This window comes from Clostridioides sp. ES-S-0123-01 (assembly GCF_020658415.1).
GTDB lineage: Bacteria > Bacillota > Clostridia > Peptostreptococcales > Peptostreptococcaceae > Clostridioides.
On sequence record NZ_JACVWD010000004.1, the window covers coordinates 173,015 to 230,685 of the forward strand.

50 protein-coding genes, 1 tRNA gene and 1 other annotated feature (2 of these 52 running past the window's edge) are annotated in these 57,671 nt (G+C 28.0%); of the genes, 40 read left to right on the top strand and 11 right to left on the bottom strand.

All coding sequences use genetic code 11. The features are described 5' to 3' along the window. The 4 genes from IC175_RS10700 to IC175_RS10715 all read left to right on the top strand — a co-directional run. Positions 1–844: the 3' portion of a pyridoxal-phosphate-dependent aminotransferase family protein gene (locus tag IC175_RS10700; protein WP_227432514.1), read on the top strand. 299 nt of this gene lie to the left of the window's left edge; only the last 844 of its 1,143 coding nucleotides appear in the window; the start codon falls outside the window, past its left edge; it ends in the stop codon at positions 842–844. 25 nt (positions 845–869) lie between these two features. Beyond that, positions 870–1,394 carry an ECF transporter S component gene (locus IC175_RS10705; RefSeq protein WP_227830761.1) on the top strand — a complete coding sequence of 175 codons (525 nt, stop codon included), beginning with the start codon at positions 870–872 and terminating at the stop codon, positions 1,392–1,394. A gap of 99 nt (positions 1,395–1,493) precedes the next feature. Further along, complete coding sequence (locus tag IC175_RS10710; RefSeq protein ID WP_227851505.1) at positions 1,494–2,312, top strand: helix-turn-helix domain-containing protein; 819 nt, start codon at positions 1,494–1,496, stop codon at positions 2,310–2,312. Positions 2,313–2,390: 78 nt separating this feature from the next. Then, on the top strand, positions 2,391–2,702 hold the full coding sequence (locus tag IC175_RS10715; protein WP_227824191.1) for an antibiotic biosynthesis monooxygenase: 312 nt from the start codon (positions 2,391–2,393) through the stop codon (positions 2,700–2,702). Between the two features lie 103 nt (positions 2,703–2,805). Here IC175_RS10715 and IC175_RS10720 read toward each other — a convergent pair whose 3' ends face one another. Both IC175_RS10720 and recX read right to left on the bottom strand, forming a co-directional pair. Further along, positions 2,806–4,809: an alpha-amylase family glycosyl hydrolase gene (locus IC175_RS10720; protein ID WP_227482865.1), complete on the bottom strand. Its 2,004-nt coding sequence runs from the start codon at positions 4,807–4,809 to the stop codon at positions 2,806–2,808. Positions 4,810–4,971: 162 nt separating this feature from the next. Further along, complete coding sequence (gene recX / locus IC175_RS10725; RefSeq protein ID WP_227432519.1) at positions 4,972–5,610, bottom strand: recombination regulator RecX; 639 nt, start codon at positions 5,608–5,610, stop codon at positions 4,972–4,974. 275 nt (positions 5,611–5,885) lie between these two features. On the opposite strand from recX, the gene nadD reads away from it, so the two are divergent. The 4 genes from nadD (at position 5,886) to leuS (ending at position 10,386) form a co-directional block, all read left to right on the top strand. Beyond that, the gene (gene nadD / locus IC175_RS10730) at positions 5,886–6,575 is read left to right on the top strand and encodes a nicotinate-nucleotide adenylyltransferase (protein WP_227432520.1); all 690 of its coding nucleotides are present in this window, start codon (positions 5,886–5,888) and stop codon (positions 6,573–6,575) included. Continuing rightward, entirely contained in the window at positions 6,576–7,148 is a 573-nt protein-coding gene (yqeK, locus tag IC175_RS10735) for a bis(5'-nucleosyl)-tetraphosphatase (symmetrical) YqeK (RefSeq protein ID WP_227432521.1), read from the top strand. It abuts the gene before it with no gap. A 116-nt stretch (positions 7,149–7,264) separates the two neighbouring features. Then, positions 7,265–7,615, top strand: coding sequence for a ribosome silencing factor (gene rsfS / locus IC175_RS10740; RefSeq protein WP_227432522.1), 351 nt, complete (start codon positions 7,265–7,267; stop codon positions 7,613–7,615). A gap of 350 nt (positions 7,616–7,965) precedes the next feature. Further along, positions 7,966–10,386 carry a leucine--tRNA ligase gene (gene leuS, locus IC175_RS10745; protein ID WP_227432523.1) on the top strand — a complete coding sequence of 807 codons (2,421 nt, stop codon included), beginning with the start codon at positions 7,966–7,968 and terminating at the stop codon, positions 10,384–10,386. Positions 10,387–10,528: 142 nt separating this feature from the next. Here the strand turns inward: leuS and IC175_RS10750 are convergent, their stop codons facing one another. Both IC175_RS10750 and aspD read right to left on the bottom strand, forming a co-directional pair. After that, positions 10,529–11,524: an asparaginase gene (locus IC175_RS10750; protein ID WP_227432524.1), complete on the bottom strand. Its 996-nt coding sequence runs from the start codon at positions 11,522–11,524 to the stop codon at positions 10,529–10,531. A 120-nt stretch (positions 11,525–11,644) separates the two neighbouring features. After that, positions 11,645–13,273: an aspartate 4-decarboxylase gene (aspD, locus tag IC175_RS10755; protein WP_227432525.1), complete on the bottom strand. Its 1,629-nt coding sequence runs from the start codon at positions 13,271–13,273 to the stop codon at positions 11,645–11,647. A 653-nt stretch (positions 13,274–13,926) separates the two neighbouring features. Here aspD and ilvA point away from each other — a divergent pair. Further along, the gene (gene ilvA, locus IC175_RS10760; RefSeq protein WP_227432526.1) at positions 13,927–15,144 is read left to right on the top strand and encodes a threonine ammonia-lyase; all 1,218 of its coding nucleotides are present in this window, start codon (positions 13,927–13,929) and stop codon (positions 15,142–15,144) included. 93 nt (positions 15,145–15,237) lie between these two features. Further along, positions 15,238–15,618: a RidA family protein gene (locus IC175_RS10765; protein ID WP_227432527.1), complete on the top strand. Its 381-nt coding sequence runs from the start codon at positions 15,238–15,240 to the stop codon at positions 15,616–15,618. Positions 15,619–15,691: 73 nt separating this feature from the next. Here the strand turns inward: IC175_RS10765 and IC175_RS10770 are convergent, their stop codons facing one another. Both IC175_RS10770 and IC175_RS10775 read right to left on the bottom strand, forming a co-directional pair. Beyond that, positions 15,692–17,101, bottom strand: coding sequence for an MDR family MFS transporter (locus tag IC175_RS10770; protein WP_227851506.1), 1,410 nt, complete (start codon positions 17,099–17,101; stop codon positions 15,692–15,694). Between the two features lie 3 nt (positions 17,102–17,104). After that, positions 17,105–17,995 (bottom strand): TetR/AcrR family transcriptional regulator, encoded by an 891-nt coding sequence (locus tag IC175_RS10775; RefSeq protein WP_227432529.1) that lies wholly within the window; start codon positions 17,993–17,995, stop codon positions 17,105–17,107. A gap of 278 nt (positions 17,996–18,273) precedes the next feature. Here IC175_RS10775 and IC175_RS10780 point away from each other — a divergent pair, with 278 nt between their 5' ends. Continuing rightward, positions 18,274–18,921, top strand: coding sequence for a D-alanyl-D-alanine carboxypeptidase family protein (locus tag IC175_RS10780; protein WP_227432530.1), 648 nt, complete (start codon positions 18,274–18,276; stop codon positions 18,919–18,921). A gap of 325 nt (positions 18,922–19,246) precedes the next feature. Then, on the top strand, positions 19,247–21,886 hold the full coding sequence (locus IC175_RS10785; RefSeq protein ID WP_227432531.1) for a cation-translocating P-type ATPase: 2,640 nt from the start codon (positions 19,247–19,249) through the stop codon (positions 21,884–21,886). Between the two features lie 62 nt (positions 21,887–21,948). Here IC175_RS10785 and IC175_RS10790 read toward each other — a convergent pair whose 3' ends face one another. Then, positions 21,949–23,052 carry a pyridoxal phosphate-dependent aminotransferase gene (locus IC175_RS10790; RefSeq protein ID WP_227432532.1) on the bottom strand — a complete coding sequence of 368 codons (1,104 nt, stop codon included), beginning with the start codon at positions 23,050–23,052 and terminating at the stop codon, positions 21,949–21,951. Between the two features lie 360 nt (positions 23,053–23,412). Between IC175_RS10790 and IC175_RS10795 the strand changes: the two genes are divergently transcribed. The 6 genes from IC175_RS10795 (at position 23,413) to panC (ending at position 29,573) form a co-directional block, all read left to right on the top strand. Next, positions 23,413–24,234 carry a Cof-type HAD-IIB family hydrolase gene (locus IC175_RS10795; protein WP_227432533.1) on the top strand — a complete coding sequence of 274 codons (822 nt, stop codon included), beginning with the start codon at positions 23,413–23,415 and terminating at the stop codon, positions 24,232–24,234. Positions 24,235–24,312: 78 nt separating this feature from the next. After that, positions 24,313–24,523, top strand: a binding site (T-box leader). Positions 24,524–24,610: 87 nt separating this feature from the next. After that, the gene (argH, locus tag IC175_RS10800) at positions 24,611–25,927 is read left to right on the top strand and encodes an argininosuccinate lyase (RefSeq protein WP_227432534.1); all 1,317 of its coding nucleotides are present in this window, start codon (positions 24,611–24,613) and stop codon (positions 25,925–25,927) included. A 281-nt stretch (positions 25,928–26,208) separates the two neighbouring features. Then, positions 26,209–26,547 (top strand): DUF2325 domain-containing protein, encoded by a 339-nt coding sequence (locus tag IC175_RS10805; protein ID WP_021385441.1) that lies wholly within the window; start codon positions 26,209–26,211, stop codon positions 26,545–26,547. Between the two features lie 418 nt (positions 26,548–26,965). Continuing rightward, on the top strand, positions 26,966–27,904 hold the full coding sequence (locus IC175_RS10810; protein WP_227482912.1) for a DUF2520 domain-containing protein: 939 nt from the start codon (positions 26,966–26,968) through the stop codon (positions 27,902–27,904). Continuing rightward, positions 27,879–28,706, top strand: coding sequence for a 3-methyl-2-oxobutanoate hydroxymethyltransferase (gene panB / locus IC175_RS10815; protein ID WP_227432535.1), 828 nt, complete (start codon positions 27,879–27,881; stop codon positions 28,704–28,706). The genes IC175_RS10810 and panB overlap by 26 nt, the downstream gene beginning before the upstream one ends. An 18-nt stretch (positions 28,707–28,724) precedes the next feature. Beyond that, entirely contained in the window at positions 28,725–29,573 is an 849-nt protein-coding gene (panC, locus tag IC175_RS10820; RefSeq protein WP_227851507.1) for a pantoate--beta-alanine ligase, read from the top strand. Positions 29,574–29,824: 251 nt separating this feature from the next. Here the strand turns inward: panC and IC175_RS10825 are convergent, their stop codons facing one another. Next, positions 29,825–31,114: a D-alanyl-D-alanine carboxypeptidase family protein gene (locus tag IC175_RS10825; RefSeq protein ID WP_227432537.1), complete on the bottom strand. Its 1,290-nt coding sequence runs from the start codon at positions 31,112–31,114 to the stop codon at positions 29,825–29,827. A 79-nt stretch (positions 31,115–31,193) separates the two neighbouring features. Here IC175_RS10825 and IC175_RS10830 point away from each other — a divergent pair, with 79 nt between their 5' ends. The 5 genes from IC175_RS10830 to IC175_RS10850 all read left to right on the top strand — a co-directional run bounded on the left by IC175_RS10830 (position 31,194) and on the right by IC175_RS10850 (position 39,273). Further along, positions 31,194–31,898 carry a DUF655 domain-containing protein gene (locus IC175_RS10830; protein WP_227432538.1) on the top strand — a complete coding sequence of 235 codons (705 nt, stop codon included), beginning with the start codon at positions 31,194–31,196 and terminating at the stop codon, positions 31,896–31,898. 92 nt (positions 31,899–31,990) lie between these two features. Then, positions 31,991–33,037, top strand: coding sequence for a selenide, water dikinase SelD (gene selD / locus IC175_RS10835; protein ID WP_227432539.1), 1,047 nt, complete (start codon positions 31,991–31,993; stop codon positions 33,035–33,037). Between the two features lie 54 nt (positions 33,038–33,091). Further along, positions 33,092–34,471: an L-seryl-tRNA(Sec) selenium transferase gene (selA, locus tag IC175_RS10840; RefSeq protein WP_227851583.1), complete on the top strand. Its 1,380-nt coding sequence runs from the start codon at positions 33,092–33,094 to the stop codon at positions 34,469–34,471. Positions 34,472–34,545: 74 nt separating this feature from the next. Then, on the top strand, positions 34,546–36,429 hold the full coding sequence (selB, locus tag IC175_RS10845) for a selenocysteine-specific translation elongation factor (RefSeq protein WP_227432540.1): 1,884 nt from the start codon (positions 34,546–34,548) through the stop codon (positions 36,427–36,429). A 105-nt stretch (positions 36,430–36,534) separates the two neighbouring features. Further along, positions 36,535–39,273, top strand: a complete 2,739-nt coding sequence (locus IC175_RS10850; protein ID WP_227432541.1) for a PAS domain-containing sensor histidine kinase — start codon at positions 36,535–36,537, stop codon at positions 39,271–39,273. Positions 39,274–39,404: 131 nt separating this feature from the next. Here IC175_RS10850 and manA read toward each other — a convergent pair whose 3' ends face one another. After that, positions 39,405–40,349 carry a mannose-6-phosphate isomerase, class I gene (manA, locus tag IC175_RS10855; protein WP_227482861.1) on the bottom strand — a complete coding sequence of 315 codons (945 nt, stop codon included), beginning with the start codon at positions 40,347–40,349 and terminating at the stop codon, positions 39,405–39,407. A gap of 172 nt (positions 40,350–40,521) precedes the next feature. On the opposite strand from manA, the gene IC175_RS10860 reads away from it, so the two are divergent. From IC175_RS10860 to IC175_RS10900, 9 genes are all read left to right on the top strand, one after another. Beyond that, complete coding sequence (locus IC175_RS10860) at positions 40,522–41,883, top strand: Sapep family Mn(2+)-dependent dipeptidase (RefSeq protein ID WP_227432543.1); 1,362 nt, start codon at positions 40,522–40,524, stop codon at positions 41,881–41,883. An 87-nt stretch (positions 41,884–41,970) separates the two neighbouring features. Next, on the top strand, positions 41,971–43,860 hold the full coding sequence (locus IC175_RS10865; protein WP_227432544.1) for a BglG family transcription antiterminator: 1,890 nt from the start codon (positions 41,971–41,973) through the stop codon (positions 43,858–43,860). A 14-nt stretch (positions 43,861–43,874) separates the two neighbouring features. After that, positions 43,875–44,330, top strand: coding sequence for a PTS sugar transporter subunit IIA (locus IC175_RS10870; protein WP_227432545.1), 456 nt, complete (start codon positions 43,875–43,877; stop codon positions 44,328–44,330). 57 nt (positions 44,331–44,387) lie between these two features. Continuing rightward, positions 44,388–44,705: a PTS fructose transporter subunit IIB gene (locus IC175_RS10875; RefSeq protein ID WP_227432546.1), complete on the top strand. Its 318-nt coding sequence runs from the start codon at positions 44,388–44,390 to the stop codon at positions 44,703–44,705. Positions 44,706–44,729: 24 nt separating this feature from the next. Continuing rightward, positions 44,730–45,992, top strand: a complete 1,263-nt coding sequence (locus tag IC175_RS10880) for a PTS fructose transporter subunit IIC (RefSeq protein ID WP_227432547.1) — start codon at positions 44,730–44,732, stop codon at positions 45,990–45,992. A gap of 104 nt (positions 45,993–46,096) precedes the next feature. Next, positions 46,097–47,161, top strand: coding sequence for an aminopeptidase P family protein (locus IC175_RS10885; RefSeq protein WP_227432548.1), 1,065 nt, complete (start codon positions 46,097–46,099; stop codon positions 47,159–47,161). Between the two features lie 56 nt (positions 47,162–47,217). Beyond that, a complete protein-coding gene (locus IC175_RS10890; protein WP_227432549.1) occupies positions 47,218–48,396 on the top strand; it encodes a MalY/PatB family protein in 1,179 nt (392 codons plus the stop codon). A gap of 251 nt (positions 48,397–48,647) precedes the next feature. Then, positions 48,648–48,845: a helix-turn-helix transcriptional regulator gene (locus IC175_RS10895; RefSeq protein WP_227432550.1), complete on the top strand. Its 198-nt coding sequence runs from the start codon at positions 48,648–48,650 to the stop codon at positions 48,843–48,845. Positions 48,846–48,848: 3 nt separating this feature from the next. Beyond that, positions 48,849–49,283, top strand: coding sequence for a tellurium resistance protein TerC (locus IC175_RS10900; RefSeq protein ID WP_227432551.1), 435 nt, complete (start codon positions 48,849–48,851; stop codon positions 49,281–49,283). A gap of 177 nt (positions 49,284–49,460) precedes the next feature. On the opposite strand, the gene IC175_RS10905 is transcribed toward IC175_RS10900, so the two are convergent. Beyond that, the gene (locus tag IC175_RS10905; RefSeq protein ID WP_227432552.1) at positions 49,461–50,516 is read right to left on the bottom strand and encodes an FAD:protein FMN transferase; all 1,056 of its coding nucleotides are present in this window, start codon (positions 50,514–50,516) and stop codon (positions 49,461–49,463) included. Between the two features lie 66 nt (positions 50,517–50,582). Between IC175_RS10905 and IC175_RS10910 the strand changes: the two genes are divergently transcribed. The 5 genes from IC175_RS10910 to IC175_RS10930 all read left to right on the top strand — a co-directional run bounded on the left by IC175_RS10910 (position 50,583) and on the right by IC175_RS10930 (position 53,965). Further along, on the top strand, positions 50,583–50,954 hold the full coding sequence (locus IC175_RS10910) for a NusG domain II-containing protein (protein WP_227432553.1): 372 nt from the start codon (positions 50,583–50,585) through the stop codon (positions 50,952–50,954). 40 nt (positions 50,955–50,994) lie between these two features. Continuing rightward, positions 50,995–51,669, top strand: a complete 675-nt coding sequence (locus tag IC175_RS10915) for a uracil-DNA glycosylase (protein ID WP_227432554.1) — start codon at positions 50,995–50,997, stop codon at positions 51,667–51,669. Between the two features lie 241 nt (positions 51,670–51,910). Then, positions 51,911–52,750 (top strand): G5 domain-containing protein, encoded by an 840-nt coding sequence (locus IC175_RS10920; RefSeq protein WP_227432555.1) that lies wholly within the window; start codon positions 51,911–51,913, stop codon positions 52,748–52,750. A 257-nt stretch (positions 52,751–53,007) separates the two neighbouring features. Beyond that, positions 53,008–53,104: transfer RNA gene (locus IC175_RS10925), tRNA-Sec, on the top strand. A gap of 156 nt (positions 53,105–53,260) precedes the next feature. Continuing rightward, positions 53,261–53,965, top strand: a complete 705-nt coding sequence (locus tag IC175_RS10930) for a ThiF family adenylyltransferase (protein WP_227432556.1) — start codon at positions 53,261–53,263, stop codon at positions 53,963–53,965. 128 nt (positions 53,966–54,093) lie between these two features. On the opposite strand, the gene IC175_RS10935 is transcribed toward IC175_RS10930, so the two are convergent. Continuing rightward, positions 54,094–54,930 (bottom strand): ComEC/Rec2 family competence protein, encoded by an 837-nt coding sequence (locus IC175_RS10935; protein ID WP_227851508.1) that lies wholly within the window; start codon positions 54,928–54,930, stop codon positions 54,094–54,096. 186 nt (positions 54,931–55,116) lie between these two features. Between IC175_RS10935 and IC175_RS10940 the strand changes: the two genes are divergently transcribed. The 3 genes from IC175_RS10940 to IC175_RS10950 all read left to right on the top strand — a co-directional run. Continuing rightward, entirely contained in the window at positions 55,117–56,022 is a 906-nt protein-coding gene (locus IC175_RS10940) for a DUF2156 domain-containing protein (RefSeq protein ID WP_227432558.1), read from the top strand. An 8-nt stretch (positions 56,023–56,030) separates the two neighbouring features. Further along, the gene (eis, locus tag IC175_RS10945; protein WP_227482854.1) at positions 56,031–57,215 is read left to right on the top strand and encodes an enhanced intracellular survival protein Eis; all 1,185 of its coding nucleotides are present in this window, start codon (positions 56,031–56,033) and stop codon (positions 57,213–57,215) included. 129 nt (positions 57,216–57,344) lie between these two features. Then, positions 57,345–57,671: the start of a ComEC/Rec2 family competence protein gene (locus tag IC175_RS10950; protein ID WP_227432560.1), read on the top strand. 954 nt of this gene lie beyond the right edge of the window; 327 of the gene's 1,281 nt are visible here — the first part of the coding sequence; its start codon is at positions 57,345–57,347; the stop codon falls past the right edge of the window.

Genomic DNA, 57,671 nt, shown 5'->3' on the forward strand with positions numbered 1-57,671 from the left:
TGGTGGAGAGTATGTGCTTTTTTCAAGTCAATATACAAAAAGTATAGATGTTGATGAGTTAAGAAAGTTTTTAGAAAAGGATAATAACTTTAAATATGCAACAGTGGTTCATTGTGATACTCCAACAGGTGTATTAAATGATGTAAGTGAGATATGTCCGCTATTGAAGGAATATGGAATCTTAACTGTAGTGGATTCTGTGGCAGGTATGGTGGGTGAAAGGTTAAATGTAGATGAATCGAAAATAGATGTAATATTAGGCGGTTCTCAAAAAGCTATTTCTGCACCTGCGGGTCTTACTATAGTTGGTATAAGTCAAGATGCAAAAAATTGTATAAAAAATAGAAAAACAGACATAGTAGGTTTTTATTGTAATTTAAGTATATGGGAAGGATATTACGAAAAAAAATATTTCCCTTATACAATGCCAATAAGTGACATAATGGGTCTTGATAGAGCCTTAGACAATATACTAGAAGAGGGTGTGGAAAAGGTATTAAGTAGACATGAGAAAATAGCTTCTAGTGTAAGACAAGCTGTTGAAGAATATGGTTTAGAATTGTTTTTAGAAGAAGGATATTCTAATACAGTGACAGCAATAAAAATACCTGAAAGTATAGGAGCATTAAAACTTACTGATTATATGCTTAAAAATTACAATACACTTGTTGCAACATCATTAAATCAATATATGGATGCTATTTTGAGAATAGGTCATATGGGGGAAAATGCTAGTCTTGATAAAATAGTTCACATATTAAATGTATTGGATAAAAGTTTAAAAGCATTAGAATTTAATACAAATGGAAGTTTAGTAGATTTATTTAATAAATATTATTTTTAGTCACAATATAAAAGGAGGATGTGGCATGGAAGCTACAGCTAAACAGAAATTTACAACAAAAGATTTGGTAGAAACTTCACTATTAATAGCGTTAGTATTTGTTGCAACCAAGTTTATAAATATAAGATTGCCAATATCTATAAATGGAGGTCTTGTACATTTAGGAACAGCAATGTTATTTATATCAGCAATAGTATTTGGAAGTAAAAAAGGTGCGTTATCAGGTGCTATTGGGATGGCTCTTTTTGATTTGATATCTGGGTGGACTCTATGGGCTCCATTTACATTTATAGTTAGAGGTATTATGGGGTATTTACTTGGAAAGATTGTATGGGCAAATGGCAAGAATGGAGAAAGTTTTTTGATTAATGTAATAGGAGTAGTAGTTTCATCAATTTGGATGTTGTTTGGATATTATGTAACAGAGGTTATACTTTATGGTAATTTTATAATTCCACTTACTTCAATACCAGGCAATTTAATGCAGGTGTTAATAGGTCTTATAATAGCACTTCCTATTTCTAAAGCATTAAAAAAATGTATAAGATAGATATGGAATAGATTAAGTTTTTGATAGGATAAATTATATTGTATAATATAAAGATAAAGTATATAATGATAAAAAAATTTAGGATAGAGGTTAATTACAATGTTATCAGTTACAAGGTATGCAGTTAGAAATGTTCGTTTAAAACCCTGGGTAAAGTTTATTTGGTATCTTGAAACAAAATCAAATATATTGCTAAATAATAAGTTATTACCTACAGACAGTATAGATATTATCATTAATCTTTCTGATGTTATGGAATATAAGATTGAAAATCAAAATTATAATGCAAGTAATATACATTTTAATGGAATAAGAGATAAGCATGGATTTGTTATTCAACGTGGAAATATACGTGTGATGGGTATTTCTTTTTATCCATTTGGGCTCTATCCATTTTTAAAGATACCAATTTCAGAGTTTAAGGGTCAACTTGTTGACTTAAAACAAGTATCAGAAGGTTTTGTTGGGAAATTAGAAAGTACATTAAATCAAATATTATCAATAGAAGATATAGTTTTACATTTAGAAAAAATATTAGTATCTGTATTAGATGAAAATTTGGTTATAAATAAGATGGTAAATCTCCTAGATTTATTTATATACAATAATCAATATAGCACTATAAAATTGTTTTGTGATGAGATGAACATAAATATTAAAACTTTAGAAAGAGCTTGTTTAAAATATACTGGGTATACACCTAAAATACTAAGGAAAATATATAGATTTAAAATGGTAAGTAATCAGCTTATTTATAGCTCTAAAAATAATAACTTTCTTGACTTAATTTATGAAAATGAATATTATGACCAAGCTCATTTTATTAAAGAATTTAAACAGTTTTCAGGAGTATCGCCAATTAAATTTATTAAAGAGAATAAAACTATTAAAGAAAACACAACATACAACTATTTATAATTATATTGTCGATTTTTTACAATACCTTTAATTTACTTCTTGTTATGATGTAAGAAAGATAAATAGGAGGGTTTGTATATGAAAATTATTACAGAAATAGTAGAATTTAATGTGGAAGAGCATTTATCAAAAGATGCATTTGTAGAGATTGTAAATGATTTAGAAATAAATTTTCACTCTGTTCAATCGGGCTTTATTGATACTGAGCTTTTATATGATGAAAAAACTCAAAAATGGATTATGATACAACACTGGGATTCTATAGAAAATCTTAAAAGTGCTTCTAGTAAAATGTTTAAAAATACATCTACTGAAAAATTTAGAAATGCTCTAAAGGCACAGACTGTTAAGATGAATATAATTCCACAAATTAAAAGTTGGAAGTTATAATGTCAGATATAAAAAATAATTAATTAGCAAGAAAATAAATCAGCCAAATAACATTTTGTATTAAAATCAAAATTGTTATTTGGCTTTTAGTAGTTATTTATATCTAGATAATATTATTTAAAAATACTATTGCTGTGAGAGATGCAATAGGTATTTTAGAAGATGGAGGAGTAGAAGTAAAATAGATATCGTAGTCTATTAAGTTTTCTGGTCTTGTTTTTCCTCCAAACTCTATCATATCAGTACTTAATACTGTCTTGTATTTTTTGTCTTGGAATTTTGATATGTCTACTGATTGCATCAGATTAGGATGGAAATTAAATATAAATAAATATTTACCCTTACTGTATACTAAAAGTTTTTTATCATTATCTATATGTATAAGTTCATAACTATTCTGTGCAAAAATATCACTGTATTTTGTAAGTTCAAGCATAGATTTATCAAAGTTCAATAGTTGTTTATATTTTAAGTTATCATTTTCTGAAAGACTCCATTGTCTTCTAGCATATTTATAACTCCAATTGTTTCCTTCACGTGGAAAGTCAATCCACTCAGGGTGTCCAAATTCATTTCCCATAAAATTTAGGTATCCTTCACCAGCTAGAGAAAATGTTGCTAATTTAATTAATTTGTTTAGAGACATGGCTCTATCAATAATATGATTATTTGAGTTTATTTCCATATTCCAATACATTTCTTTATCTGCTAACCAAAATATAATTGTCTTATCACCAACTAATGCTTGGTCATGAGATTCACAATATCCAATGTTTTTTTCACCAGGACGTCTAGTAGTAAGCTCGTACCACATTTTACCTAAATCCCAATTTTCATCAGAAGATTTTGAGATAGTTTTTATCCAAAAATCAGGTACTCCCATTGCTAATCTATAGTCAAAGCCAATTCCACCATCTCTTATAGGTATACACATTCCAGGCATTCCACTCATATCTTCTGCAATGCTTATTGAATTAGGTTTGATTTCTTTTATTAATTCATTTGCAAATTGAAGATATGTTATAGCTTCCATATCCGTGTTTGCACTGAAATACTTTTTATAACTGTCAAATGAAACTCCAAGACCGTGGTTATGATATAGCATTGAGGTTACGCCATCAAATCTAAAACCATCAAAATGATACTCATTTAGCCAAAATTTTATATTTGAAAGTAAAAAATGAATTACCTCAGGCTTACCATAGTTAAAGAGTTTTGTTCCCCAAGCAGGGTGATTACCTTTTGAACCTGAATGAAAAAATTGATGTTCACTTCCATCAAATTCATTTATTCCCTCTAAAGTATTTTTTACAGCATGAGAGTGAACTAAGTCTAATAAAACAGCAATTCCCATTGAATGAGCTGTATTTATAAGGTTTTTTAAGTCTTCAGGAGTACCAAATCTAGATGAAATTGCATAAAAGTTTGAAACTTGGTATCCAAAAGAAGCATAATATGGATGTTCCATGATAGCCATAAGTTGAATAGTATTGTATCCAGCTTTCTTTATCCTAGGAAGTATATTTTCAGTAAATTCATTATAAGTTCCAATAGATTCTTTTTCAGTAGCCATACCTATATGACATTCGTAGATTAAAGGGAAAGTTATGTTTTTTAAATCAAATTCATTATCAGTCCAATTAAATGGAGTTTTTGGTTGCCATATCTGCCCATTAAAGCTACCAGAATCCTTTTGGATTACCCTCTTTATGTATAATGGTATGCGGTCAAATGTTTCCCCATTTGTAGTGACTTGTACCTTTACCTCGGATTTATGAGGTAAGCTGTTTTTATCAGGTATAAAAATTTCCCAATTACCAGAATCTATTTTTTTTAGAGGATGGGATTTTCTATTCCAATTATTAAAGTCACCAATTAATGATAAACTATCTGCATTTGGAGCCCACTCTCTATAAAACCATCCATCATTTGTTTGATGGAATCCATAATAAAGATGACCATTTGCAAAAGAATTAAAATCTTCACAGCTAGTTAATATTTTTGCTTTTACATCTTCATAGTGTTTCATCCTTTTTTTTATGTCAGACTCAAATGGTTGTAGATAAACATCAACGTCTAAAATTTTAAATCTTTCTTGACTTTTCATTTGATTTTCCCTCCATAATAAGTATTATATTTTAATAAAATAATACTTATCTCATACTATCTTCTCTATATAATTGATATATATTATATAATCCTAATAAAAAGCTTAAACCACCAATAATTAGTTTCATAATTTACCTCCTTAGTATATTTAAAAATATACTTATATATCAGATTCATCAAAATTTAAAAGTTTATTTAAAACTCTTTTAATAATATCATAATCAAAGCCTTTATAGGAAAGATGTTGAGAAATTTTTTGATATATTTTCTTTTTATCTTCTTTTTTTACCCTTTCATATCTTTTTTTTGCTAGATACATGGCATTTTCAAATTCAGTATCTTTGTCTAATTCTGATACTGCTTCATCAATTGCACTTCTTTCAATACCTTTATTATATAAATTTTGTTTAATTCTGTTTTTGCCACATTTGTTTAAATTAACATTGGTATTAACTATTTTCTGAGCCAATATATTGTCATTTACCAGATTATAATTTTTAAGAAAATCTATAACTCTATCAATTGTATCCTCTTCAAAATCTGCTGATAGTTTTTCTTTCATTTTTTTTTCAGACTGGTCAGCACGAGACAAAATATTTAATGCTTTATTTTTAGCTTTTATATACATCTCATCATCTAAAATGGATTTTAATTCCTCTTCATTTACTTCATTTCCTTTTTTTAAATTAAATGTATAAACAAGTTCTTTAAATATAGCAATAAAAAATTTATCATCTACATAAATATTTACTCTATCATCATTTCTTTTTTGTTGTTCTATTTTTGTAATTATACTCATAATTGCTCCTTTTTTATATGTAATTATATTAACAAAAGTAACTAATAAAATTTAATAAAAAACTTATAATTATACGTTATATTTAATCTAAATTAAGACAAAATAATAAAAAGTTATTTTTATTAAAAAGTTAAGTGAAACTATGTTAAATAATTATTTTTTAAAGTGTTTTTTACCATATAAATATGATTATATACCAAAAAAAATAATTTATAAGCTTTAAGAAATAAAAAATAATGGTACAATAGTATTATAACATTAAAAGGAGACAAAATATGAGAAGTAAAAATCTAGTTCAGAAGGCAGAATTGAAAAATACTGAAAAACTAGAGAAATTTAATCGCCATAAAGGCAAAATCAAAATAGGTATATTAGGAGGTACTTTTGACCCTATACACTATGCTCATTTAGCAACAGCAGAGTTTATTAGAGATAAGTATGAGATTGACAAAATTATCTTTATACCATCAGGAAATCCACCACATAAACTAGGTATCACTACAAATAAGTATGATAGATACAATATGACACTTCTAGCAACTGAAAGCAATGAAGATTTTTTAGTTTCAAAAGTAGAAATCGAAAGAAATAAAAGGACTTATACAATCGATACATTAAAATATTTAAAGAAAAAATACAAAAATGCTGATATTTACTTTATAACAGGGGCAGATGCTATTTGTAGTGTTGAAGAGTGGAAAGATGTAAAGAAAAACTTTGAGTTAGCTACTTTTATAGCTGCAACTAGACCAGGTATTAGCTTATTAAGGTCACAAGAAACTATAGAGAAACTGACTAAAAAATATAATGCTGACATTATAACAGTTTACGTTCCATCATTGGATATATCATCCACATATATAAGGGAACAGCTAAATGAAGGAAAGTCTATACGTTACTTAGTACCCGAAAATGTAGAAAATTATTTGTATGAAAATAAACTATATCAATATGGAGATGATTAAATGAACTTAGAGAATATTAACCAGAGATTAAATCAAATGCTACCAGTAGGAAGGCTTAGCCATTCAAAAAATGTTGCAGAATGTGCTGTAAAATTGTGTGAAATTTATGGATGTGACAAAGAAAAAGCCTATATAGCGGGGATGATTCATGATTGTGCGAAATACTTAAGTGATAAAGAAGTAGAGGATTATGTTAATAAGTATGAAATATACTTAGACCCAATAGAAGATGGAAACCGCTCTCTATCACATAGTGTGATAGGGTCATACATATGTGAATATGAGTTTGGTATAGAAGATGAAGATATTATAAATGCAATTAAATACCATACAACAGGAAGAGAAGATATGTCTCTTTTAGAAAAAATAATTTACATAGCAGATTTAATTGAAGAAGGAAGAAAATTTCCAGTTGTAGATACATTGAGAGAATTAGCCTATGAAGGTAAGCTTGACGAAGCACTTTTAACTTCATTTAATAATACTTTAATGTTTGTTATTAATAAAAAAGAAGAAATACATCCAAGAACTGTTATGGCAAGAAACTACCTAATTAAAGAAAAGTTATTATAAAAATCTTATATAAAGGCAAACATATTAATAAAATTAAAGTTGACTATGTTACAAAATCGTATTAATATGTTAGAATAACTAAGTGTATTTAAATTAGGAAAGTGAGGAAATTTTATATGACAGTGGAACAAATGACAAAAATAGCATATGATGCCATAGAAGATAAGCTGGGTCAAGATACAGTTATAATAAATATAGGAAAAGTTTCTAGTTTATGTGATTATTTTGTTATTACTACAGCATCTTCTCAAAGACAAGTAAAAGCTATAGCTGATAATGTTGAAGATGAATTAGCAAAACTAGGATTAGAACCAAGAGGAAAAGAAGGACAAGGAACTCAAACTTGGGTACTTCTTGACTATGGGGATATAATGGTTCACGTATTTAATGAGGAAAATAGAGGATTTTATAATTTAGAAAAATTATGGAAAGATGCACCTTATATAGATATTGACACATTAGCATAAACATGATAATATATGTTATTATAGTTAGAAAATTTCAAAAATTGTATTGAATTGAATAGACTAGAGCAGTAAAAGATTATATTTTTTCAGAGAGTTAGTGGAAGGTGAGAACTAATATTATATAACTTTGAACTTACTAGATTAAAACCTATTCTCCATGGCTGGATTAAAAGCTATCTAAGAGAGTCTATAAAAGTAGGCTAATTAGGGTGGTACCGCGAAGATTTATCCTCGTCCCTAAACGCAAGTTTAGTGACGAGGATTTTTTATTTTCAAAGAATTATTTGGAAATTATAAGTAAATAATATTAAACAAAGTAGTTGAACACAACTAAAAACAGGAGGCAAAATATGAGCGTATATAATTTTAAACAAGTAGAATCGAAATGGCAAAAAATTTGGAAAGATAATGACCAATACAAAATGGATACAGCACAAACTGAAAAACCTAATTATTACACATTAGAAATGTTCCCTTATCCATCTGGAAAGATACACATGGGACATGTTAGAAATTATTCTATAGGCGATGTTGTCGCAAGATTCAAAAAAATGGAAGGTTATAACGTACTTCATCCAATGGGATGGGATTCTTTTGGTTTACCAGCTGAAAATGCAGCTATAAAACATGGAATACATCCACATAAATGGACAATGGAAAATATAGAAGAAATGAAAGAACAATTAAATTTATTAGGGCTTAGCTATGATTGGGATAAAGAAGTAGCAACTTCAACTCCAGAATACTATAGATTTACTCAAGAAATATTTTTGAAATTTTTAGAACATGGACTTGCATATAAGAAAAAATCTTATGTTAACTGGTGTCCTTCTTGTGAGACTGTTCTTGCAAATGAACAAGTTGTTCAAGGAGCATGTGAAAGATGTAAATCAACAGTATTAAAGAAAGACTTAGAACAATGGTATTTTAAAACTACTGAATTTGCAGAAGAATTACTTAATGATTTAGACACATTAGATGGATGGCCAGAAAAAGTTAAAATAATGCAAAGAAACTGGATAGGAAAAAGTACAGGAGCAGATTTAGTATTTGATATAGATGGAACTGACAAATCTATGACAGTATTTACAACTAGACCAGATACAACTTATGGAGTTACTTATATGGTACTTGCTCCAGAACATGAACTAGTTAAAGAATTGGTTGCTGGTACTGAGTATGAAGCAGATGTTGAAGCTTTTGTTCAAAAAATGCACACTATGACAGAAATAGAGAGAACAGCAGCTGATGTAGAAAAAGAAGGTATGTTTATAGGTAGATATGTTATAAATCCTTTAAATGGAAAAAAAGTTCCTCTATGGATAGCAAACTATGTATTAGTTGAATATGGAACAGGTGCTATAATGGCAGTTCCTGCACATGATGAAAGAGACAGAGATTTTGCTGAAAAATATAATCTAGATATAATAGATGTAATAACAGAAGATAATAAAATGATAAATTCAGAAGAATTTGATGGATTAGATGCTTCAGAAGGATTTGAAGGAATAATAAATAAATTAGAAAAAGAAGGTAGAGGAAAGAGAACAATTAATTATAGATTAAGAGACTGGTTAGTTTCAAGACAAAGATATTGGGGTTGTCCTATACCTGTAGTTTATTGTGATGAGTGTGGAATAGTTCCAGTTAAGAAAGAAGATTTACCAGTTCTTTTACCAACAGATGTTGAATTTACTGGAAAAGGTGAGTCTCCACTTACTACTTCAAAACAGTTTATGTCAGCAACTTGTCCTCACTGTGGAAAACCAGCGAGAAGAGAAGTTGACACTATGGATACATTTGTTGATTCTTCTTGGTATTTCTTAAGATATGTAGACAATAAAAATGAAGATGAACCATTTAGTAAAGACTTAGTTAACAGATGGCATCCAGTAGACCAATATATAGGTGGAGTAGAGCATGCTATAATGCATTTACTTTATGCTAGATGGTTTGTAAAAGCATTTAAGAGTATGGGCATGGTAGACTTTGATGAACCATTTAAAAACTTACTTACTCAAGGTATGGTTCTTATGGATGGTTCTAAAATGAGTAAGTCTAAAGGGAATACAGTATCTCCTATGGATATAATTGATGAATATGGAGCAGATACTGCAAGACTTTTCGTATTATTTGCAGCACCACCAGAAAGAGATTTAGACTGGTCAGAACAAGGTGTTGATGGATGCTTTAGATTCTTAAATAGAGTATATAGATTAGTTGATGAGTTAGCAGATGTCTTCAAAAAAGATGTTGAGTTTGGCGAGTTAAGTTCTCAAGATAAAGATATGAGATATACTATACATTCTACACTTAAAAAAGTTACTGTAGATTTAAGTGAGAAATTTGGATTTAACACTGCTATATCAGCTCTGATGGAATTAATAAATGATATGTACAAATATAAGGAGCTAGATAATATCAATGAAGCAGTTATAAAAGAAGGTGTACAAACAATCGTAACTATAATTTCACCATTTGCACCTCATTTAGGTGAAGAATTATGGACTATGATAGGTCAAGAAGGAAGTGTATTTGATATAGATTGGCCTAAATATGATGAAAAAGCTTTAGTAAAAGATGAAATAGAAGTTGTTGTACAAGTTAATGGAAAGGTTAGAGGAAAGTTAACTGTTAGCTCAAATATATCTAAAGAAGATATGGAAAAAGTGGCTTTAGAAGATGAAAAAATTAAAGCTCTAGTTGAAGATAAAACTATAGTTAAAGTTGTTGCAGTTCCTAAGAAATTAGTTAATATAGTTGTGAAATAAAAAAGTTGTGGAATAAATAAAAAAAGAGAGCTATAAAATAAAATCCCCTTATTGCAATATAAGTAAAAGATTGCAGTAGGGGGATGTTTTATTTTAAACTCTATGATATAATTTATTTTAAATTCTAAACTCTATAATATAATTAACAATAGATTCCTTTTTCAAAGAAGTCTTTGATTTCATCAATATTATTAGTCTTTCCAAGAGCTAAAATAAGTTTTATTCTAGCTTTTTGACCTGGAAGGTCTCCACCAAATATACATCCTATATTTTTTAAGTCTCTACCAGAACCAAAGTAACCATAACTATCAAATACTCTACCTGAATGGCATCTAGAAACTATAACAACAGGAAGTCCTTTTTCCCTTGCATATTCAACACCAGAAAGCATTAGAGGAGGAATATTGCCTCTACCCATAGCTTCAATAACTATACCTTTATATCCACTATCAACAGCAAATCTTATAAAATCTGCATCTTCTCCAACATATGCTTTAAATAGTGCAACTTTAGATTCTACTTTATCAGTATCTATAATGGTTCTATTTACAATATCTCTCGTAAGAACAAGTTCGTTACAGTCGATTATTCCCAATGGACCACTAGTTAAAGATTTAAATGTATTTAAAGAAAGTGTATTTGTTTTAGTAGCTTCAGAAGCCAATAGCACTTCGTTGTTTAAAACTACAAGAACTCCTTTACCCATAGCATCTTTAGATACAGCAGTACAAACTGATGCAGATAAATTGCTTGAACCATCATAGCCAAGTTCAGAGCTACTTCTCATAGCACCTGTAACTATTACAGGCTTAATATTATCAATTGTAAGGTCTAGAAAATAAGCAGTTTCTTCTAAACTATCAGTACCATGTGTTATTACAACTCCTGTGATATCTTTTCTTGCTAATAAATCATTTACATAATTTTTTAATTCCATCATTCTACAAGGTGTTATGTGAGGTCCTGGAATTTCATCAAAATTAAAAACTTCAACATCTGCAACTTTATCAATATTAGTGACCATAGATAATATTTGTTCCCCAGATAAAGTTGGTATAGCAGCACCTACTTTATCATCTACTGTCATAGATATAGTTCCACCAGTAAAGACTATGGCAACTTTTTTCTTAATACTCATAATATTCTCTGCCTTTCACAAATAAAATTTATAATTCCGATAGGATTATATCAAAAAAAATTATTTAGGTCTATATAAATCCTTTTATTCACATAATTTAGACATTTCAGTGTAATAGGATTATTTTTTTGTTTTTTCCCATTCAGCAATATAGCTATTCAATATTTCTCTTATTGCTTTCCCTATTTTAGTGTAGGCTTCATCATATAGATTTGCTAAAGATATTCTAATTGACCATTCAGGTCCATAGAATCCATTTCCACTAAGTAAGACTACTGAATAATCATTAGCCAATCTATAAAGTATATCTACTGGAGAGGCATTCTTACTTATAAATTTGAATAAATCTTCTCCATAGTTTATTTTAGCCCATTCTTCAATATCAAATTGAGTATAATATGCAGCATTATTTTTACTTTTATTAACTGGAAGCTCTAAAGCTTCAAACAATAGTTTTTGACGTCTATGACATATACTCATATTAAGTTTTTTGTAAGCATCAACTTTATCAATTAATGCAAAGGCAGAGAAAAATGACATTTGAACTTGTTGTGGAGTTGAAAGACCAGCAGTATGATTAAGAGCAACAAGTCTACTATCAGCAACAACTCTTTCCATAAATGAAAGACTAGAAGGATTAAGACTCATATCACTGTAACGCTTATCTACTGATTTCTTCAATTCTCCAGTTAAATCATTTATTTTTTTATCAAAAACATTCTTTTTATGAAGAGCGAATGTACCAAGTCTCCATCCTGTAACTCCAAAATATTTTGAATAAGAATAAACTCCAACAGTGTTATAAGGAAGTTTTGACATTAATGATGAGAAATCTTCTACAAAAGTCCCATATACATCATCTGATATTATCATTAAATCCTTATTATAATTTTCAATTACATCTATTAGATTATTACAAGATGTCTCATCCATAGCTATAGATGCAGGGTTGTTAGGATTAACAACAAATAAAGCCTTAATAGAATTGTCACGAAGCTTTTCTAATTCTTTTTTAGTATACTGCCATGTATGAGCACCTTTTTCATCAACTGCATTTGCGTTTATGTTTACAACTTTAAAATCATAGCGAGGAAGATTAGGTATCTCAAGATAAGGTGTAAATATAGGAGTCATTAAAGCTACTGTATCACCTTTTTTTAAAAGTTCATTTGCCATTAATGAATCAAATATATAACACATAGCAGCTGTAGCACCTTCAACAGCGAATATTTCTACATCACCATATTTACCTGATATATCATATTTCATTTCTTGAACTAAATAATCATGCACTATTTTTTCCATATGAGGCAACATTCTATCTGGAAGTGGATAATTATCACCAATAATCCCATCAGCTAGTTCATGAACAAATTCATCGCCATCAAATCCAAGTTCATTTATACCAAAATTTATAATATCTCTAGCTAAGTATGCTCCAGGCATATCTATATTTTCATTTATATATTTAAAGAATCTTTCTTTAATGCCCTTTTTTTGAGGCATACCAGCTAAATGTCCTAAATCCCAATTAGAACGTGTTTCAGTAATCGCAAAATGACCAAAAGTGAAAAAAGCTTCTCTAGCAGTTGAACAAGTCCAATTTGGATTTCCACGACCTGCATCAAGCAGTTCTCTATGATTTTCATTTGCAGTATGTTTCGCAATATCTATTAATTTGTCCTTAAATTCAAAAGGACTTATTTTTCCATATATGTTTTTGATTTCTTTATAAGTATTATTTTTCATGTTTAATTCCTCCTTATGTAATAAGTTTCACATTTTTATAATAAAATAAACAAGTTCCTAAAATGATTATACTTTAATTATAATAGGTTTATAGAAAAAGTAAAGTATAAAATTAAAATAATAACTCTATTTAGCTTTATAAAATGTATGTTAAAAGATAAAATACCTTTTAATAAAAAATGATTACTATATAAAATAAAACTCTAATTTAACTTGCATTTTATTTTTTTTGTTATATTTGTTATAAAAGGTACAGTTTTATTATTATGAAAATGTGTAAAATAAAACTTTTTTTATTTAATGTTGTTTATAAAAATATTTTAGGTTAGATGTGGTAATATTAATGTTATTAAAGAGAATAAAAAAACAATTTTTAATTAAGTAAAATAATATAAATATAAATTTTAATAAAAATAATAAAGAATAAACTGTTATTTTGATAAAAATGTAAAAATTATTTTAATATTATCATTTAGCGTAATCTAACTTAATTGAATAGATGTGTTTATTGTATTCAATTGTTGTATTTTTAGTTTTTTTGTGATTAATTAAAAAATTATAAAAATCGTTTACATGTTGATTTTTAAAAAAAAAAGATATAGAATTATATAGAAAGTAATAAATAAAAATTGGATTTACGGGAGTGGAATAAAATGATAAATGTTACCTTAACAGATGTGAAAGAAGCTAGAGAGACCATTAAAGACATAGTTAAAAAAACTGATTTACTTGAAAGCGTTAAACTTAGCGAAAAAACAGGAGCGAATGTTTTCTATAAATGTGAAAACCTTCAAAAAACAGGGTCTTTTAAGTTAAGAGGAGCTTGTAATAAAATAGCAAGTTTAACCGATGAAGAAAAAGCAAGTGGAGTAATAGCTTCAAGTGCAGGAAATCATGCACAAGGTGTCGCATTAGGAGCAAAAATGACTGGTATAAAATCAACAATAGTAATGCCAGCAACGGCACCATTGGCAAAAGTTAGTGCAACTAAAGGTTATGGAGCAGAAGTAGTTTTAAATGGTGCAGTTTATGATGATGCATATGCAAAAGCTGTTGAAATACAAAAAGAAACAGGAGCAACTTTCTTACATCCATTCAATGATAAATATGTTATAGCAGGGCAAGGAACTATATCTCTTGAAATTTTCGAACAATTAAATAATAAGGTTGATACTATACTATGCCCAGTTGGTGGTGGAGGAATAATATCTGGTGTTGCTGTTGCAGCAAAGGCATTAAATCCTAATGTAAAAATAGTTGGTGTTCAAACTGCAAATATACCTTCAATGAAAGAGTCAATTAAAAACGGAAAAGTAACAACAGCATTTAATGATAGTACAATAGCTGATGGTATAGCTGTTAAAACTCCTGGAGACTTAACTTTTGAAATAATAAATGAATTAGTTGATGAAATAGTAGTAGTTGAAGAAATAGAAATAGCTGAATCAATATTATTTATGATGGAAAGTCAAAAGATAGTTTCAGAAGGTGCAGGGGCTGTGTGTACAGCTGCAATATTAAGTGGTAAATATGCACCAGCAAAAGATGAAAACGTAGTGTGTATAATATCTGGTGGTAATATAGATATAAATACATTATATAGAATAATAGGTGTTGCTCTAGCTAAAGAAGGAAGAAGATATTCATTTAGTACAATTATGGAAGATAAGCCAGGAAACTTTGCTGAATTAACTAGAATAATAAGTGAGAATGGTGGAAATATTTTAAGTGCTAATCAAGGTAAATTATCAGCAGGTGAAGCTCTAGGAAAACAAAGTGCGGAATTTATATTAGAAACAATAGATTATGACCATATAGCAAAAATAAAGAACGCAATAGAAGAAAAAGGTTTTAAAATTATAGAATTATAATAAAAGTGTATATAATATACAAGAAAAATAGTATAATAGTGTATGAAGATACATTTTATGTATAGTAGATTAACCAATTAGGAGGATTTTAATATGAAACATGAAGTATTACATACTAATGATGCACCAGCAGCGTTAGGACCATATTCTCAAGCTATAAAAGCTGGAAACTTATTATTTGTATCTGGACAAGTTCCACTTGTGCCAGAAACTATGGAAGTAGTTGAAGGAGATGTACAAGCTCAAACTGCTCAATCTCTAAAAAATCTTAAAGCAATATTAGCTGAAAGTGGAGCTGATTTTTCAAATGTAGTTAAAACTACAGTATTTATAAAAGATATGAATGAATTTGGGGCTATAAACGAAGTTTATGCTGAGTATTTTGGAGAAAATAAACCAGCAAGAGCTTGTGTAGAAGTTGCTAGATTACCAAAAGACGTTAAAGTTGAAATAGAAGTAATAGCTGTATTATAAGATTACAATATTTTTCAAACTGAAAAAAAGAGATGTTTTAAGATTTTAATCTTAAAACATCTCTTTTTTTATTTTAACTTCTAACAGTTTGTCGCTCTTTTATAAAACATATTGATACAATTAATCCAATAAATGCAAGTGTAGCTGCTATTGAAAATGCTACATCTATTCCATGGATATTAGACAGGATAGCTGAACTCATGTGAGCTTTTTTAGTAGCAGTTGTCATTATAGTAATAAGTACAGCAGAGCCTATAGCACCAGATATTTGACGAAGTGTACTATTAATTGCTGTAGCATGAGATATAAGTTCTCTATCTAGTGTTTTAATTCCCCATGTAGTTAATGGCATTAGAACCATTGAAATACCAATCATACGAATACAATACATTAATGATATATGAATTAAAGATGTATCTTTGCCTAAAAACGCAAAAGATAAAGTTCCTAAAAATAAGCATCCAGTTCCTAATATTGATAGAGCGTGAGGACCATATTTATCTAGGTGACGTCCTGCAACTGGATTTAATGCAACCATTAGTATAGCACCAGGCATCATTAAAGAACCTGAAGCAAGTGCAGAGAATCCCCTTACAGATTGAATATATAGAGGTATCATTAATGTAGCAGACATCATTGAAGCATATACAATCATAATTAATAATGTAGAAATAAGAAATGGTTTATTTTTAAAAACTCTTAGTTCTAAGAATGGTTCTTTAGATTTTAATTGACGCCATGTAAACAAAATTAATGATACAATTCCTAATATTATTGGTAGATATGTTGCACTATTAGTCCAGCCATAATTACCTTGATTAGTAAACCCAATCAATAAACCACCAAAACCTAAAGAAGATAGTATTATTGAAGGTATATCCAGTTTTAGTTTCTGAGCTTCTCCAACATTTTTTAATAATATAAATGAAAGTATAACATCTAATATAGCTATAGGTGAAAGAAGCAAAAATAAACTATGCCAACCAAATGAATCTACTAACCATCCAGATAAAGTTGGTCCTATTGCTGGAGCAAATCCCACTGTAATACCAACTAGACTCATAGCTGTACCACGTTTTTCTATAGGACATAAATATAATATAATAACTTGTAAAAGTGGCATTAAAGAGCCAGAACCTACTGCTTGTAACACACGAGCAATCAACATAGTTGAAAAATCACGAGAGAAAAGTGCAATAACACATCCTAAAGAAAAGATAGTCATTGATGTAATAAATAATTTTCGAGTACTAAATCTATTTATCAAGTAAGCTGTTGTAGGAATAATGATACCTGCAATAAGTAGATAAATCGTAGTTAACCACTGACCAACATCAGCAGTAATTTTAAAATCTGACATTATATTGGGAAGTGCAGTTGCCAGTAATGTTTGACTAAGAGAGCTTATAAAAGCACCAGTCATTACGATTGCTATTATCAAATTTCCTTTTTTATTGTTTTTGATATTACTTTGTATTTCCATAGTTTATAACGTCTCCTTTTTTAATTGATTTTTAATACTATTCAATAAAAGTACTTTTGGTCTCAAAATGTCTTCTTTTTCTAGATATGTAATCATTGCATCCATAATTAAAGAATCATATAGTTGATTTTTTCCTTCTTCATATAATTTTTTTGATGCTTCTAGTAACTTAGGGTTTTCAACAAGAGAAGTGTTTGTTTTGATTAGCTCTTCTATATCCTCTATTGTTTTAAAAAATAATGATTTACTATAAAGAGAAGAATAAGCTTCATCTTCTTGTTCATATAAAAACATTGATTTTTCAATTAAAGGATTTAGGTTATCCGCATTTTCTACAACTAAATCAAGCATTTGTATAGTAAATTCAGCAATAAAGTATACATTTATTTCTCTTTTTTGTATATGAATAATATATGTAAACTGGTGAATTAGAGCATCTAGTAAGAAAACTAAATCAAATAGAATGTTTTCTATTTTGTCGCCATAATTATCAAATAAACTCAGCTTATATTCATTTAATAAATTAGCTCGAGATTTTTTTTGTAACTTACTTGTCGTTTTACGTTGCACTTCAGAAAAATTTTCCCTAACATAAGTATTTATAGTAGTTCTAGAAAAAATATTTCCCCATACAGCTATTATTTTTCTTTTTAATTTTTCAGATGGATGAATATCATTGTTTTCATTAATAGAATGTATAATTTCTAAAAATTTTTCGTCATAATAATTAATTATTTCACAGATAAAACTTTCTTTAGTTTCAAAATGTTTGTAAAAAGTAGCTTTAGACATTTTACATTCTTTTACAATATCTAGTATTGAAGTATTTTGAAAACCTTTTTGGTCAAAGATTCTTTGAGCAATAGTTATAATAAATTTTTGTTTGTCAGTCAATTGGCTATCTCCTTTCATGTAAAAACGATAAGTACTAAGTAGTACTTTAAAGTTTCCATAAATACATTATACATCATTTGGAAAAAAAATCAATATATGGACCTGTGATATAAAAAAATTGAAAAAATATTGTTAGTTTTAGTAACATAAAGAAGAATTTAAGAGTTTCTTAAGAATTGTTTAAAGAATTTGCAATAAATTAATGATATGATTATACTATGAAGTAAAATGTCTTTAAATTTTTTAGATATTAAATCTAAATTATGGGGGTGCAGTATATGAAAAAGAAAAGAGGCTTGATTATAGTTTTTGCATTTTTTCTAGTTTTCGCAAAAATGTTTATTAATATATCTAGTGGAGAAAATAAAATCATGGCATATGAAATAAGTAAGTATAGAAAAGGTGTGAACGTTTTATCAATAAATAATATTGTAGTAGCAAACAAAAAGTATAGCTTACCTGAAGACTATTCTCCACAAGAAAGTAATGAAGCAAAAGATGCTTTTTATAAAATGAATAAAGAGGCTCAAAAAGCAGGATTAAATCTAAAAGCCTTCAGTACATATAGAAGTTATAAATATCAAGAAAATTTATTCAACACATATGCAGAGAAACATGGTGAGAAGGAAGCAAACAGATTTTCAGCTAAGCCAGGAGAAAGTGAACATCAAACTGGACTTGCATTTGATATTGGAGGAGACGACCAATCTTGTTGGGCAAATAAAAAATTTAATAATACAAAAGAAGCTAAGTGGCTGTACGAAAATGCATATAAGTATGGATTTATACTTAGATATCCAGAGGGAAAAGAAAGCATAACAGGATACATGTATGAATCATGGCACTATAGATATGTTGGAACTGAACACAGTAAAAACTTTGCAATGAACAATCTAACACTAGAAGAATATTTACATATAGATTAAGCCATAATTTGTTAAATTTAGGTTAAAATAAAAAATAATCTAGACTATTAATTATGTAAGGTGTTATAATGTAAATACAATTAAAGATAACTACTCGAAGGGGAGTAGCTTACACGAAAGTGGTAATTAATCGTCAGGACAGTAGAGATACTCGGTTAATTAACAAGGAATTCCTTGATAGCAAGACCTTCAAAATAAGCATTAAGTATGTTTGTTTTGGGGTCTTTTTTTATTCAAGGAATTTTTTATTTAAAAAATTTAAAATTTCAAGTATACATAAGAGTCCCCAAACATAAAATAAATTTATTAAAGAGGAGGGCAACAAATGTCTTACAAAAGTACTTATCAAGAAATAATTAAAAATTTAGACTCAAGCTTAAATGGTTTGAGCAAGGAAAGAGCAGAAGAGCTATTAGAAAAAAATGGAACTAATGAATTAAAGGAAGCAGATAAGGTTCCTACGTATAAGCTTTTCTTAGAAAGTTTTAAAGACCCACTGGTAATAATTCTATTGATAGCTGCTTTAGTACAAATATTTTTAGGTGAAACTGTAGAGTCAATAATAATTTTTGCAGTTATTATTATCAACTCTGTTTTAGGAGTTGTACAAACAAAAAAAGCAGAAAGTTCATTAGAAAGTTTGAAAAATTTATCTGCACCAAATGCAAAGGTAATAAGAGATAATAAGAAAATGACAATTCCAGCAAAAAATTTAGTAGTTGGAGATATTGTATTTTTAGAAGCTGGTGATTACATACCAGCAGATGGAAGACTTATAGAAGCACAATCATTAAAGGTTGTAGAAGGGATGTTAACTGGTGAATCAGAACCAGTTCTAAAACATACAGAAAAAATAAGCGAAGATGTAAGTTTAGGTGACCAAAAAAACATGGTATTTAGTGGTGCTGTAGTCGTTTATGGTAGAGGTTCATTTGTAGTAACTGGAACAGGTATGAATACTGAAATGGGTAAAATAGCTGGTCTTTTAGAAACTGCGGAAAATAAGTTGACACCATTACAACAAAAAATAGAAGCTTTCAGTAAAAAGCTTGGTGTAGGTATTGTAGTACTTGCACTCTTAATATTTATAATTCAGGTAGCAAGAAATTATATGATGGCTGGAAATGGAGAAATGACACAAATTATTCTCGATTCATTCATGTTTTCTGTAGCAGTAGCAGTAGCAGCAATACCAGAAGCTTTATCATCAATAGTTACTATAGTGCTGGCTGTTGGAACAAACAGTATGGCAAAGAAACAAGCTATAATAAGAAAATTACCAGCTGTCGAGACTTTAGGTTCAACAAGTGTCATATGTACTGATAAAACAGGTACTCTTACACAAAATAAAATGACAGTTGTGGACTGTTATATGTATGGAACTAACAATGATGAGCTTAATAAAGAAAATATAAATTATTCTTATCATGCTAAATTGTTGACTATGGTTTCTACATTATGTAATGATTCTCATATAACTAGTGATGGAAAAGAAGTAGGTGACCCAACAGAAGTTGCACTAATAAATTATTCAAGCAAAAATGATTTAGATTATGATAGATTAAGAAGTAAATATATTAGAATAAATGAAATACCATTTGATTCAGATAGAAAGCTTATGTCTACAGTAAATAGTATATATGGAGATTATATAATGTTTACAAAAGGTGCTCCAGATATTGTATTTAGCAGATGTAAATATGCTTTAAAAAATGGCTCAAAAGTAGACATAACAGATGAGATAATAGAAGAATACAAGAATAAAAATGAAGAGTTTTCAAATAGAGCACTTAGAGTATTAGCATTTGCAATAAAAGATGTTCCAGAAGAAGGTTTTACACCTTCAATTGATGACGAACATGATATGATATTGGTTGGGATAATGGCAATGATAGACCCACCAAGAGAAGAAGTAATGGACGCAGTAAAAGAAGCAAAGAGCGCTGGCATAAAAACAGTTATGATAACTGGAGATCACAAAACAACCGCAGCAGCAATTGCAAAAGAAATAGGTATAATGGAAGATGGAGATTTAGCACTTACTGGAAAAGAGTTGGATGCATTAAGTGAAGAAGAATTAAATAAAAAATTAGAAGATATAAGTGTATATGCCAGAGTTTCACCAGAAAACAAAATTCGTATAGTAAAAGCATGGCAACATAAGAATAACATAACTGCTATGACTGGTGATGGTGTCAATGATGCACCAGCTTTAAAACAAGCAGATATAGGTATAGGTATGGGAAGTGGTACTGATGTAGCAAAAGATGCTTCTGCTATGGTCTTAGTTGATGATAACTTTGCAAGTATAGTAAATGCTGTTGAAGTTGGTAGAACAGTATATAGCAATATAATAAAAGCAATAACTTATTTATTTGCAGGAAACTTGGGTGCTATAGTGGCTATCTTGTTTGCAGTATTTGCAGGATGGTCGAACCCATTTACAGCTTTACAACTTTTATTTATAAACCTAGTAAACGACTCTTTGCCAGCAATAGCATTAGGATTTGAAAAATCAGAAAAAAATATAATGAATAAACCTCCTAGACATCCAGATGAAAGTATATTAGCAGGAGGAACATTAAAAGCAGTGGCTATAAGAGGTTGTATAATTGGTATAGTTACAATAATTGCACAATATATAGGATTACAAGTGTCACCAGAACTTGGTGTAGCGATGGCGTTTTCAACTTTAATATTAGCGAGAATAATGCAAACATTGCCTGCACGTTCTAATAATCAGACAATAGTAAAACTAGGCTTTTTTAGTAATAAATATGTTATAGGAGCAGTTTTAATATGTTTTGGACTTTACTCTTTAACATTAATGCCAGTTTTGAGAGGGATATTCTCTATACCAACAGTATTTGGTTTATATGAATTAGGAATTTGTTTAGGTTTAGCATTACTTTCATCAATATTGATGGAACTTAATAAATTAATGAATAGAAATATTGTAGAATAATTAAAAATACTAAACTAAAGGGACATATTGATTTTATCAATATGTCCCTTATATAGTTAGATTTATTCTAGATTATCGATTATTTGGAATGCTTTTATAACCTCAGGAAGTTCTTTTTCTTCAGGCATTCTAAATCTTATAAAGTTTTTATCAAGTCCAGTAAAATCGCTACCAGATATAACTCTTATTTTTAATTTTGCAAATTCTTGTTGTAAATTTATATCTTTATTTTTATGTTCAACTGTCATTATAGATACAGTATCACTAGTCTCAGCTATGTTAAGGTTTTTCCATGGAATCAATAGTTGATTTTTTATAGCTTTTGTTTTTTCTTTTAATTCTTCTATAAATTGAACATCATCTAATAAATTAGCTGCAATACTACGAGAGATTTCAGATACTTCGTAAGGAGTAGAAATCTTTTTAATAGGATTAACAAGTTGTTCAGGAAGGACTGCATATCCTGCTCTTAGTCCAGCCAAACCAAAACCTTTTGAGAATGTTTTTAGAACAATTACATTATCATAATCATTTAAAAGTTTTACAGCTGAATTTTCTTTTGGCATATATTCACCATAAGCCTCATCTATCATAACAGCTATATCATATTTTGCTGCCTCTTTTACTATATTTTCAATTGATGATAGAGGTATAATTTGTCCAGTAGGATTATTTGGGTTATCTATGTAAATTAATTTATATTCTGAATTTATTTTTTCAATAAATTCCTTTTCATTAAACTTGAAATTATTTTCTTTCTTTAAAAGAACATAGTCATAAGTAGCACCATGCATTTTTATATCTGTTTCATATTCTGAAAATTGAGGTGAATATCCTAAAACCTTATCTCCTTTTTCAATAAATAATCTATTTAAAAGATAAATAACATGTATAGAACCATCAGCTAGACAAATTCTATCAGTAGTTAGTGCTGTAAAGTCTTTCCAATAATCAACTATATTGTTTTTTAGACTAATTGAATGAGGGTATCCTCTTATCATATCAAATTCTAAAGCATTAAAAGCTTCTACAGCTTTATTTGAGAAAGATACTGTATTTATACCTTCGCCACAATCTATCTCAAATACATCTTCGCAATGACCAGATTCTATGGCATAACTTTTTTTCAACTGCATTTCAATAGCTTTGTTAATTTTTAATTTCATAGCTTATCACTCCTTATTTAGTCAATAATAAATGTTAAAAAAGTTGCTAGATTTAAAATATTGTGAAAATACATAATAGTAAAAAACAAATATAAATATTATAATAGCTCACTTTATTTAATATGATTATATATCATATATTGTAAAATTTCTAGCATTATAAGACTATAAATTGAAAATATTCAGAAAAATACTACAAGAAACGATTTATTTTGCCTTGATATGGAAGTATAGGAATGTTATTAATTTTATAAATTGGAATAGTTTAAGTGTAAAGTTATGATATAATTTAATAAGGGTAATTCTTTAAATTAGATTAAGGAAATATAAGTATACAATAAAATGTTATGGAGTTGGATGATGGGATATAAATTGATTGTAACAGATATGGATGGAACTTTATTAGGAAATAACCATAAAGTTACTGATGAAAATAAAATTGCACTGCAAAAAGTTATTAAAAGTGGTATTAATGTAACTTTAGCAACAGGAAGAACTTTCGATTCAGCTAAATGCAATGTAGATTTTCTTAAAGAAGATATGCCAATAATAGCTTGTAATGGCTCATTGATAAGGGAGCAAAATGGAAATATAATATATTCAAATAAAATTGATACAAAAACATGTCTAGATATTTTAGATGTGTTAGACAAATATAATATTTACTATCAATGTAATAGTATAGATTCCATGCTTTCAAAAAAAATAGAAGGGCGTGAAGATAGAATAAGTGTGTTTTTGGGCTCTGAAACAGAAGTAATTATAAGGGATGATTTAAGAGAAGAGATTTCTAAAAATGACATATTAAAGTTTGTAATAATAGAAGAAAAAAATCCAGCTATTTTAGACGAAATAAGAAAAGAATTAAAAAAAGTTCAAGGCATAAAAATAACTTCTTCTTGGCCAAATAATATTGAAGTTATGAATACTGGTGTTGATAAAGGCAATGCGGTTAAAATTTTAGCTGAAAAAATGAATATAGATAGAGAAGATATAATTGCATTTGGAGATAATTACAATGATATAGAAATGATACAATTTGCTGGTCTTGGTGTAGCTATGGGAAATGCAGAAGAATTGATTAAACAAGAGGCTGATTATGTGACAGATAGCAATCAAGAGAGTGGAGTTGCAAAAGCAATTTATAAGTTTTTTGAGTTAAAAGAGTCACTTAGTTCTTAAAAAAGGCATTTAAAGGAAAAAATAGGTTGACTATTTTATAGATAGTAATTATAATACAAATAGGTAAAATATAAAAATTTAGATTCAGTGAAGAAGAGAGTAGATATAAAGCAGGTCTCAGCGAGTTAGGGATGGTGTAAGCCTAATGATAATACTTTATATTGAATAGAGCTTTGGAGAATATTACTTGAAATTCAGTATGGTAATAGGTAATCTCGCCTTAAGAGAATAGAGTGGGTAAACATAGTTTATCAACTAGAGTGGTAACACGGAATATTTCGTCTCTTGGTCTTTTTGACCAAGAGATTTTTTATTTTTAGCTAAAGTAAAAATATTATAATTAAAATATAAAAAATTAAAATATGAGGTGAAAAATATGAAATTATGGGGTGGACGCTTTAGAAAAGCTGAAAATCAACTTATGGAAGAATTTAATAAATCTTTTGGGTATGACTGTATACTATACAAAAAAGATATCGAAGGAAGTATAGCACATGTCTATATGCAAGTAAAATGTGGGCTTTTAACAGATGAAGAGGGAAAAGCTATAACAGAAGGTCTAAATGGAATACTTGAAGATATTGAAAATGGGAAATTGGCATTAGATGGAGATTATGAAGATATACATAGTTTTACTGAGATAAACTTGATTCAAAGAATAGGTGATGTTGGGAAGAAACTTCATACAGCTCGTAGTAGAAATGACCAAGTTGCAGTTGATATGAGATTATATGCCAAAGAAAAGGCAAGTGATTTAGTGGGGTTAATATCTGGATTTAAAGAAACTATAAAAGATGTTGCTGATAAAAATTCAGTAATGATGCCAGGATATACTCATCTTCAAAGAGCGCAAGTGGTAACTTTTAAACATCATTTGATGGCATATTATAGTATGTTTGATAGAGATGAGAAAAGAATAAAAAATGCTATAGAAATATTAGATGAATCACCTTTAGGTTGTGGAGCTTTGGCAGGAACTACACATGATATAGATAGAAATATAACTTGTGAGCAATTAGGATTTAAAAAAGTTGTAGATAATTTTATGGATGGTGTAAGTGATAGAGACTATTTATTGGAACTAATGAGTGATTTTTCAATTATAATGATGCATTTAAGTAGACTTAGTGAAGAATTGATACTTTGGAGTTCTCAAGAATTTGGGTTTGTTGAAATAGATGATTTATATACTACTGGAAGTAGTATAATGCCTCAAAAGAAAAATCCTGATGGTGCAGAACTTATAAGAGGTAAGACTGGTAGAGTATATGGAAATTTATTTGGTCTTTTTACAGTGATGAAAGGTATACCACTAGCTTACAATAAAGATATGCAAGAAGATAAGGAAGGCTTCTTTGATAGTGTACACACTCTTGAAATGTGTATACAAATAATGGAGAGAATGATAGCTACATTAAAGGTAAATGAAGATAAAATGAAACAAGCAGTTAAAAATGGGTTTTTAAATGCTACAGAAGTTGCTGACTATCTAGTTAAAAATAATGTTGCCTTTAGAGATGCACATGGAATTGTTGGAAGTATTGTGATATATTGTGAAGATAATAAAAAAGCAATAGAAGATTTGACACTAGAAGAATTACATAAGTTTTCAGATGAATTTAAGGAAGATATTTATGACTTTATTAACTATGAAAGTATATTAAACAAAGGAATAAAAAAGAATTTAAAATAATATAGGATATTAAGTTTTAAAAGCTGTGAATTTTAATGAGTGGTATCATTAAAACTTACAGCTTTTTATTATATAAAACATTATTTATAATGCAATATCAATAACTTTTAGAGCCAATAAATTTAAATTTATTAACACTAAAAAGTTACTAAAAATAAAACCTTCTATTATTAAAATGATAATTAATATCAATAAGTATTGACAAAATTATTTTTAGATATTATTATATATAGTATAAATAATAATGAAAATCAATATCAAATAAGGCGGGAGGCAGTCTAATGAACTTATTAGTGATTGGTGGCCATGAAAGAATGGAAAAAGATTATATGGTTATGGCCAAGAAAAAAGGTTATAAAACAAAAGTATATACTACTATGTCATCTAAATTAAATAACTCTATAGGAAAACCTGATGCTGTTGTTATACTTACATCAACAGTTTCACATAAGATGTCTAGAACAGTTGAGTCTCAGGCTAAAAAACAGGATATACTAATTGTAAGACATAAAAATAGTAGTAAGGTAGCATTTAATGAATGTCTAGATATGGTTGATGAATGTCTAGGAAACTGTTCAAAATGTAAACTTAACGATAAGCAAAAACAGAAAAATACATAAATATATAATTTAATAAGTTTGAGAATACATATTCAATATGTGTTGAGTGTGTGAAATAAAGTGTGCATTCTTCCAAAAAGTTGTGATAGTAAAGATATCACAATATACAAGGAAGGAGCACATTTTTATTTTTTAACAAAAATAAAATGTTAAAGAGATTATTGAAAAATATTATTTTAATTATTTTTAAGTTAAGTGCATTTTTAGTAAAATAAGAAAACATAAATAAAAACATATTAACTTAATTTTTGTAGAATTAATTGTCAATTTTTTATTTAAATGGTAGAATATTCATGGATGGTATCTTGTTATAAGAACTATACTTTAAATGTTTTTAATTATTTTGTCTTATATAACTCATATCTTCATGAATGAGATTGGAAATTAAGATGTTGTATCACAAGTTGGAGGTGATACTATTAAAATAGGATTTATTGGTTCTGGAAAAGTTGGGACATCTTTAGCAAATTATTTTTTGTCAAAAGATTATTGTGTAACGGGCTTTTATGGAAGAAATCAATTATCTTTATTAGAATCAACAGATTTAACAAAAACAAAGATTTATAGTAACTTGAAAGACATTATTTATGAAAATGATATATTATTTATTACAACATCAGATGATTCTATTGAAATCATAGACAAAAAACTTTCCAAATTTAATTTAAAACATAAATACATTTGCCACACAAGTGGTTCTTTAAAATCTAGTATATTGTTCTGTTCAAAAAAAGCAGGTGCATTAATTTATTCTGTCCATCCTATATTTGCATTTTCCAATAAAAATACTGATATTAAAAAAATGAAAGACATTTGTTTTTCCATAGAAGGTGATAATGAAAAAGATGATTTATTTATTCAAAATTTTATAAATAGCTTAGGAAATCGATTTTTCATAAGAGATAAAAATACTTCATCCACTTATCATGTGGCCAATGTTTTAGTTTCAAATTTAGTGTTATCTTTACTATATGTAGGAGTAAGTTACTTTATTAAATTGGGTCTATCTGAAGAAGAAGCTTTAAAAGCTATAAATCCTTTGGTCAAAATAAATATAGAAAATATACTTGATAATGGATTTACTAAATCCCTTACTGGACCTGTTGTTCGTGGTGATATAACACCAATAAAAAAACATTTATCAGCATTAGATAAAAAAGATGAAGATATTTACAAAATACTCTCCTTAAATCTACTAAAAATAATAGCCTTGGAAAATGAAGATTCATTAAAATGTACAAAAAATATTTCTATAGAAAATGCAGTCGAAGATTTAATGAGTAAATCTGAAAAATATAAAGAGATTTACAAAATTTTAGGAGGAAAAAACAATGAAAAATACTATACTGACTTTTAAAAATGCTAAAAGTGATGGAAGGAAGCTATCTATGCTTACTGCTTATGATTACTCAATAGCAAAAATAATGGATGAATGTAATATAAATGGTATTTTAATAGGAGATTCATTAGGAATGGTCGTAAAAGGTGAAGAAAACACTCTATCTGTTACTATAGATGAAATTATATATCATACAAAAGCTGTAAAAAATGGTGCCAAAAATGCCTTAATTGTAAGTGATATGCCATTTCTATCTTACCATGTTTCTACAGAAGAGGCTGTTAAAAATGCTGGCAGACTTGTAAAAGAAGGTGGGGCACATGCTGTAAAATTAGAAGGTGGCTCAAACGTTATAGAACAAATAAAAAACATTGTAAATGCTCAAATACCTGTAATGGGCCATTTAGGACTAACACCTCAATCTGTAAATTCATTTGGTGGATTTAAGGTTCAAGGAAATACTAGTGAAACAGCAAAACAACTTATTGAAGATGCTAAATTAATAGAAAAAGCAGGAGCATTTTCTATTGTCCTTGAAGGAGTTCCTGCTAAAATAGCTGAGAAGGTGACTAATTCTATTTCAATTCCCACAATAGGGATAGGAGCAGGAATTAATTGTGATGGTCAAATTTTAGTTTATCAAGATATGTTGGGGATGTTTGGAGATTTTGTACCTAAATTTGTAAAGCAATACGCAAATATAGGAGATATAATGAAAGATTCAATTAAAAATTACATACTAGAAGTTGAAACTGGCGTGTTTCCACAAGAAAAACATAGCTTTTCAATAAATGAATCTGAATTAGAAAAATTATACTAAGATTAAGGATGGTACAAAATGCTTGTAAAAGAAATAAAATCACTAAGAAATATAATTAAAGATTGGAAAAAAACTGGCTATTCTATAGGACTTGTTCCTACTATGGGATTTTTACATGAAGGACATCAAAGCCTTATTAAAAAAGCTGTAAAAGAAAATGATAAGGTAGTAGTAAGTGTATTTGTAAATCCAACTCAGTTTGGACCAAATGAAGATTTTAACAGTTATCCGAGAGACATAGAAAAAGATTTTAAATACTGTATAGATAGTGGTGCATCAGTAGTCTTTAACCCATCATCAGAAGAAATGTATTTGAAAGGCAATTGTACTACCATAGATGTGTCTGGACTTACAGATTTTCTTTGTGGTTCTAAAAGACCTGTTCATTTTGGTGGTGTATGCCTAGTTGTTTCAAAACTTCTGAATATAGTAACTCCTGATAAAGCTTATTTTGGAGAGAAAGATGCTCAACAATTAGCAGTAATTAAAAGGATGGTCAAAGATTTGAATATAGACACAAAAATAATAGGATGCTCTATAATTCGTGAAAAAGATGGTTTAGCAAAAAGCTCAAGAAATACATATCTTTCAAAAGAAGAAAGAAAAACTGCTTTAGTTTTAAATGAAAGCCTAAGCTTGGCAAAAGAAGAACTGGCAAAAGGAAATCTAGATGTAAAAAAAATAAAAGAATTAATAACATCTAAAATAAATTCTGAAGATTCAACAAAAATAGATTATGTTGAAATTGTAGATAGTGAGACATTACAACCTGTTGAACATATAGAAAATTCTGTACTTGTAGCAAGTGCTGTTTTCATAGGAAAAACTAGATTAATTGATAACTTTACATTTCAATTTGATATATAGGTTGTTGTTTTATACAGTATAGATAATTAAAAAAATGATATTTTATAAAAAGAAAAATTTAAAAATTAGATTTGCTTAAGATTATGATTAATTGTAATTATATGGGAGGTCTCAAAATAAAAATTTGGGTATCTCCTTTTTTGTATAAAAAAGAAAAGGGATTCCTAAGAACTCCTTTTCTATGTGATAATTGTTCTTTAAAAAAACATTATAATTATAGCAGATAAGGGTGTTATAAATAAGTGGTATTGCTATTTTCTCATATTTCTTTTTCCTCTAGACTTTCTTTTATTATTCTTTTTAATATTTGAAGCTATTATAAATATAACTAGAAGTACTAAAATAGCCATAATAATTTTAATAGAAAGCATCAAAGTTTTATTTTCAGTTATAAATGGAAGACTACTATCAAGGTTATTTTTTGCAACTAAATCTATACTCTTTTCTAGCTTACCACTATTATATATATTTAAAGTACCAACCTTAGTACCTTTTTTTACAGGTAAATCAATTTTATCTAGTTCAGTTTTAGTATTGTAGTCACCTTGAGACTCATTTTGTCCTAAAGTTATCTTATAACTATATTTTGGTTCATAAATTAATTCATGTTGTTTTGTAAATAATACTTTTTTAGTATCAGTATATTTTTCTTTATCAACAATAGTAGCGCATTTAAAGTTATCAAATCCATAATCAATTAAGATGCGTGAATCTAAATATAAATCGTAATTAGTTGAATTAAATACAGCAGCAATGACTCTTCTTCCATCTTTTACTGCACTAGATAAAAGACATTTACCAGCAGCATCAGTATATCCTGTTTTTATACCATCAACTATATCGTATTTTATATCTATAGATTGACCTTTATATGTAATCTTATCATGTGATGTTAAAAATTTATTAGTATTTACAAAATATCTTTCATAAGGGTATGCTTTTGTAGCATCAAACTTAAGTGACTTAGTTTTTACAATCTGTCTAAAAACATCATTATTCATAGCTTCTCTGGCCATAAGAGCCATATCATGAGCTGTAGTGTAATGATTTGGGTCTGGTAATCCATGAGGATTGTTAAAATGAGTGCCAGTAGCTCCAATATCTTTTGCCTCAGAATTCATAAGGTCAACAAATTTTTGTACATCTCCTTCACCAACATATCTAGCTAATACAAAGGCAGCATCATTAGAAGAATGAATCAAAAGAGCGTTTAATAATTGTCTTACAGTGAAAGCTTCGCCTTCTTTCAAGTACATACTAGAACCCTCTATCTGAGGTAGGTTTTTAATTTCTATTACTTGATTTAAATTCTTAACCTTTTTCAGAACTAAACAAGCTGTCCATGCCTTAGTTGTTGAAGCTGGATAAAGCTTAGAATCTCCAGATTTATTATACAATATTTTTCCAGTTTCATAGTCCATTAAAACGGCATGTTTGGCAACTATAGCTGGTTCATCATCTGCAAAAGATATATTAGAACTTCCTAAAAATGAAGCAAATATCAAGAAACAGATTAATAAAAGTGATAAATTTCTTTTCATTGTGAGCCTCCAAAATTTAAATTCATCTTTTAGTATAGCATATTTTTGTCAATAATTAAAATGAAGGAGTGATTAATATATGAAAAAAAAGGTAAAAATTATTTTGTTTTCTATGGTATGTTTTTTAACATTGTCAGCAATAATCATTAATCGGTTAGATGTCTTCAAAGAAGATATTTATGTTGTAAGTAAAAATAATTCACATAATAAAAAAACAGATAAGGTAGACAAAATAGTTAAAAATGAAGTAAATAAGCATAATAAATATGAGGGGAAAATAGATAAAAATATTCAAATTAATAAAATAACTATATACATAAGTGGAGCAGTGAATAGACCAGGGATTGTAACTATAGAATCAGATAAGAGACTTTATGATGCTGTAGAATTATTAGGTGGAACAACAAAAGAAGCTGATTTAAATGGAATTAATTTATCACTAAAGTTAGAAGATGAACAACATTACATAATACCTAAAATAGGAGAAACAATATCTGTTACAAGCAACAGCGATTCTAATAAGCCAAGTCTAGAAAACGAACCTAAAAATGAATCTGAAAGTAAAAATAATAAAAATCTATCTGATAAATCAAAAATAAATATAAACACAGCAAAATTAGAAGAACTGGATGCTTTACCTGGAGTTGGAGAAGCTACAGCTAATAAAATTTTACAACATAGAGAAGAAAATGGACAATTTGATTCAATTGAAGATATAAAAAATGTGAATGGGATAGGAGATAAAAAATACGAAAATCTAAAAGATTTAATTTGTATAGACTAAAAATATAATACAAAACTCACTTATAGATATGGTATTATAAATATGTATGTATATGTGTGTATATGCGGAAATTTAGTAAAGGAGGTACTTTTATGAAGAAGGAACAAAAAAAACTTACAGAGATGACAACAGCAGGTGGATGAGCAGCTAAAATAGGGCCAGAGGTTCTGGCATCAGTTTTATCTCAACTGCCTAAAAATGATAATATAGAAAATTTATTAGTAGGATTAGATACAGCAGATGATGCTGCTGTGTATAAGTTAAATGATGATATGGCACTTATTCAAACACTGGATTTCTTTACACCAATGGTAGATGACCCATTTGTATTTGGTCAAATTGCTGCATCAAATTCACTATCAGATGTATATGCTATGGGAGGAAAGCCTTTAGTTGCAATGAATATTGTTTGTTTTCCATCATGTCATGATATGGATGTACTTGCAGAAATATTAAAAGGTGGATTTGATAAAGTAAAAGAAAGTGGTGCACTATTAGTCGGAGGGCATACTGTAGATGACCAAGAACCTAAATATGGTCTTTCAGTTTCTGGAATTGTAAATCCAAATAAAGTTTTATCAAATGCTACTGCAAAGCCTGGCGACAAGTTAGTTATAACAAAGCCAATTGGTGTGGGTGTATTAAATACAGCCATGAAAGAAGGTATGGTAGAACAACATGTATGTGACAAAGTAGTAGAAATAATGATACATTTAAATAAATATGCAGCAATGAGTTTTGATAAAATTGATGTAAATTCAGTTACAGATATCACTGGATTTGGTTTACTTGGGCATGCTTTAGAAATGGCTAAAGCTTCTGAAGTGAGTATTGAAATTGATTCAAAGCATGTTCCAATTATCGAGGGTGCTGTAGAAATGGCAGAAATGGGAATCATACCTGCTGGGATGTATAAAAACATGCATTATGTATCAAAAGATGTAGAAATTGTAGGAGATGTAGAAGTTGCAGTTCAAGATATTTTATATGACCCACAAACTTCTGGAGGGTTATTGATTTCTGTAAAAGAAGAATTAGCAGAAGAACTTGTAAGAGATATGAAGTTAAATGGAGCAATAGAAGCAAAAATCATAGGTTCTGTAGTGAAAAAAGGGGAAAAATATATTAAAGTTTTATAAAATATTATATGTAGAGAAAGAGTGATTATTTTGAGCAAAAGAGAATTATTTGCAATGTTACCTTCAGTTGATGAAGTATTAAGTGATAATAGAATAGTAGAAATAATAGAGGAATATCCTAGAAGTTTAGTTTTAGAATCTGTAAGAGAAGTGATAGATTTTAAGAGACAATTTATTTTAAGATTAAAAGAGGATGCATCTAATTCTGTAACAATAGAATTTGATGAGATAATAGAATCTTCAATAGAGAGAGTTAAATTAAATTACTCATTATCATTAAAAAAAGTTATAAATGCAACTGGTACAGTTATTCATACAAATTTGGGGAGGTCTTTACTTAGTGAAGATATAAAAGATGAATTATGGTGTGCTGCTTCAAGATATTCAAACTTGGAATATGATTTGGATAATGGAGAAAGAGGCTCAAGATATTCTCATTTAACTAATACAATAAAAAGACTTACTGGTGCAGAAGATGTACTAGTTGTAAATAATAATGCAGCAGCAGTGCTTCTTGTACTTAGTACAATGGCAAAAGGAGGAGAAGCAATTGTATCACGTGGAGAGTTAGTGGAAGTAGGAGGTTCTTTCCGAATTCCAAGTATAATGGCTCTTAGTGGTGCAGAATTAGTGGAAATAGGCTCAACTAATAAGACACACTTAAAAGATTATAAAGAAGCTATTACAGAAGAAACTAATGTATTGATGAAAGTTCATACAAGTAACTATAGAATTATGGGATTTACAGAGAGTGTATCTATCGAAGAACTAGTTAATTTGGGTAAAAAATATAAGTTACCTGTAATAGAAGACCTAGGAAGTGGAGTATTTATAGATTTATCAAAATATGGATTATCTTATGAACCAACTGTATTAGATTCTATAAGACAAGGTGCGGATGTAGTTACTTTTAGTGGAGATAAAATGCTTGGTGGGCCACAAGCAGGTATTATAGTTGGGAAAAAAGAGTATATAGAAAAAATGAAGAAAAATCAACTTACTAGAGCTCTTAGAGTCGATAAGCTTACAATATGTGCACTTGAAGCAACTTTAAGGATGTACCTAGATGAAACAAAGGCTGTAGAAAACATACCTACTTTAAAAATGTTGACATATAGCATTGGAGAATTAGAAGCAAAGGCAAATAAATTATTTGAAAAAATAACTGACTTAAATCTAAATGCTAAGATAAACATAGAAGATGGATTCTCTCAGGTAGGAGGAGGGTCTATGCCTCTTGAAACAATAGCCACAAAGGTAATAACAATAACTCCTGAGCATATGAATGTATCATCTTTAGAAAAAAAATTAAGACTCAGTGAAGCTCATATAATAGCTAGAGTATATGATAATAAATATGTTTTAGATGTAAGAACTATATTTGATGATGAATTTGATGTAGTAGTTGAGGAATTAAGAAAAGCCTTTAATTAACTAAATTTGATATAGTAATACTATTAATTTTAATTGAAAATTAAAAGCATTGAAGCTTTGATAGGGGGCAAAAAATGAAAAACGTAGTAATTGGAACAGCAGGTCATATAGACCATGGAAAAACAACTCTTATAAAAGCATTGACTGGAAGAGAAACTGATACCTTGGATGAAGAAAAAAAGAGAGGTATATCAATAAATTTAGGGTTTACTTATTTTGATTTACCAAACAATAGAAGGGCTGGTATCGTAGATGTACCAGGACATGAAAAATTTATAAAAAACATGCTAGCTGGAGCATCAGGACTTGATATAGTTTTACTTGTTGTAGCAGCAGATGAGGGTGTTATGCCACAGACAGTTGAGCATTTAGACATCTTAAGTTTTTTAAATATAAAAAATGGAATAGTAGTTTTGACTAAATCTGATACTGTAGACGAAGAATTTAGAGAACTAGTAAAAGAGGATGTTTGTGAAAAAATAAAAGGTACTTTTCTTGAAAGTGCAGAAATAATTGAAGTTGATTCTGTATCTAAAAAAGGAATAAATACTCTTATTGAAAAAATAGATAAGATGAGTGAGGCAATAGAAGATAAAAACGAAAATTCTCCAGCAAGACTTAATATAGATAGAGTATTTTCTATAAAGGGATTTGGTACTGTAATAACAGGTACATTAATAGAAGGAAAGATAAGTATAGAGGATGACTTGGTTATATATCCACAAGTATTAAAAACAAAGATAAGAAGTATACAAGTTCATGGGGAAAGTAAAGATACAGCTTATGCAGGACAAAGAACAGCAATCAACATATCAAATGTAAAGGTAGATGATATAAAAAGAGGAGATGTTTTGGCTGCTCCAAATTCATTAGAAGAATCAATGATGTTAGATGTGAAATTATCATTGGTAAATCATCTAGAAAAAGGGATAAAGCATTGGGATAGATTGAGATTGTATCATGGGACTAGAGAAATACTTTGTAGAGCAGTTCCACTAGATAAAGATTTAATTGAAAACGGAGAGAATGGATATGTTCAATTAAGACTTGAAGAAAGTATAGTATCTAAGAAGGGTGATACTTTTGTTGTCAGACGTTATTCTCCAATGGAAACTATAGGTGGAGGTGTGATAATTGACCCATCTCCTAAAAAGCATAAGAGATTTGATGAAAAAGTTATAGAGGGATTAAAAATAAAAGAAAAAGGTGAACTTAAAGATATAATAGAAGAATATTTAAAGAGAAATCTAAAAAATTATCCAAATCTAAAAGAAATAATGAGTTATAGTGGTGCTCATGAAGAGCATGTAAAAAAAGCTATTGAGATACTTATATCAGAAAATAAAGTATTGCTTATTGGAAACATGTACATGCATATAAATCAATACAATAAACTGAAGGAAAGTACAATAAATCTTTTAAGTGAGTACCATAAGAAGTATAGATTGAGAAAAGGTATGTTAAAAGAAGAAGTAAGGTCTAAGGTAGAAAGTAATTTTAAGACTAGAGAAATGGATATCTTATTAGAAAAATTATCTACAGAAAATATTATAAAAATAGAAAATAATATAATATCATTATTTGATTTTGAAGTTATCTTAAATGACAAACAAAGAGAAATAGCAAAAAAAATAGAAAAAAAGCTAAAATCATGTGGAGTTTCTTCAATATTGACAATAGATGAAGTTTCTGAAGGAAATCATAACTATGCTGAAGTATTAGAGTCAATGATAGGTAACAAGGTAGAAAAATTGGATGATTTGTATATAATGGATAAAGATATTTATGAAGATGCAAAGAATACTTTAATAAATTATATAAAAGAAAATAAGGAAATAACATTAGGAGAATACAGAGATTTGATAGATTCTAGTAGAAAAAACTGTATGATTATATTAGAAAACTTTGATAGAAACAAAATAACTAAAAGAGTAGAAAACAAAAGAATTTTGTTTTAGCGGAAAATGTCTGTTTTTGCTTTGAGGTATAAAGAAGGAATTATAATGTCGAGTATCGTATAAATTAATTAGTATAAAATATTAATTAAGAGGAAGTGTAAAGTATTGAAGAATATAATACCTGCTGTGAAACCAGATATAAAAGAAAGAGAAGACATGAGCCTTTTATTTATAATAATGGGCTCAGTGCTTTTGTTATTTATTATAAAAGATACAAATAAATATGAAATTTTACTGCATGCTGTATATGCTACATTCTTAATAGCTACAGGAATGATTATATTTAATACTACAAAATTTAAAGTAGATTCATTTTCTACATTTTTAGGATTAGTATTTGCAGCAACTGGAGTATTGGAGTGTATATATTTATTTAATTGTTTAGGTACTAGAGCAGAAGCTGTAATTGGAATTAACATTACAATATCAGCAATGACAGATTTATTTCCTATATTAGGTGTGTATTTAAGTTTTAAATTTGTTAAGGATAATAAACAAATTCATTCGAGCATAATTTTATTTGTAGTAACTGTAGTTTTAACAATATCATCTTTATTCATAATATCTGAAATTTGTAACTCTTTAGATAGAGGGACATTACACTATACTTTAGGGGTTGTTACATCTATATTTATGATAATTGTCTCTATTATGAGTGGAATTGAACTAAACTCAAGTTCAAACGCAAATAAATGGGAATATAGTGAGAAAAAGTTTTTTAATAGAATAATAATAATAACAATCTTATCAAGAGCTCCAAATTTACTACATATAGTAATTGGTAATATACATATAGAAGGTATGTTATCACAAATAACAATAAATGTAGCATTATATTATTTATATAATTATATAGTATCTAAGAATATTAAGAAAACAGCATTGGAATTACATGATACAAATGAAGAATTAACAATAAAAACGGAAAGTTTGAAAGAAAAAAATAAAAAATTAATATATGAAACAGAAAAAATAGAAGAACTTAAAGAAATACTTATAAAAAGAGAATTACGACTACAATCTACTTTAGATGTTGCTGTAAATAGTATAGTTGTGTTTAGTAAGGATGGAGAAATTACATATGCAAATAAAAGTTTTAGAAATATTTTTGGAGATTATAAAGAACAAGATAAATTAAGTTATAAAGTTAAAAATTTTAGTGATTTAATAGAAAGCATTAATTATGTATTTATCAATAAAAAAAATATAGAAAAATTTATTGATACAAGTGACAATAAGGTTTACCAAGCTATATTTGCTCCTTTAATTATAGCTACACAAATAGAAGGAGTCTTATGTGTATTAAAGGACAAAACTAAGAAAAAGGAATACGAACGAAAAGTTATTGAAGCAAATAAGAGAAGTGAAGACTTTTTGGAAAGTGTTGGAGATGGTATAGTAGTACTTGAAGGTAGTAATAAAATATATGTAAATAATGCATGTAGACAAATATTTAAAGAGACATTAGAAAACATCGATTTTTCCTCAATATGTAAAAGTGAAGAAAATATAGAAAAAAGGTATGTAATAGAGGGTGAAGTAAAATATGTAGAGATGAGTTTTTCTCATTATAATAATGAAGGAACTTATAAAACTATTATTGTAATACGTGATACAACTTCTCGAAAGATATCTCAAATAAAACTTGAAGAAAGTCAATCCTCTTATTCAAGATTTATAGATATACTACCTGATGGTATATGCTTGTTAAGAGAAGACTTAAGTGTAAATTATGCAAATAAATCATTTTTGGATATGCTATCTTTTACAAGTATAGATGATGTAAAAGATTCTAATATTAAGATATTAATGAATGCAAATACTGAAGAAAAAATGAAATTTACTGAAAATATGACTAAAGTTTTAAATGAAAATAAGAGTATACTTTTACTAGAATATGAATTAATAAATAATTATGATGATATAGTAGAAGTAGAATTAAGCGCCTTGCCTTTTTCGATATATAACACTAGATATATAATGCTTATTATAAAAGATTTAGCACATAAAAAATACTCTGAACAAGCTGAAAAAGAATTACTTGAAAGATTTAAAACAGATAAAATAAAAACTGAGTTTTTTGCAAATATGTCTCATGAGTTAAAAACACCATTAAATGTTATATCAAGTTCAAATCAATTGGTAGATTCTTTCTATAGAAGTGAAAAAATAAAAGACTATAATAATAATATTAAATCTCATGTTGATTTAGTTAGACAAAGTTCCTATAGACTTCAAAGATTGATAAATAATATTATAGATTTGACAAAGATGGAGTCAGGATTTTACACACTTAAACTTGCAAAATACAATATTGTATCTGTAATAGAAGATTTGTTTATGAATATAGAAGAGTATGCAAGCAGAAAAGATATAAGAATTCTATTTGATACAGAGCTTGAAGAAATCAATGTCTATGTAGACAAGGCTGAAATTGAGAGAATTATACTAAATCTATTATCAAACTGTATTAAATTTACTGATAATGGAGGATGGATATATGTAAACATCTACTATAAAATTGATAAAGTAATAATAAGTGTTAAAGACACTGGTGTTGGTATACCTCAAGATAAATTGGAGTTGATTTTTGAAGAGTTTTCACAAGTTGACAAGACTTTATCTAGAAATACTGAAGGAAGTGGAATAGGACTTGCTATAGTTAAGAACCTAGTAAGTCTTCATGGTGGAGATATAGAAGTAATAAGTGAAGTTAATAAGGGTACAGAATTTTTAATCTCACTGCCAATGAAAAGCTTTAGTAATGAGTATTATACAGAAGATAAGAGAATATACAATCTTCAAGAAAAAATAAAAATAGAATTTTCTGATATATATTATTAGAAAGTTATTAAATTGTAAAAGTAAAATAAAATATTCTATATTTAATAGAGTACATTATAAAAAGCTAGGCTATCATAAAAATAAGTTTTTATGATAGTCTAGCTTTTTTTGATGTTAATTGTATTTTGTATCTATATGTGAGAACATATGATTTCTAGATTACCTTCAAATCCAAAACTTCCAAAGTTATTTGGTAATATAAAATGCATACCTTTCTTTAAATCATACTCTATAGAATTGTGTATCAATTTACCAACTCCATCTAGGATACTGTACAAAGAAAAAGGTGTATTGTGAGTAAAATCACATTTTCCAAAAATATCTAATTTATAGACACTAAAAAATTCATTTGATACAAATGTTGTACATTTAAAGTTTGGTGTTGATACAATTTTATAATCAGTATCAAAATCTGTATGAGGAACATTTGTAACTTCTATTGATTTTTGAACATGAAGTTCACGTTTATTTCCTAAGTTATCAGTTCTATCATAATCATAAACTCTATAAGTAGTATCTGAGTTTTGTTGAGTTTCTAAAATTAATGTTCCCTTACATATAGCATGTATAGTTCCGCTTGGAACATAGAAAAAGTCACCTTTTTTTATATTAACTTTTCTAAGCAGTTTGTCCCATTCGTTATTATTTATCATTTCTATAAATTCTTCACGAGATTTTGCATTGTGACCTATTATAATTTCTGCATCATCAGAACAGTCTATTACATACCAGCATTCTGTTTTACCCAATTCTCCATTTTCGTTTTTTTGAGCATATTCATCATTTGGATGAACTTGAACCGATAAATTGTCATTGGCATCGAGTATTTTTGTAAGCAAAGGGAATTTATCTCCAGGTGTATTACCAAACAATTCTCTATTTTTCTCCCATAATTCAGATAGCTTTTTATTTTTATATTCTCCATTTTCTATCAGACAATCTCCATTTTTATGAGAACTTATAGCCCAACATTCACCTGTTGTAGGTGATTTTATCTCATAGTTAAATTTATCTTTAAGTGCAGTACCACCCCATATTCTATCCATAAAAATAGGCTTTAAAAATAATGGTTCCATAATCTTGTTCCTCCTATGATATTAAATTTATCCTACAAATAATTATATATAAATAGATTATAAAATCAATAGCAAAAAAGTTTTGTCCCTTGAAATGACATAAAGTATAAGGATTTATGAAACAAGATAAACTATGATATATAATATAAAGGTTTAAATTGGAGTGATAATCATGGAGAGATTTAAAGAAGAAAATCAAAAATATAAAAAAGAATTCTTGAAATTGTTGGAGGAATGGGTAAGTATACCTTCCTTTTATGATAAAAATACTGTATCTAAAGATATGCCTTTTGGAAAAGGTGTATATGATGCATTAAAGTGGTTTGAAAATTTAGGTAGAGAAAATAATTTTACTGTTAAAAATATAGATAATCATGCTGTTTATATTGAATATGGAGATGGTAAAGATTATATAGACATATTTGGGCATTGTGATGTTGTAAATCCAGGAGAAGGATGGGATAGTGAGCCATTTAAGCTAGATATTATGGGTGACAAATTAGTTGCTAGAGGTGTTTCCGACAATAAGGGCCCTATGATAGCAAATTTTTTGGCATTAAAAATGATAAAAAGTCTAAATATAGATTTAAAGAGAAAAGTTAGATTAATTGCTGGAGGAAATGAAGAAAGTGGATTTAAGTGCATAAAGCACTATTATAGCAAAGAGCCACATGGTGTATATGGATTTACTCCAGATGCTAAATTTCCTGTATTAAATGGAGAAAAGGGTGGAGCGATAATAAAGCTAATGCTGGATATAGATGATAAATATCTAGATATAAGTGGTGGAATAGAGTTTAATACAATTCCAGACAAAGTGTATATCAAAAATATTGAAAATTTAAGTAATGATTATATAAATTCTGATTTTAATAATGTTTCAATAAGTTTTAATGATGGTAAGTATATTGTGAATGGGAAAGGTGGACACTCATCTAAACCTGAAAAAGCAATAAATCCCATATTAGATACAATTAAAATTTTAGCAGAAAATCTTGATGAAGATTGGGCAAAAGATTTGTACAGGCTAATAAATAAAGATAATATAGATGGAAAACTGTTTGGCTTAAATGTTGAAGGAAAATGTGGAATTCTTTCAATGGTTCCAACAATAATAAATATAAAAGAAGGAAAGCTTGAAGTAATTTTAAGTGTTAGGTATCCTGAAGTATTGACAGTTGAAGAAATAATAGAAAAATTTGATTTGTATATAAAAATAAATAATATTAATAAATTTAAGTTTATTGGGGAAAATTTAAAGCAAGCAAATTATATAGATGAGAATTCGAAACTTGTAAGACGTTTACATGAGATATATGTAAAGTATTCTGGAGACTCAAAAAGTGTTGTTAGAGTAACCAGTGCAGGAAGCTATGCAGCTGAAATGAAGAATTCAGTAATATTTGGGTGTGAATTTCCTGATGGTAGTTTTGGAAATGTTCATAGTGCAAATGAATTTGCCAGTTTAGATAGGTTTATAACTGCGATAGGTATCTATGCGGAGGCAATAGTTACATTATGCAATAATATATAAATACAAAATGTCCCTTATATAGACATATTATATATACAACTAAAATTTTATTTGATATATAATTGAAATCAAAGAGAAGGTGATACAATGATAACTAAGAAACATGCAGTAATAGTAAAAAGTTTAAGCAATAAAGATGGATATATGACATCAAATGAACTAGCTATTAAATTAGATGTATCTACTAAAACTATTAAAAGATATATAGCAGATTTAAATGGTATTTTGAGTAAGTATGATTTAGAAATAGATTCTTCAAGAGGTATAGGATATAAGCTAAGTGGCTCTAAAACCAACATATCAAAAGCTGTAAAAGAAGCAAATAAATATATAAATGGTTTCTTGGATGATTCTGAAGAAGCAAGGATGTCAAATATAATATGTATGCTGATTAACAGAAATTATATGAGTATAGAAGTAATGGCAGAAGAATTAAATCTAAGTATAGCAGCCATAAATAAATTATCTAGTAAGCTTAAAAGAAAACTTGAAAAGTATGACTTAGTTATAAAATCTAAACCTTATTATGGAAGCTATATATATGGTGAAGAAATTAATATAAGACAGTTGATTACTGATTATGCAATAAAGTTGGATGAGAAGAGTAAAATCAAAGTATTTTTGGATGATATCAGTGAAAACGATATAAATTGCATAGAAAGTATTTTAGAAAAGCATTTAAGAGAAAAAGAAACAATAATTTCAGATAAAGACTTTAATCTTTTACTTTCAAAAATAATAGTTTCTGTGTTTAGAAGTAAGAGAGGTCATAGCAAAAATATAAATTTAATAGATACAGGATATAGATTTCATAATTACAGTTTTATAGAAAAGCTTATGAAAGAAATATCTGATAAAGTTGGATTTAAACTTATTGAAGATGAAGTAATTTATATTTCCAATTATTCTGGTGTAATAGCATATAGAGGTGCACAAGGAATAAAAAATGCAAGTGAAATTGAAGAAAGAATAAGTAGCGTTATAAGTAGTGCTCTTCAAGATATACTGCTTATTTCAGGAAGTGACTATACAAAAGATGAAGAGTTTATGATAGCGATATCTGACCATATAAAGAGGTTTTTAAATAGAGCAAAAGCTAATATAAAATCTAATAATCCTCTGCTTCATCAAATAAAAGAGAAATTTCCAATAGCTTTTAACTTAGCTGTGTTTTTATCAAATAAGCTAGAAACTGAATTTAATTTAAAATTAGATGAAGATGAACTTGGATATATAGCTATTCACTTTGCTGCTTCAAATGAAAGAATGAAAAAAAATACAAGTAAGAAAATTTGTATAGTTTGTCATTATGGTATAGGCACAGGTCAGCTTCTTTCTGAAAAATTAAAGCAGAATATAAGTGACTTAAATGTTGTAGGTGTTTATCCATTTAGATATCTTGATATGGCAATAGGTCAAGATGTTGATTTGGTAGTATCAACAGTTGAATTAAAAGGATATGAAAAGCCAGTCTTATATATAGAAAATATATTTGATGATAGCTTAATTGAAAACGTAAACAAAGCCTTTTATGAAAAGGAAGAAAGAAGAAAAATAATAAGTAATATGTTTGATGAAAGAGCTTTTTTCAGTATAAAAGCAAATACAAAAGAAGAAGTTATACTTTCGCTTTCAAACAAGTTAAAAGAAAGAGACTTTATAGAAGAAAGCTCAATAAAAAGTATAATAGATAGAGAAAATATTTCATCAACTGAAATAGGAAATCTAGTAGCTATACCTCACACAATAGTGAAGGGAGATAAAAAATCTATAATCGGAGTTGGAATACTTGAAAATCCAATAATTTGGGATAAGCAAGAAGTTCAACTAGTATTTATGGTATTTTTTAATACTAAAGAAAAACATAATTTTTCAATATTTAAATACCTTTACAATTTTATAAAAGATGAAGGTGGAGTAAGAGGAATTATTAAAATATGTGACTTTAATAAATTAATGGCACTGATAGGTAATTAAGGAGGAAATTAACAATGGGAACAAACATATTTAACAAAGAATATGTATTTTTAAATACTGAGGCTAAGTCTAAGGTTGAGGTTTTAAAATTTATAGCTAAGAAAGCTAAAGAATTAAATTTAACAGAAGATGAAAATCTAGTATACGAAGGCTTAGTAGCTAGAGAAGAGCAATTTACTACAAATTTGGGAGAATCTATAGCAATACCTCATACTAAAAATGATGCAATTGAAAATCCAGCAGTAGTGGTACTAAAGTTTAATGATAATGTTGTTTGGAATGAAGGTGAGGACAATGTCAAGTTGGCAATAAGTTTGCTTATGCCAGGAAAAAGTAAAGAAAACATACACCTTAAATTATTATCGTCTCTTTCAAGAAAATTAATAAATAAAGATTTTAAAGATTCTCTTTTAAAGAGTGATAATGTGGAAGAAATCGCTAATTTAATAAATGAAGCTTTAGGTTTATAGATAAATACTAAAGTTAAAATAAAAATAATTAATTAAAGTAAATAGGAGGAATTTAAAATGAATAAAAAATTAGTAGCATTATGTGCTTGTCCAATGGGACTAGCTCACACTTTTATGGCAGCAGAAGCAATAGAGCAAGCTGCAAAGGCATTAGGTTATGAAGCAAAAGTTGAAACTCAAGGTGCAGATGGTGTGCAAAATGAATTAACAAGAGAAGACATATTAGGAGCAACTATGATAATACATGCAGTAGCAATAACACCAGAAGGTATGGAAAGATTTGATGGTTGTGAAGTTTATGAGGTTGAATTACAAGAGGCTATAAAGAATGCAGAAGGTGTTATAAAGGAAATAGAAGAGGATTTAGGAATATAATAAATTTACTGTGGAGGAAATAGAATGGCAATCAAGAAAAAAGTTATAAACAGTTCAGGTGCTTCTACAACAGGAGGCAATAACGCAGGAAAAACTACTCCATCTAATCCAACTCAATCAAAGGGAAATGGAAAATGGAAAGAAATTAGTAAACATATAATGACAGGTATATCATATATGATACCAGTCTTAGTAATGGGTGGACTTATAGGAGCTTTATCTCAATTAATACCATATGCAATATTAGGGCTTGACCCATCTGTAGGTATAGTTGATGCTATGAACTCAGGTGAATTTACAGGATTTAAACTTAGCCTTTTAAACATGGCACAATTAATGTCAAACTTCGGATTTACTCTGTTTGGATTTGCAATACCACTATTTGCAGCATTCTGTGCAAATTCTATAGGTGGAAAAACAGCCCTAATAGCAGGATTTATAGGTGGATATATAGCTAATAAACCTGTAGGTGTACCACAATTCGTAGATGGACAATGGACAGAAGTTGTACCAGTTGCATCAGGATTCTTAGGTGCAATATTAATCGCATTTATAATAGGATATTTTGTAAAATGGTTAAATAAATCTATAAAAGTTTCTCATAACTGGTTAGCTTTTAAAACAACATTTTTAATACCACTAATAGCATCATTAACTTGTATGGTATTGATGATATTTATAATAACTCCATTTGGTGGATTAATTAATGAAAGTATGAAAAACTTCTTAACAGCAGCAGGAGCAGCGGGAGAATATGTATATGCAACAGCTTTAGCAGCAGCTACAGCATTTGACTTAGGTGGGCCAATAAATAAAGCAGCAGGATTCGTTGCACTTGGTTTGACTACAGAAAATGTACTACCAATAACAGCAAGAACAATAGCTATAGTTGTTCCTCCAATTGGATTAGGACTTACAACTTTATTAGATAAAAGATTAGTGGGAAGAAGAGTATATGATAGACAATTCTATCAAGCAGGAAAAACTTCTATATTCCTATCATTTATGGGTATATCAGAGGGAGCAATACCATTTGCACTTGAGAGACCAGGTTTTGTTATACCTTTAAATATCGTAGGAAGTATAATAGGAGCTATTACAGGTATAGTTTTAGGGGCAATTCAGTGGTTCCCAGAGTCAGCTATATGGGCATGGCCTCTAGTAGATAACTTATTTGGATATGTAATAGGTATAGCAGTTGGTGCTATATTCATAGCTGTAGGAAATGTATTTTACAGAAATAAATTAATAAAGGATGGTAAACTTGTTGTAGATTATATTGATTAATTTATAAATTTTACTATCTATAATAACCTTGGCTGGTAATATTGATTGAAACAATATTACCAGCCTTACCTATATGACTAATTAAGGGTGGTGAAGATAAAATTATGAATAAAATAGAAAAAATAAGAAAGTATCTTAAAGAGTATAATGTAGATGGAATTCTTATTAATAGTTCTACCAATAAGTTTTATATTGGAAATCTATTTAGTTCATCAGGCTATGTTTTTATAACGAAAGATAAACAATATATAATAGTAGATTTTAGATACTTTGAAGAAGTTAAAAGAAAATCAGATTTATTTGATGTTATATTAATGGATAAAAATAGAACGTATTTTGATATAATTAATGATATTTGCAGAAATCAAAATATAAAAGAAATTGGCTTTGAAGGAAGTGAAGTATCTTTTGACTCATATAAAAGTATGAATAACAAATTAAATGTAACTTTAAAATCAATTGATTTATCTACTTTAAGAAAAGAGAAAGATGAAGATGAAATAAAATATATAAAAAAAGCTTGTGAAATAGTAGATGCTACGTTTTATCATATAATTGACTTTATAAAAGTTGGTATGACTGAAAGACAAGTAGAAAATGAAATTGTAAGATTCATAAAAGAATTAGGCGGACAAAAAGAATCATTCGACACTATAGTTGCATCTGGTTTGAGAGGAGCCTTACCTCATGGAAAAGCTAGTGAAAAAATTATAGAATATGGAGATTTTGTTACATTCGATTTTGGAGCAAAGTATAATAATTATTGTTCAGACATTACTAGAACTATTTGTATGGGAACTACAAATAAAGAACTAGAAAAAATATATAATATAGTAAAGAAAGCTAATGAAGAGTGTATAAAGGTTTTAAAGCCAGGTATGACTGCTGGTGAAATAGATAAGGTTGCAAGAGATATAATTAGTTCATATGGATATGGTGATAATTTTGGACACAATCTGGGTCATGGTGTAGGTATTATGGTTCATGAGTATCCAGCATTAACTTCAGAATCAAATGAAGTATTAAAAGAAGGCATGGTTGTAACTATAGAGCCTGGTATATATGTGCCAGAACTTGGAGGAGTAAGAATTGAAGATGATGTACTTATAACTCAAGATGGGTGTATGAGATTGACTATATCTACCAAAGATTTAATAGTTGTAAATTAAAAATAAATTGTAGCTAAGTATTTTTATAATAATAAGAAAAGACGAGGTAAATTTAAATGTATAATTTTGATGATAGACCAGATAGAGTAAGTGAAAAGTGTAGAAAGTGGGATTTAAATATTATAAGAGATAAATTTGGAGATATTAAAGAAGATTTTGTACCAATGTGGATTGCTGATATGGATTTTAAAATACCAACAGAAATAGAAAGTAAATTTATTGAAGCTGTAAAAAGAGGTGTATTTGGATATACATACTGTTATGATGAATTTTATGATTCAGTTATTGGGTGGCAAAATGATATGCATAAAGTAAATGTAGAAAGAGAATGGATTACATTGACTTATGGAACTGTGTCAACACTTCACTATGTAGTACAAGCTTTTTGTAAAAAAGGAGATAGTATAATATTAAATACACCAGTTTATGACCCATTTGAATCATCAGCTAAAAAGCAGGGTGTAAATGTAGTTTGTAATACATTAGATGTGATAAATGATAGATATTATATAAATTTTGATAGATTAGAATCTCAAATTAAAGAAAATAAACCTAAGTTAATGATGTTTTGTACACCACATAATCCATCAGGAAGAATTTGGTCAATTGAAGAAATGACGAAAGTAGCAACTATATGTAAAGAAAACAATGTTATTTTAGTTGCAGATGAAGTACATGCAGAGCATATTCATTATGGCGAATTTAATTCTATTCTTAAGCTTGAAAGAGAACTTTTAGAAAATATTATCCTATTGACATCACCAAATAAAGGGTTTAATCTTGGAGGATTAAAGACCTCTTATTCAATAGTTATAAATAAGGACATAAGAGATACTTTTAGAAAGAAACTAAAACAAAATTCTATAACTTCTCCAAATGTATTTGGAATAATAGGATTAATAACAGCTTATGATGAATGTAGAGAGTGGTTAAGGAACGTAAATGAGTATATAAAATCAAATTATGAACTTTTAGAGAATTGGGTAAATAAATATGAGAAGATTAAACTAATGAAGATGGAATCGTCTTATTTGGCTTGGATGGACATAAGCAATCTAGGACTAAGTGCAAGTGAATTTACAGATAGGTTAGCTGTCAATACAGGAGTGCTAATAGAAGATGGAAGTCACTTTGTAAAAGATGGAGAAAAGTATGTTAGGATAAATTTAGGAACTCAAAAAGAAAATGTAATTGAGGCATTAAATAGAATGGATTTGTTTGTAAAGTCGTTATAAAAAGTTAGTTGAGTTATTTATTAAAAATAAAAAAATGTAGGTTGTTTCAAAGATGTACTAAAAAAGATTAAAAAATAAGGTTTATAGACATCAAGATGTAATTCAATTATAAAATTAAATATGTTTAATGATAGGCATTTCTAATGAAATGTCTATTTTTATATATATTTTGTAAAGTTTCCTTTACAAAAATAAAAGCAAGTGGTATATTATAAATGTAAAGGAAACTTTACAAAAAGGAGGCAATCTTTTTGAAAAATCGTGTAGAGGATTTAAGAAAGAAAAAAGGTCTTAATCAAGAAGATTTTGCAAAAATTCTTAAGGTTTCAAGGCAGACGATTAGTTCTATTGAAAATGGAAAATATAATCCATCTTTAGAACTTGCATTTCAAATATCTGATTTTTTTGAAATGTCGATTGAAGAAATATTTTTATGGAAGGAGAAATAGTTCATGGAAAAGAAAAATTTAAGAATAGGAATTGTATTTGTAGTTTTAGGTGTTATTTTCTTGTTTCTTTGTTTAATGAATGGTGATAAGTTAGGTTCTTTGTTTGCTGGACTAGCAGGAGGCTTTGGATTTGGTGGAATTTCTGCCATTTATCGTTACTTTTACTGGAATAAGCATAAAGAAGAATACAAAGAAAAGCTCGAAATAGAAAACATTAATCTTCATGATGAAAGAAATGTTATGTATAGAGATAAAGCAGGAAGATATGCTTACATTGTATGTATGATAATAATTCCTATATCTGCTTTTGTTTTCTCTGTACTAAATGCATTAGATATATACAACTCATTGGTAATAATCATATATTTATTTGTTTTGTGGATTGTTTTATATGTTGTAGGAGTTATTTATTATCGAAAGTTAAAGCGTAATGGGTAGTGTTTTATACAAATCAAGCTATAAATATGGTATATACATAAGTACAATTTGTTTTAGACTACTTAGTATATACCATATTTTATATAAAACTTAAATTTACATTAGTTATATTAGAGTTATTTAAATTTGTATGTATAAATTTGTATGCATAATAGATATAGTTATTATTTAAACTCATTATTTATTGAACTTTTTAATAGAAAAAGCTTTGTCTGTAAGTTTAAAATTATTTTGTATGCCATTAGTTAAATATACTTTTTTATCTTTGGTTATAAATATAGCATCTACATTATCAATACTATTAATTAAATCCATACCTTTTTCAAGTCCAAGTCCAAATGTAGAAGTGGATAAAGCATCACAATTAATAGATTTATCAGAGATTATTGTAACACTGCTTAAGTTGTTTTCAAAAGGGTATCCTGTAAATGGATTTAACATATGGTGATATATTTTACCATCTTTTTCTATAAATCTCTCATAAATTCCAGATGTAACAACAGATTTATTTGTAGTTTCTATATTCCCTATAGATTCTCCATTTTTGCTAGTTGGGTCTTGAATACCAATTTTAAAAGGTTTGTTATTTTTGCTATCTTCTAAAGTAAATATATTACCTCCCAAGTTTACTAAAGCTTTTTTTATACCTTCTGATTTCAAATAGCCTACGATTTTATCAGCAGCATATCCTTTAGCTATTGCCCCTAAATCAATTTTCATATCTTCTTTAGCTAACTTTATAGATTTATTTTTTTCATCTAATATAATATTTTTGTAATCAATGAGCGGCAGAAGTTCGTTTATCTCAGAGTCATTTGGGACTTTAGCCTTGTCTGTTCCAATTGCCCATAGATTGGATAGTGGACCAACTGTTATATCAAAGTATCCATTTGACAACTTAGAGTATTCTATAGCCTCTTGTACAACAAAAAATGTATCATCAGAAACTTTGACAAAATCTTTACCAGCATTATCATTTATTTTAGAAACATCGCTTCCTGGTATATGGGTACTCATCTTGTTATCAATATATCTTAAAATTGAATCACATTCATTTAAAATTTTATCACTTTTTGATTCTTTTATATTAAATATAGTAACTTCATTTACTGTACCAAGGTAATAGCTTGTCTTACTATATTTAGTATTTTGACTTGAACTCCTAAAAAATGAAAATAAAATTAATGCTAAAATCAATATCACAAAAATAAATGTGATTTTTTTCTTATTCATGGTATATTCCTCCTATGAAATTGTGTTATTATCTTATTATAGCATAATTTCATAGGAGGACAAAAAATGAAGAAAAAAGACATTCTTCTTATTTTAGGTGTTTTGATTGTTATCACAGCATGTTATGGAATAATAAATGTTATAAATTCTAAAAATGCTGGAAGTATTGAAATTTATGTAGATAATAAATTGTATAAGACTGTTTCAATAAATGCCAAAGAAGAATTTAAAATAGAAAATAGAGGAGGGTACAATATAGTTAAAATTCATGACAAAGGTGTGGAGATAATAGATGCTTCATGTCCTGATAAGGTGTGTGTACATACAGGTTTTATAAACAAACCAAGTCAAAGTATAGTTTGTATACCTAACAGAGTGAGCATAAAAATAAATACTAATGAAAAAAATGACAATCAAGAGGACATAATTTCTAAATAAAACAATAAATAAAAATAGCTGAAAGGAATTGGTGATAACTATGGTTAATTTAGGAAACGATTGGAATGAATTATTAAAGGAAGAATTTGAAAAAGAATATTATTTAAATTTAAGAAAATTCCTTATAGATGAATATAAGACACGTCAAATTTTTCCTAATATGCATAACATATATGAAGCTTTAAAACACACTTCATATAAAGATACAAAAGTTTTAATACTAGGACAAGACCCCTATCATGGAGATAATCAAGCTCATGGTTTAGCTTTTTCAGTTCAACCACAAGTAAAAACTCCACCATCTCTATTAAATATGTACAAAGAGTTGAAAGAAGATTTAGGATGCTTTATACCTAATAATGGATACTTAATGCCTTGGGCAGACCAAGGTGTGTTACTTTTAAATACAGCACTTACTGTTAGAGCACATGAAGCCAATTCTCATAAAAATAAAGGGTGGGAAATTTTCACAGATAGAGTGATTTCTATTTTAAGTGACCGTGAAGACCCAGTAATTTTTGTACTGTGGGGAAGTAATGCGCGTAAAAAAGTAGAATTGATTGATACAAGTAAGCATTATATTTTGGAAGCACCTCATCCAAGTCCATTATCAGCAAGTAAAGGTTTTTTTGGATGTAAGCACTTCTCTAAGATAAATGAAATTCTCGAAAAGCTAGGAAAAGAACCTATCAATTGGCAGATAGAAAATATATAAAGATAAAAGGTAACAAAATGATAACAAAACAACAATAAACAATGACATTGTTGTAACTAATAGAAATATGCTTCAATAGTTGAAAATACTATGTATGCATATTTCTATTTTTTTGTCAAGTTGACAACTCTTGAAAAAATAGTTACAATTTAGTTACACAAAAAACAAAAAAGAAATTTACGAAGCAGAATATTACGTAGCAAAATATATAGTGTAAAAAATTTGAGGGAGGAAATTTTATATGAATTTAAAGAAATTGAGTAATGTTAAAGTCTCGGCAATGGCGGTTGTTTTATCAGTTGGAATTTTATCTGGATACTCTGCACTTAATAAACAAGTAACATTAGTAGTAAAAGGAGAAGAAAGAACTGTATCTACATTTAGTTCTAATGTAGGAGACCTTTTGGAAGCCCAAAACATTAGCTATGATGGAAATGATATAGTTAGTTTGGATGTAAATTCAAAGTTATCTAATGGAGATAAAATAGAAGTAATTGATGTTAAGGAAAAAACAGTTGTAGAGACTAAAGACATTCCGTTTGAAGTTACAGTTGTTGAAGATAACTCTTTGTCAAAAGGAGATTCTAAAGTTAAAGAAGAAGGAAAATCTGGTAAAAGTGAATTAGTATATAAAGAAACTTATCACAATGGCAAGAAAGTAGAAAAGGAATTTGTGAAAAAAGTTGTTACATCTGAGCCAGTTAATAAAGTTGTAAATAAAGGAACAAAAGTAGAAATGCAAGTAGCTTCATCAAGGGGAGAAAGTTCAAGAAGGATGGCTTCATCTTCTTCAAGTAGTAGCAGTAGTAACAATGGTAGAAGTATGAGAGTTGTAGCAACTGCATATTCTGGTCATAGTATAACTGCAACAGGAACAAAGCCTAAGTGGGGAACAATAGCTGTAGACCCTAAGGTTATACCATATGGAACGAAAGTATATATACCTCAATTTGATATGGTATTTACTGCTGAAGACTGTGGTGGTGCGATAAAAGGAAATAAAATTGATATATTTATGAATGATTCAAAGACAGTTTACAATTGGGGAAGAAAAACTATAGATATACGTATATTAAAATAATTAAATAATTTATATTTATACTGGAAATTGTATTTTGATTAAATAGAGGAAAAATTCTTTATAGATAATTAAAATATGGTTTCCAGTTTTTAAGTTTATAAATATAGTTATAAATATAATAAGAAGATATATAAATATTAATTGCTATAGATAAAAACTATTTAAAATATGATTTGCTATCAAATTAATCTATAAAAATTGTTGCAAAGAGTCAAAATATATGATATTATAGATTTCGTTGAGAAACGTTTCGTTATGGGAGTGGATGGGTGCCGGTGTGCCCTCTAGTCTTCAAAACTAGTATGAGGGGTTAAGAGCCTCTTAGGTGGGTTCGATTCCCACGCATTCCCGCCAGTATAAAAGGTATCTTTTAATATTAAAAGATACCTTTTTAAATTTAAAAATTATTTTGAGATAATTTAGTTTTAGTAATATATAATATCTAGTATTATATAATGTGAATTTTCTAATACTAATATTAGGTATATAAAAGTCTAGGAGAGTGGAAAAATGGAAAATAACTTTACAACGAGAACTAGTTTTCTAGTTGGAGATGATGGTATAGAAAAACTTAAAAATTCAAATGTAATAGTATTTGGAGTTGGAGGAGTAGGTAGTTTTACTGTTGAAGCTTTAGCAAGAGCTGGAGTGGGTAATCTCACTATTGTTGATTTTGATGATGTAGATATAACAAATATAAATAGACAAATACCAGCATTACATTCAACTGTGGGAAAATATAAAGTCGATGTTATGGAAGAAAGAATTTTAGATATAAATCCTAATATTAATATAAAAAAAATAAGAAATCTTTATAATAAAGATACTAGTAGTGAAATACTAACAGAAAGATATGATTATGTTGTGGATGCAATAGATATGGTAAGCTCGAAGATACATTTAATTGAAACATGTGAAAAAAGAGGTTTAAAAATAATAAGTTCTATGGGTATGGGAAATAAATTGGACCCAACTAAAATAGTTGTTACTGATATACACAAAACAAGTACTTGTCCTTTAGCTAAAGTCATGAGAAAAGAGCTTAGAGATAGAGGAATTAAAAAATTAAAGGTGGTATATTCAACTGAACAACCAATAGAACTTAAAAAGAAAGTCATGAATGGTAAAAAGGTAACACCAGGTAGTGTATCATTTGTGCCATCTGTTGGAGGTCTAGTAATTGCATCTGTAATAGTTAATGAATTATTAGGGTAATAATGCTAAATATTTTATCTATAAATTTTATGGACATATTTTAAAGGCTAAAAGCATCAATATAAAACCATTTTATGTTGATACTTTTAGCCTAGTTCTGTTATGTAGTTACAGTTTTATTTCTTATGTTAAGTGTCTATTTTATAGTTGTGTTTTGTAAATATCATTTTACCATCACTATAAAAAACAATATCACCTATTTTATCTGTCCTATAAATTGATATATTGTTTTGTTTTAAATTATTGATAACTTCCTTATGAGGATGTCCATATTGATTTTTATATCCACACGATATTGCGGCTATATCTGGATGAATTTTTTCAATAAATTCTAAAGTAGTTGATGAATTGCTTCCATGATGACCGATTTTTATAAAATTGATGTTATCTAATTTAAAATAATGTAAAATTTCTTTTTCAATTGCTTCTTCAGCATCGCCCATAAATAAAAATGAGGTGTCATTAAAATTTAATTTAAAAACTATTGAGTTTAAATTAGGTTCTTCCTGTATATATGAAGGACTTAATACATATATATTTATATTGTTATCGATATTTAAAACATCATCTCTGTATAGATACTGTATAGATAGGTTTTTATCATTACAAGAACTTATTAGATTTTGATAAGCTTCACTTTCTGTTGATTGTTCAGGCATATAGATGGAGTTTACATTAAATTTTTTTATGACATTATCAAGACTTCCTATATGGTCTGAATCTGGATGCGTAGCTATTATTATATCAATGGTTTTTATTCTTTTTTGTTTCAAGTAACTAGTAACTATATTTCCACTATCTTCATCACCTCCATCAATTAATATATTTTTCTTTGTAGGTGTTTGAACTAAAAGACTATCACCTTGTCCAACATCTATTATATGTATAGATAGTAGAGATTTTTTGTCACAAGCACTTAAAAGTGATATTATAATAAGTATTAATAAAAAAATTTTATTTCTCAATAAAAAATCACTCCAGTCATTACATGTTTATATAATTTTATGATGGGTAATATAAGATATATGGGAACTATCCTATTTTATATTTTAGACAATATAAGTGAAATTAATACCATAACTAAATTGGAGTTTTTATAGATACAAAATAAAATTTTAAAAAATTAAGCAATAAAAAGGTAGGAGGATTTTATGTTTTTCAAAGATATTGAACTAAATTCAAAAAAGGAGCTAGACCCTTATTTTGATTTAGTAGATTATGAAGCTTGTGAGTACTGTTTTAGTACTTTATATATGTGGCAACATGTTTATAAGACAGGATACTATATAGGTGAAGATTTTGCTGTTTTAGTTGGTGAATATGAAGGAGATAGTTTCTCAATATTACCACTTGCTAAAAAAGACAAACTTCCAGAAGTTGTAGATTTTGTACTTGAGTATTTTTCACATAACAACAAAAAGATATACTTAAGAGGTATTACTACTGAAGTGGTAGAATTTTTAAAAGAAAAATACCCAAATAGATTTGAGTATATAGAAGAAAGAGATTTATTTGATTATATCTATGATGCAGAAAGTTTAAGAACGCTAGCAGGTAAAAAGAATCAAAAGAAGAGAAATCATATAAATTATTTCTTAAAAGAATATGCAGGTAGATATGAAGCAAGATTATTAGATAAAGAAAACTTCAATGAATGTTTAGTATTAATGAAAGAATGGGAAAGTAACAAAGAAGAAAATAACGAATTTGATGAAAGTATGGATGATGAATTAGTTGGTATCAAAAAGATATTTAACAATTATGATATTTTAAAAGATAAAGTAAAAGTATTTGGTGTATATGTGGATGGAAAATTAGAAGCATTTAGTATCGGAGAGCTTTTAAATAAAAACATGGCATTAATTCATATAGAAAAAGCCAATCCAGATATAAGAGGTTTATATCCATTTATAAACCAACAATTTTTAGTAAGTGAATTTAAAGATGTTGAGTTTGTAAATAGAGAAGAAGACTTAGGTATTGAAGGTCTGAGAAAAGCTAAACTTTCTTACCACCCTTGTAGATTTGTTGAAAAGTACAGTGTTAGGGAGGCTTAATAAACTATATGGAGATTAGGTATGCTAAAGAAGAAGAAATAGAAAGTATAAAAGAAATATGGAGTTATTGCTTTAATGATAGTGAAAGTTTTATGAAATACTATTTTAATGATAAATATAAATATGAAAATACTGTAATAGCTTTAGATGAAGGAAAAATTGTTTCCTCTCTTCAGCTAAACCAGTATAAATTAAGTTTAAATAGTAAGGTATACAATACATCGTATGTAGTAGGGGTTTCCACACTTCCTGAGGGGAGAGGAACTGGCTATATGAGTAAAGTTATTAAATTTACTTTAAATGAGTTGTATAAGAAAGGACAACTAGTATCTATATTAATGCCAATTGATTATAGACTTTATAGAAGGTTTGGATATGAGCATTGTTATGACCAAATTGAATATACTATCAAAACAGATGATTTAAAAACTTTCAAGGCAAATGGAAAAATGATAAAAGCTAATTTATCACAAATTGATGATTTAATTAAAATAGATAAAGTATTTTTAAATGAGGTTAATGGTAATGTGTTAAAAGATGAACATTATTATGAAAACTTATTTAAAGAAATCCAAAGTGAAGATGGACATTTATATATCCATGAAGATAGTGAAAAAGATGGATATGTAATTTATTTTCTTCAAGGAGATAAAATGTTTGTCAGAGAGCTATTTTATAAAAACATAGATGCCCTTAAATCAATGCTTAAATTTATATATAATCACAATACTCAATGTAAGATAGTTACTATAGCTACTCCTATGATAGATAAGATAAGGTTTATATTAGACAATCCTAAAGACTGTGAGATAAAAATAAAACCTTTTATGATGGGAAGAGTTATAAATGTAAAGCAATTTATTGAAGATATAGATATTGATAAGGATATTAATGGCTCTATAAAATTATATATAGAAGATAAATATATAGAAGAGAATAATGGACTATTCAAAATATCTATACAAAATAAAAAAGTAATGTTAGAAAAATTAAATAAAGAATGTACAGATGAGCTTCAAGAGTGTTTTGATATTAAATTAGATATAAATGCTTTAACACAATTGGCATTTTCTTATATAGACATTGAAGAAGCACTTTTATTAAATAATATAAAGGGTATTTCAAAAAAAACAATAGAAATACTTAATTGCATTTTTTCTAAAAAAGATAATTATATAAATGAATATATATAGAAATGAAAATACGTCAAAAGATTTTAATAAATCTTTTGACGTATTCTTTTGTTTATAGAATAATTTCTTTTGTTTAAAAAATATTTATTTGAAAATAATCTAAATAATATGTTTTATAGAGGAGTGATTATGATTCAAATAAGAAGACCTTTACTAATTATATTAATATTTGTGATAGCTGTATCTTTTATTATCACAAATAAGAAGAAAGAGGATGAAAAATTTAATGATAAGATAATAACTATACAAGGAACAGTTAAAGGAAGACTTGAAAAGCCTAGATATAATCAGTATAAAGTAGGCGCTTTCTTAATAAATGATTACACAAGAACTAAAAATTTGAAAATTGGTCAGAAAGTTAATATTACAGGCAAATTTAAAAGTTTAGCTAAAATGAAATATGAAGATTTTGATTATGGAAGGTATATAAAAAGCACTGGATATAAAGGTATAATA

Excerpts from the sequence above, each read along its gene's own strand:
- IC175_RS10705 (WP_227830761.1), top strand. The coding sequence starts at position 870 with ATGGAAGCTACAGCTAAACAGAAATTTACAACAAAAGATTTGGTAGAA.
- IC175_RS10710 (WP_227851505.1), top strand. The coding sequence starts at position 1,494 with ATGTTATCAGTTACAAGGTATGCAGTTAGAAATGTTCGTTTAAAACCC.
- IC175_RS10715 (WP_227824191.1), top strand. The coding sequence starts at position 2,391 with ATGAAAATTATTACAGAAATAGTAGAATTTAATGTGGAAGAGCATTTA.
- IC175_RS10720 (WP_227482865.1), bottom strand. The coding sequence starts at position 4,809 with ATGAAAAGTCAAGAAAGATTTAAAATTTTAGACGTTGATGTTTATCTA.
- recX (WP_227432519.1), bottom strand. The coding sequence starts at position 5,610 with ATGAGTATAATTACAAAAATAGAACAACAAAAAAGAAATGATGATAGA.
- nadD (WP_227432520.1), top strand. The coding sequence starts at position 5,886 with ATGAGAAGTAAAAATCTAGTTCAGAAGGCAGAATTGAAAAATACTGAA.
- yqeK (WP_227432521.1), top strand. The coding sequence starts at position 6,576 with ATGAACTTAGAGAATATTAACCAGAGATTAAATCAAATGCTACCAGTA.
- rsfS (WP_227432522.1), top strand. The coding sequence starts at position 7,265 with ATGACAGTGGAACAAATGACAAAAATAGCATATGATGCCATAGAAGAT.
- leuS (WP_227432523.1), top strand. The coding sequence starts at position 7,966 with ATGAGCGTATATAATTTTAAACAAGTAGAATCGAAATGGCAAAAAATT.
- IC175_RS10750 (WP_227432524.1), bottom strand. The coding sequence starts at position 11,524 with ATGAGTATTAAGAAAAAAGTTGCCATAGTCTTTACTGGTGGAACTATA.
- aspD (WP_227432525.1), bottom strand. The coding sequence starts at position 13,273 with ATGAAAAATAATACTTATAAAGAAATCAAAAACATATATGGAAAAATA.
- ilvA (WP_227432526.1), top strand. The coding sequence starts at position 13,927 with ATGATAAATGTTACCTTAACAGATGTGAAAGAAGCTAGAGAGACCATT.
- IC175_RS10765 (WP_227432527.1), top strand. The coding sequence starts at position 15,238 with ATGAAACATGAAGTATTACATACTAATGATGCACCAGCAGCGTTAGGA.
- IC175_RS10770 (WP_227851506.1), bottom strand. The coding sequence starts at position 17,101 with ATGGAAATACAAAGTAATATCAAAAACAATAAAAAAGGAAATTTGATA.
- IC175_RS10780 (WP_227432530.1), top strand. The coding sequence starts at position 18,274 with ATGAAAAAGAAAAGAGGCTTGATTATAGTTTTTGCATTTTTTCTAGTT.
- IC175_RS10785 (WP_227432531.1), top strand. The coding sequence starts at position 19,247 with ATGTCTTACAAAAGTACTTATCAAGAAATAATTAAAAATTTAGACTCA.
- IC175_RS10790 (WP_227432532.1), bottom strand. The coding sequence starts at position 23,052 with ATGAAATTAAAAATTAACAAAGCTATTGAAATGCAGTTGAAAAAAAGT.
- IC175_RS10795 (WP_227432533.1), top strand. The coding sequence starts at position 23,413 with ATGGGATATAAATTGATTGTAACAGATATGGATGGAACTTTATTAGGA.
- argH (WP_227432534.1), top strand. The coding sequence starts at position 24,611 with ATGAAATTATGGGGTGGACGCTTTAGAAAAGCTGAAAATCAACTTATG.
- IC175_RS10805 (WP_021385441.1), top strand. The coding sequence starts at position 26,209 with ATGAACTTATTAGTGATTGGTGGCCATGAAAGAATGGAAAAAGATTAT.
- panB (WP_227432535.1), top strand. The coding sequence starts at position 27,879 with ATGAAAAATACTATACTGACTTTTAAAAATGCTAAAAGTGATGGAAGG.
- panC (WP_227851507.1), top strand. The coding sequence starts at position 28,725 with ATGCTTGTAAAAGAAATAAAATCACTAAGAAATATAATTAAAGATTGG.
- IC175_RS10825 (WP_227432537.1), bottom strand. The coding sequence starts at position 31,114 with ATGAAAAGAAATTTATCACTTTTATTAATCTGTTTCTTGATATTTGCT.
- IC175_RS10830 (WP_227432538.1), top strand. The coding sequence starts at position 31,194 with ATGAAAAAAAAGGTAAAAATTATTTTGTTTTCTATGGTATGTTTTTTA.
- selA (WP_227851583.1), top strand. The coding sequence starts at position 33,092 with ATGTTACCTTCAGTTGATGAAGTATTAAGTGATAATAGAATAGTAGAA.
- selB (WP_227432540.1), top strand. The coding sequence starts at position 34,546 with ATGAAAAACGTAGTAATTGGAACAGCAGGTCATATAGACCATGGAAAA.
- manA (WP_227482861.1), bottom strand. The coding sequence starts at position 40,349 with ATGGAACCATTATTTTTAAAGCCTATTTTTATGGATAGAATATGGGGT.
- IC175_RS10860 (WP_227432543.1), top strand. The coding sequence starts at position 40,522 with ATGGAGAGATTTAAAGAAGAAAATCAAAAATATAAAAAAGAATTCTTG.
- IC175_RS10865 (WP_227432544.1), top strand. The coding sequence starts at position 41,971 with ATGATAACTAAGAAACATGCAGTAATAGTAAAAAGTTTAAGCAATAAA.
- IC175_RS10870 (WP_227432545.1), top strand. The coding sequence starts at position 43,875 with ATGGGAACAAACATATTTAACAAAGAATATGTATTTTTAAATACTGAG.
- IC175_RS10875 (WP_227432546.1), top strand. The coding sequence starts at position 44,388 with ATGAATAAAAAATTAGTAGCATTATGTGCTTGTCCAATGGGACTAGCT.
- IC175_RS10880 (WP_227432547.1), top strand. The coding sequence starts at position 44,730 with ATGGCAATCAAGAAAAAAGTTATAAACAGTTCAGGTGCTTCTACAACA.
- IC175_RS10885 (WP_227432548.1), top strand. The coding sequence starts at position 46,097 with ATGAATAAAATAGAAAAAATAAGAAAGTATCTTAAAGAGTATAATGTA.
- IC175_RS10890 (WP_227432549.1), top strand. The coding sequence starts at position 47,218 with ATGTATAATTTTGATGATAGACCAGATAGAGTAAGTGAAAAGTGTAGA.
- IC175_RS10900 (WP_227432551.1), top strand. The coding sequence starts at position 48,849 with ATGGAAAAGAAAAATTTAAGAATAGGAATTGTATTTGTAGTTTTAGGT.
- IC175_RS10905 (WP_227432552.1), bottom strand. The coding sequence starts at position 50,516 with ATGAATAAGAAAAAAATCACATTTATTTTTGTGATATTGATTTTAGCA.
- IC175_RS10910 (WP_227432553.1), top strand. The coding sequence starts at position 50,583 with ATGAAGAAAAAAGACATTCTTCTTATTTTAGGTGTTTTGATTGTTATC.
- IC175_RS10915 (WP_227432554.1), top strand. The coding sequence starts at position 50,995 with ATGGTTAATTTAGGAAACGATTGGAATGAATTATTAAAGGAAGAATTT.
- IC175_RS10920 (WP_227432555.1), top strand. The coding sequence starts at position 51,911 with ATGAATTTAAAGAAATTGAGTAATGTTAAAGTCTCGGCAATGGCGGTT.
- IC175_RS10930 (WP_227432556.1), top strand. The coding sequence starts at position 53,261 with ATGGAAAATAACTTTACAACGAGAACTAGTTTTCTAGTTGGAGATGAT.
- IC175_RS10940 (WP_227432558.1), top strand. The coding sequence starts at position 55,117 with ATGTTTTTCAAAGATATTGAACTAAATTCAAAAAAGGAGCTAGACCCT.
- eis (WP_227482854.1), top strand. The coding sequence starts at position 56,031 with ATGGAGATTAGGTATGCTAAAGAAGAAGAAATAGAAAGTATAAAAGAA.